Origin of the sequence: Lentihominibacter sp. (assembly GCF_046951855.1) — a bacterium.
Lineage (GTDB): Bacteria > Bacillota > Clostridia > Peptostreptococcales > Anaerovoracaceae > Lentihominibacter > Lentihominibacter hominis.
Window position 1 is genome coordinate 1 of record NZ_JBKTXS010000012.1, and the last position, 40,912, is coordinate 40,912.

The window sequence follows — 40,912 nt, forward strand, 5'->3', positions numbered from 1 at the left end:
GCTGTCATCAGCCGCAACTACCAGTACAGCGATATCTGTAGCATGTGCGCCTCTCGCTCTCATTGCCGTAAAAGCTTCGTGTCCCGGAGTATCCAAGAACACAATTTTCTGTCCGTTTATCTCAACTTCCGAAGCACCTATATGCTGAGTAATGCCACCTGATTCCTGTGCTGTTACATTTGTCTTTCTGATAGCGTCCAGAAGTGAGGTTTTACCATGATCTACATGACCCATTACGGTAATGATCGGAGCTCTTGGCTTCAGATCTTCTTCCTTATCTTCGAAGCTTTCTATCCCTTCTTCTTCTACTTCTTCTTTAACTTTTCCTATGGCCACCTGAATTCCCATTTCTTCAGCTAAAAGAACTACAGTATCTTCATCCAGATTCTGATTTATATTTGCCATCACTCCCATCTTCATAAGAGTCATTATTATCTGCGAAGCCGTGGTTTTAGTCTGTTCCGCAAATCCTGCAACCGTAATAGGAACATTTATCATTACTGTTCCCACAGGAAGTTCTACAACTTCCACCTCAGGTTCGGGAGCTGGTTTAGGTTTATTGTGTTTTTTGTTTCTCACCTGTTTTTCCAGAGATCGAGGCTGAGACTTCAGCGATTTTCTTACATTGCCGCCTCTCTCTAACTTAGAAAATTTATCATGCTCTTTATCTCTGTCTTTGTTCTTCTTTTTTGAACTGAGAGCGCCTGGTTTTGCTGCCAAAACTTCAACTCCATCATCTTTTTTCGATGCTCCTCTCTGCTGAGGAGCTCTGTCCTGACGGTCCGGTCTGTCGTTTCTTCTATCCTGAGGTTTACCGCCTTTTCTCTCAAACGTTTTCTTATCTCCAGGCTTTCTATCAGTACGTTTTCTTCTGTCCTCTGTTTTTTGAGCAGCCTTCTTCTCAGCTTCACGCTTCTTTGCTTCCTTTCGCTCTGCTTCACGTTTAGCTGCAGCCTCCGCTTCTTCTCTTCTGACATCCTCTGCTTTCTTAATCACCTTAAGTCTTGTCTGTCTTCTCGGAGGTTCAGATCTCTTTGTTTCTGCTTTCTTAATCTCAGGTTTCTTTGCTTCCTGTTTACTCACAGAGGCAGTTCCCGAAACCGGTTTCATCTTTGAAATCTCAGAATTTTTTTCTTCAAATACCTTTTTATCTTCTGATTTCTTTTCAGCAGCTTTATCTGCAATATTTCCTGAAGTTCTTTCTTCAAACGCATCCTTAGATACTACTGGTTTTCCTTCAGGCGGTTTCATTCTGCCTTCAACTTCTTTTGATACGATAGGTTTTCCCATCGGCGGTTTTGCTGCAGTTGTTTTATTGGAGGATTTTGCAGTTGTTTTTGCTGACTTCTTTACTTCCGGCAACTTGATTTTGGCAGCTTTCACAGTCACTTTAGGTTCACCGTCTTTTTTGTCATTTTCAGATTTTTTAGTTCTCACTCTCACTACTTTAGTCTCAGTATGAGCTCCACTTTTCGTGATAGTATTTCTAACTGCTGTAGTGTCTATTTCCGACATATCATCATTTACGTCTGACACTGCTATTCCCATAGATTTGGCCTTCTCAAGTACTTCCTTACCGGTCAGACTCAATTCAGATGCCAACTCCTTTATTTTCATACGCACTTCCTCCTTTATTCTGATTCCCTGTTTATCTCATCCAAAATAACTTTCATAAAATTATCATCACACACGGCGAATACGCTTCTTCCTGATGTTCCCACAGCATGAGAGAGGTCGTCGCCTCTTCCATACTTAACATATCTAACACCGTGTTTTCTTATTTCCTTCATTATCTTTTTTTCGCTGTTCTCCGAGATATCTTCTGCCAGTATCACAAGTTTTACCTTTCCTTTGGATATTCCGAAAATACAAGTATTTGTCCCTGACATCAGATTTCCTGATTTTTTAGCAAATCCCAGATAACTATTTATTTTACTTCGCATACTCCTCAAGCTCCTTGAATATATTCGCCATCTGTTCTTCAGATATATCCGTCTCAAAGCTTCGCTGAAGAGCACGTTTTCTTTTCGCTTTCTCCATACATTCTATATCCGGACACAAATACACACCTCTTCCCTTGGCTTTTCCCACAGGATCTATATTTATCTGTCCTTCATAAAAAGCTATCCTTACTAAGTCTTTTTTAGGCTTTGACTCCATGCATCCGACACATCTTCTCATAGGGGTCTTTTTATTTTTCAATTTCATCTCCCCTATCTTCATCGGCAGCATCTGTGTCCATCTCATTTTGATCGCTGTCGATATTTTTATCTTCTGCATATTCAACATCTTCTCCTACATACTCTATGCCGTCATCTTCATAATCTTCCTGAAAATCACCGGAGATTTCTTCTGACCCATCGCCAAAATACTGAGTATGGCTCTTTATATCTATCTTCCAACCGCAAAGTCTTGCTGCCAGACGTACGTTCTGTCCGGACTTTCCAATAGCCAATGAAAGCTGATAATCAGGAACTACGACAGTAGCCGATTTTTCATCTTCATCCACTAAAACTTCCTCTACTTTAGCAGGGCTGAGAACATTTTTTATCAATATTCTTGGATCATCATCCCATGTAGTTATATCTATCTTTTCTCCAAATAACTCATCTACAATATTTTTTACTCGGCAGCCTCCCGTTCCCACGCATGCTCCTACAGGATCAACATTTTCATCTTCTGTATATACTGCGATCTTTGTCCTTGAACCTGCCTCTCTGGCAATACTTTTTATTACTACAGTACCATCTTCTATCTCAGGCACTTCCAGTTCAAAAAGCTTTTCCACAAAACCAGGGTGAGTTCTGGAAAGGAATATCTGAGGACCCTTTGTACTCTTTCTCACATCCATAATATAGGCTTTTATTCTGTCATTGACTCTGTATCGTTCTCCTGTCGCTCTTTCGCCGGACACAAGTATACCTTCGGTATTGCCCATATTTACAAATATCGTATCATTACTTATTCTCTGAACTACTCCTGTTATTAGGTCCCCTTGCCTGCTGATATAATTATCAAATATCATACCTCTTTCAGCTTCTCTTATTCTCTGAACTACAACCTGTTTAGCCGTCTGAGCTGCTATTCTTCCAAAATCCTTAGGAGTTACCTGATATTCAACAACGTCTCCCACCTGATATCTCGGATCTATTTCAAGCGCCTCTTGCAGAGAAATTTCGGTAAACTCGTCCTCCACTTCTTCCACAACATCACGCCTCATGAGAACATCGACATCCCCCTCTTCTCTGTCGATATTCACTCTGACATTCTGAGATGTACCGTAATTCTTCTTATATGCTGAAACCAGAGCAGATTCTATAGCCTCGATAAGGACATCTTTTGAAATCCCTTTCTCTTTTACTAAATCATCTATAGCATTTATAAATTCTTTATTCATTTTCTCTCATATCCTCCTATATTAAAAAACAACAGCCAGATTTGCCTTGGCGATCTCAGATAGCCGGAGTTTGCACTCTTTTCCATCGTGATCTGTAACTGTTATCACATCACCGTCTATACCCCCGAGAACACCTTGTATGCTCTTTGTTCCATTCTTTCCTTTATAAAGCTTTATCTCTATCTCTTCTCCCACATACCTCTCATAGTGATCTGTTTTTATAAGCGGTCTATCCATACCGGGAGAAGATACTTCTAAATAATAATTCTGCTCTATCAGATCTCCTTCATCAAGTTTTTCGCTTAAAAACCTGCTGACTTTCTCGCAATCTTCAATACTAACATATCCATCCTTCAGAAATTTATCAATATAAACCCTGAGGAACCAATCTCTTCCTTCTTTTATGAATTCGCAATGATAAAGCTCATACCCTTCGTCAGATAAAAACCCGTCCAGCAGTTCTTCTACTGTATCGGTGATTTTTTTCTTTGCCATAAAACACTCTCTTTCGCTTTTGATAATATGACAGGCTGATTTCTGCCTGTTTACAAAAGTAAAGAGTGGGCGTTTCACCCACTCTTACTAAATCCATTAGTTATATCAATAATATATTATCATATAAACATTGAATTTTCAAGGACTATTTGATACATAATTCAAATATCAGCATTTTTGTGTTTTCCTGCTTTACAGTACGCTTTTTCTCTACTTAATAATACGACAAACATCTACCCACTTCTTGCTATTCGTTATTTTTTCAAGCTTATCTATTGTCAATCTTATGGCACTGTTGGAGCTTCCGCATGCAGGATAAACAGTCCCTATATCTTTAAGGGAAATGTCCAGATAAACGGCAACATCTTCATTTACTCCAAAAGGACAGACTCCTCCAACGGCATGGCCCGTCAGTTCTTCCACCATATCAAAGGGAATCATTTTCGCCTTTGCGGAAAACTCAGCCTTGAATTTCTTATTGTCTATTTTACGGTTACCGGCTGCAACTATCAGTATAGGCTTATCATTCACAATAAAGGAAAGTGACTTGGCGATTTCTTCTTCTTTACAGTCTATAGCCTCGGCAGCTTCCCGCACTGTTGCCGACGAGGCATCAAACTCCATAACTTCATTATCAAGTCCAAATCTTTTCAAATAAGCTTTTGCTCTTTCCAGTGACATTTTTATATTCTCCTTACTTTCTATTTATTAACGTCTGTTTCCATATTTATCAAAATTACGTTTCAAAGCTATTTCTGTAGGTATTATAGTACCTGCCAAAGCAGCTACCTGTACAGCCAAAGCAGCAATCCCTGTCTTATCAACAACGCTGTCTTCTTTTCCCCATATGATCAGAAAAACTATAACTGAAACAAACAGTAATATCCATCCGACAATCCACCATAATCTGCCGCAGTATTTATGCGCAAATTCCCATGTATCATCGTTTTTCATGGACATTGCTGTCCTATATCCGAACAAAGCATTAATTTTTTTCGGAGGCCTTTTCATGAAGTATCGTCCAAAACAAATCATTATCAATGGAATTAGCACAGCATTGCATAACATAAAAATCCATGATGCCATAGATATAACCCTCCTTATCAGCCGCCTTTCTTTCCTGATATTATCCATAACAGTATATCATAAAATTCCTGCCGGGCAAATTTTTCTAAAAAAGGACTGTGTCCGCATTTATCCAGAATATAAGATTCAAAACAAATCCCTGATTTCCTTAGAGGCTCTGCTACCCCCTTTTCGGGATGAGGGTCTTGCCGGCCATGTACTAGATATATATCACATTTTATCTTTCCAAAAGCCTTCAAAAACCCTCCGCGACTTCTGATACGACAGGCTTGCCTAAAAACAGCATTATACATTTTGCTGTCTGTTCTGTCACTTTTATAATAGCAGTCGTCCCGCAAGCAGTAATTATCAGTTTTTTTAAGTATATCCGAAATCAAACCCATTTCCTCTGAGGATATTTTACCTTCAAACAATTTTTCAAACAAATCCCTTTCACCATCAGACATTTTCTTGCATCTTCTCTTATTTATTTGGCTCACATATTCATCTTCGAGAGGAGGGCATCCTATAAGAATCAGTCTTTTTACAATCTCAGGATATTCCGACGCCAATAACGCAGACAGCCATGCACCCCATGAATGGCCGATTATGCAGACTTTCCCAGAGCAATTGTTTTTTATCTGCTGATACAGTTCTTCCACTAATTCATTTATTGAATATTTAGATTGTAAAGCCTCTAAAACACCTGAACCGGGCAATATCCCAGCCAAACAGTCAGCAACATTTTCAAGCGATCCTATATCTCCCGGACCGCCGTGAACTAAAACAGTCATATATGGCGGATTACCGTGAAGACGAACCATCTCCTTTCCTGTATAACGGTGCAGAGCCTCCTTAATCTCTCTGCCTTCTATACTTTCCTTTATGAATTCTCTGTTTGAAACAACTCCCTGTTTTTCCATTATATAATTTGTCAAAGCTGTTTTGCCGCGCTTTACTTCCTGCTTCTTTATGATTTTATATCCGCGCTTTTCAAAAAAAGGTCTTGACGTAACAGAGGCGTGTACCTCTATCCTACTATTTTGCACGGCCTGTTCCAACGCATCGCAAATGGCTGACGCCACGCCTTCTCTCTGATGATCCTTATGCACAAACAATCTGTTCAAGTACCCACCTTCATCAATATCTCCAAAACCTACTATAGCACCATCTTCAACAGCTACAAAACTGTAATTTTTCATCAGCGACTCATCCCACTCCTCTGGATTTTCCTTTCCTGTAGCCCATGCAAAAAGCTGTTTGCGGGTATAATCTCCGGAATTTACAGTATGTACAGTATCGTAAAACAGAGAAAGAATCTCTCTGCAGTCATTGCGTTCATATTTGCGAATATACATAATAACTCCTCTTATACAGTTAATAATTATTAGTTTATTATATCACACTAAAGCAGTAAATCGCAAAAAATACATGTCACAGTACCAATACTTGTACGAAAAACAGCAATTTCTTCAAAATATACTAAAATAATACATACTGCTGTACTATAATAAAGACATAAGTTCTGTCAAAATAAGGAGGTAAAAATGAACGAAATAATCAAATCAATAGAAACAAGACGAAGCATACGAAAATATAAGCCCGATATGATACCGCAGGAAACTGTTAAAAAAATCTGTGAGGCCGGAACTTACGCTGCCTCGGGAAAAGGAAGCCAGCCCTGCATAATTATAGCAGTTACAGATAAAACATTGAGAGACAGACTCTCAAAGATGAATGCGAAAATTATGGGGACAGATATAGACCCCTTTTACGGCGCTCCTGTAGTTTTAGTAGTTCTTGCTGATAAAACACGCAGCACATATATTTATGACGGGAGTTTAGTCATCGGTAACCTGATGTTAGCCGCCCACAGCGAAGGCATCGGAAGCTGCTGGATACACAGAGCAAAAGAAGAGTTCGAATCAGAAGAAGGAAAAAAAATCCTCAGAGAACTCGGCATTAAAGGTAATTATGAAGGTATAGGACACTGCGTACTGGGATATACAGATGGCTGTGAACCTACAGCCGCTCCGAGAAAAAAAGATTATATATACTATGTATAAATCATACTATATTTCTCCAGTAATTCACAGACAGCAGAATACCTAATACAATAAAATTAATCGCTGCTATTCTTTTCAGAAAACACAAGCCTGTCTATATCAGTAATTTCTTAACCGATACAGGCAGGCTTTTCACCACATCCTATCCAAACAGGCTTATCTGAGCAGTTTCCGGAAGTCCTTCCAAAACACCATGCTGACGAAGCTCGTCCAGCGCCGTCTTATTTATCTTTCCTCTGTCACTTACATCTTCTACAGTCTCGTAAGGTCTTTTCCTATATTCTTCCTCAAATATTACAGCCGCCCCTTCACCGACACCTGTTATAGCCACAAAAGGAAGAAGAACTTTTCCTTCATGAGAAAGAAAGCGAAGACTGTCAGAGATTCCTAATCTTGCCGGAGAAAACTCATATCCTCTCGAACACATCTCATACGCCACTTCCAGCACAGGAAGCTCGTCCTCTTCTTTTTTTGAAGCATCCTGTCCTTTTCTTATTATCTCCTCCATTCTGTTCTCAATAGAATCTATCCCCTTTAATATAACCTTTTCATCAAAATAGGCTACCTTTGTTGTGAAGTACACAGCATAAAATTCGACAGGATGATACACTTTATAATAAGCTATTCTGTTGGACATCATAACATATGCCACCGCATGGGCTCTCGGGAACATATACTGTATCTTTTTACAGGATTCTATATACCACTGAGGAACATCATTTTCTTTCATCAGTTCTTCCTGTTCCAAAGTCAGTCCTTTACCTTTACGTACCTTCTCCATGATGGTAAAAGCATCTTTATTGGGAACGCCTTTTAATCTGAGGTAGTTCATGATGTCATCCCTAGTTGAAATCGCATCCTTCATTGTAGCTGTACCGCTTGTTATAAGTTCCTGAGCGTTTCCGAGCCATACATCGGTACCATGGGAAAATCCTGATATACGGACAAGATCCGCAAAAGCATCTGGCTTGGTATCGTCCAGCATCTGTCTGACAAATTTAGTACCGAATTCAGGTATTCCGTAACTTCCATGAGTGAATTTATAGTCAGGATTCTTTATGTCCAGACCTTCTATTCCGTTGAATATAGTCATGACTTTATCATCTTTGATAGGTACCTTCAGAGGATCTACTCCTGTCATATCCTGAAGCTGCCTTATCATGGAAGGAGCATCGTGTCCCAGTATATCAAGTTTAAGAAGATTCTGATCTATGGAATGATAATCAAAATGAGTTGTAACTATATCCGATTTGACATCATTGGCAGGATGCTGCACGGGGCAGAATTCGTATATCTCATGCCCCTCCGGAACTATGATTATCCCCCCGGGATGCTGTCCTGAGGTCTTTCTAACTCCTTCGCAGCATGAAGTTAGTCTGTCCATCTCAAATTTATTCACATTTATATTTCGCTCATCAAAATATTTAGCAACATATCCATATGCAGTCTTATCCTTTATAGTACCGATAGTGCCTGCTTTGAACACATTTTTCTCACCAAATATCTCCTCTACGTATTTTTGCGCAGTTCCCTGATACTCTCCTGCGAAATTAAGGTCTATATCAGGCTCCTTATTTGCTTCAAATCCCAGAAAAGTCTCAAATGGTATGGTGAACCCTTCTTTACTGTAAGGTGCGCCGCATTCAGGGCATACTTTATCAGGCATATCTACACCGCAGTCGTATTTCTCATTATCTCCCCATTCTAAATTTTTACAGTTAGGACATAAATAATGAGGCGGCAAAGGATTTACCTCGGTTATTCCTGACATTGTAGCAGCAAACGAAGATCCTACAGAGCCTCTCGATCCTACAAGATAACCATCCTCCAGAGATTTTTTCACCAGCATTTCGGCAGATCTGTACATAACCGCATATCCATTATCTATGATGGAATTCAATTCTTTATCAAGACGCTCTCTGATTTCTTGAGGAAGAGGCGACCCATACATATCGGCAGCACGTTCCTCACATGCTCGTCTAAGATCTTCCTCAGCCCCTTTTATCTTAGGAGGAAACTTTCCTTCAGGCACAGGCATCATTGGTTCTATCATATCAGCAATCAGATTTGTATTCTTTATAACCACTTCATATGCAGTTTCCTCTCCCAGATACATGAATTCCTCCATCATTTCCTGAGTAGTCCTGAAATAAAGCCCTTTATCTCCTTCCACATCTTTGAAACCCTGTCCTGCCATAAGAATCCTTCTGTAAAGAGCTTCTTCTTCATCGAAATAATGAGTATCACAGGTTGCCACTACCGGTTTATTATATTGCTTTCCTAATGCTACAATCCTTTTATTATTTTCTCTGAGTTCTTCCTCACTTTTGACCATTCCATGCTCTATAAGAAACTTATTGTTTATAAGCGGCTGTATCTCCAAATAATCGTAAAAATCAACAAGCCTCTTGATTTCCTCATCACTTTCATTATTCAGAACAGCTCTGTAAAGTTCTCCCGCTTCACATGCAGAACCTACTATAAGACCTTCTCTGTACTTTTGAAGAATAGACTTAGGTATCCTAGGTTTCTTGTAAAAATATTCAAGATGAGACAGAGATACAAGCTTATACAGATTTTTAAGACCTTTTCTGTTTCTGGCAAAGATTATTACGTGATTAGTTCCCCTTCCTTTGTAGTTTATCACGCCGTTTTCATCTATAAGATCCCTGTCTTCAAGAAGATACCCTTCACATCCATATAATATCTTAATATCCTTGGCTGCATGAGACGCATCCGGAAATGCCTGCACTACTCCGTGGTCCGTTATCGCCACAGCTTTGTGCCCCCACTTTTCAGCAGTTTTTACCATACGTTTTATATCGTTAAGCCCATCCATAGCACTCATTTTAGTATGAGCATGAAGCTCGACTCTTTTTTCCGGATATGTATCTATACGCTCTTTCTTTTCTGCCTTCTCTATACTGTCAGCCATTATAGTCACACAGTTATCAAATCTGTCCCACTGAGCCATCCCCTGTATCTTTATTCCGTCTCCCTTACTTAGATGATTATCTATATCATCCCATTTCTCATTGAGAACAAAAGCTTTGACACAGATACTTGTAATCTTATCAGTCACGTAAAGACTTACCAGCTTACTGTCATTTTTCGTGGTACGACAGTCTTTCTTAAACATTTCCCCTTCAATCACAACTGTTCCGCTTTCGGAAGTAACATCTCTTATAGCCATAGCTTTCTCTGTTATAGCCGTTCCCATTATAAGATTTCCTTTGACAGGAGTATAAGCCTTTCTGCGTCTTCCCTTAAAGGGTTTGCTACCGCCTTGCCCTCCCGACGGAAATGGTATGACACTTCCGCTATCTGTTGATGAATCCGGGTTCTCTCGTCGCTGAGTCTGCACTTTTACAGCTCTTTGCCGATGTTCTTCATAAACAGATTTCTCTTTTTCTTCCATCTGTTTTCCTATGATTTTATACTTTTGGACGTGATTTTCAAATCTTACAGTGATATCTTCTTTAAGATCCCTTTTTATAAGCATACTAAACTTATCCGACACTTCTTTATTGAGAACATCCACAGACAACTGACCCAGTGCATATATTACCAACTTTCCGTCCTCAAACTGCCATTTGTCTGTATATATAGTCTTTGTAACATGAGCATATTTGCCATTGACAAGAGCGATCATATGACCTATGTAAAAACCCATGGCTTCCTCTATACTCTGAATAAGATTTTCATAAGCTATATTCAGATCTATTCCTTCAACATCAGGAAGCCGCCCCTGCAGCGACCTTTTGAACCTGTCTATAAATTCATAAGGCAACACAAAATTAAGCTCTGCATCAAGCGAAAGCCTTCCTGTTTCTCTTGATATCACAGCCTTTTTTATATCAAATGTAAGATCTTCTTTTCTGTAACTCCCAAGTTTAGAAAAATCAATAGAATTTTCCAGTATCTCTCTCATATGTATTCTTCCGCCATCTTGATTATCTCAACTACAATATCTTCTTCTTTTACAGTCTTTATGATCTTTCCCCCCGCAAAGAGAACACCCTTTCCCTTTCCGCAGGCCACGCCTATATCTGCACTTTTTGCTTCCCCGGGCCCATTGACAGCACATCCCATCACAGCAATTTTAAGATGTTTTGCACCTTTGTCCTGAAGAGTTTCAACTTTCTTCTCTATCTCATCTGCAATAGCCTGCAGATTCACTTCTGTCCTTCCGCAGGTGGGACAGGATATAATCTCTATTCTGTCCTTCCGCAGGCCTATAGCCGAAAGAAGCTCTTTGGCAAAAAACACTTCTTCCACAGGATCTGCAGTAAGAGAAATTCTCATTGTATCACCTATACCCTCAAGCAGCAAGGCACCTATCCCTGCCGCTGATTTTATACGTCCTCTGTTCAATGTCCCTGCTTCCGTCACTCCGATATGCAGCGGATATACTGAATGCCGGCTGACAATTTTATATGCATCGAAATTCATCTTCACATCAGAAGATTTCAGGGATATTACTATATCTTCAAAATCATATTTCTCAAGAACAGATACATTTCTCAGCGCACTTTCGGCTAATCCCTCTGCTGTCACGCTGCCATATTTTTTCAGAATATCTTTCTCCAGAGAACCTGAGTTCACTCCTACTCTGATAGGAATCCTCTTCTTCTTCGCCATTTCTACTATTTGCCTGATCCCATCCTCAGAACCGATATTTCCCGGGTTGATCCTTATTTTATCTGCTCCGTACTCCATAGCCTTAAGAGCAAGTTTGTAATCAAAATGTATATCTGCCACAAGAGGCACATTTGATCTGAGTTTTATTTTTCCGAAAGCCTCTGCCGCCGTTTCATCAGGAACGGCTAACCTTACTATCTGACATCCTGCAGACTCGAGATTTTTTATCTGGCAGACTGTAGACATTACATCGGATGTTCTGGTATTGGTCATTGACTGAATGGAAACAGGTTTGCCTGCTCCTATCTCTACGTTACCGCAAAAAACACTTTTTTTCATATCCGACCCGCCTTATGAAAACAGCGGAACGATAAACTTCACTATATCATTCCACGTGACGTATACCATCAGCACCATGAGAAGAACTATACCTATAAAATGTATTTTTCCTTCCATTTCGTCGGTAACACGTTTTCCGGTTATTTTCCTTATGAGCAGGAACAGCAGCCGTCCTCCGTCAAGAGCTGGAAACGGAAGCATATTCATGATAGCTAAATTCAGGCTCAAAAGAGCTGACAAATAAACCACATAGATAATTCCGGCCTTAGCTGTATCGTTTACAGCATATACTATACCGACAGGACCGCTCAGTTCCTTGGCAGAGACTCCTCCTGTAATAAGTTCTTTAATAATATCATACATCATCACCGTCATATTGCCTGTATTTTTTATACCAGTCCCTATGGATTCAATAATATTATGACGTACTACAGGCTTTATGCCTACCTTCGACCTACCGGCTTCTTCGTCGTACTCTATGGCCGATGTCACAGAAATATTTCTTCCGTTTCTCTCCACTGTTAACTCTACAGAGTCAGCCTTACTTCCTCCTATTGCAGCAAGAATATCATTCCAATCATTTATGCGGCTGTCATTTACAGCTACAATCTCATCGCCTGACTGAAGCCCTGCCTCATATGCCGGAGAATCATCGAGAACTTCATCTACAACTGTTGTTGCCTGACCTGACCAAAAGGCAATTATTATCATCAGGATTACTGCGGTAAGAAGATTCATAAAAGCTCCTGCCGCCAAAACCACAGCCCTCTGCCATGCGGGTTTTCTGTTGAAAGCCCTTTCATCATTGGAATCCTCATCTTCACCTTCCATGGCGCAGAATCCTCCTATTGGGAAAATTCTCAATGAATAAAGAGTCTCTCCCTTCTGTTTTTTAAAAAACGCAGGTCCCATACCTATGGAAAATTCATTTACTTTTACTCCACAGGCTTTTGCTGCGATAAAATGACCGAACTCATGGACAAATATGAGTACGCAAAATATTAAAATCGCATATATTATAGTCATAGATTTCCTCCTATTAAATCATATTCCTCATTTTCTCTCTAATCCTCATATCCTGCTCCAATATTCCCTCCATATCCAATCTATATTCAGGCTTATGCTCTTCCATCACTTTCATAAGAGTATTCTGGATATCTATAAACCTTATTCTTCCCGCTAAAAACATTTCTACAAGAACTTCGTTGGCTCCATTAAGCACTACGGGATAACTTCCTCCCAAGCGACAGGCTTCATATGCCAAATCTATGGTTCTGAATACGTCTCTGTCTGCAGGATAAAACGTCATTCCTTCTTTAAGACTGAAAAGATCAAGACTCTCCATAGATGATCCCATCTCCAGTCTTTCAGGATAAGAAAGAGCATAAGCTATAGGCACCCTCATATCCGGCACGCCCATCTGTCCGATTATGCTTCCGTCTCTGTATTCCACTGCAGAGTGAAGGATACTCTGAGGATGAACAACTATCTGTATTTTCTCTGCAGGAATATCAAACAGCCATCTGGCCTCTATTATCTCAAGTCCTTTATTCATCATAGTTGCAGAATCTATTGTTATCTTTTTTCCCATGGACCAGTTTGGATGAGCAAGTGCTTGATCTATCGTTACTTTCTCAAGCTGCTCTGCGCTGTATCCTCTGAAAGGTCCTCCCGATGCTGTCAGCAATATTCTTTTCACATTGCTGGCAGTGCTACCCTGAAGACACTGAAAAATTGCGCTATGCTCACTATCCACAGGAAGAAGTTTAATACCCTTTCGTTTTACGGCAGCCATCACCAACTCACCGCCCACCACAAGAGTCTCCTTATTGGCAAATGCGATATCCTTTCCGGCATCTACAGCCGCCATAGTAGGTTCAAGACCTCTCATGCCCATGAGAGAATTCAACACCATATCGCAGTCTTCCATAGAAGCAATCTCTTTAAGTCCTTTATCTCCGTAAAAAACTTCTGTATTTCTGTACTTTTCAGATATCAACAAAGCATCTTCTTCACGCTCTACACATACAGCCTGAGGTCTGAACTTCTCTATCTGACGGCAGAGAAGCGCAATATTCTTTGAGCAGGAAACAGCCGATACCGAAAATTCAGTGCTGTTTTCCTCTATCACATCTAATGCCTGAGTCCCTATAGATCCCGTACTCCCCAAAATCGAAATTCTTTTCATAAAACCCAGCCCTGTCACAAATACTGTTATAATAAATATTCCATAACCAACACTATATAATAATAAACCATCGGACCTGTAAAGAGTACACTGTCAAATCTGTCCAAAATACCTCCGTGGCCGGGAATAAGATTCCCGTAATCTTTTATTCCCATCTTCCTCTTGAAAATAGATGCAGTCAAATCACCAAACTGTGAAACAATTCCACCCAAGACGCCTATGATGATACAATGTATTATAACTTCAGGCATGAAAAAATATCCGAACAGACCGCTTAGGATAACACTTCCCAAAATGCCGCCTATAGAACCTTCAACAGTCTTCTTAGGACTTATTTTCGGACACAGCTTATGTCTGCCCAAAAGATATCCGCTGAAATAAGCCATTATATCGGTTCCAAAAGCTGTAATTACTATGAGCCACACCATAAGAGCATAATCTGTCTGATCCACTAAAGTCACATGAAAAGAAAAGAATACAACATAAAAAATGCCTGTTACAGTAGCCATAGCATCTTCCAGTTTTCTATGTTCTATATTGAACAGATACAGAAGACTTAAAAGCACAATACCGAAGAACCACAGCATATACCATTCCTTTTGGCCATCTGTGAAAAAATTTACTGCATAAAGCCCTACAGCTGAAATACAAGCTACAGCAAAATTAGGTTTGATATCTATAGCTTTAAAGCCGTTAAAAAACTCTTTTACACCCATTATACCTATAATCAGACAGGCACCGAACAAAACATAACCTCCCAGATATAATATAATCAGCAATGGCAGCATGATTAGCCCCGACAATACTCTTGTTTTCATACGTTATCTACCTCCAAATCTTCTCTCCCTGCTCTGATAATCAGCAATGGCCTTCTCGTATTCCTTCGGAGTAAAGTCGGGCCAAAGAACATCGGGAAAAACAAGCTCGCTATATGCACTCTGCCACAGCAGAAAATTAGAAAGTCTCAGTTCTCCGCTGGTTCTTATTATCAGCTCGGGATCCGGCACACCTGCATAAAAACTCCCGGTCCAAAGATATGAAGATATAATGTCATCAGTTATGTCATCAGGAGAAAGAAGGTCTTCACTGACTTTCTCGCTTATAGCTTTTACCGCATTTTTTATCTCATCTCTCCCTCCGTAATTAAGAGCGATATTAAACTGAAGACCTGTGTTATTTTCTGTTTCTTCCAAAGTGCGTTCCAAACTCTTTACCGCATCATTAGGCAAAGATGTATAATCTCCCAGCACTTTTACCTTTACATTATTTTTTACAAGCTCTCTCAGATCACTATCCACATATTTCACAAGCAATTTGAATATACCGGAAACCTCAGCAATAGAACGCTTCCAGTTTTCGGTAGAAAAAGCATATACGGTAAGATATTTTATCCCGAGTTTATCTGAATGATCCACAATTTTTTTCATAGCCTTCATACCGGCATTATGACCTGCCAAGCGCGGCAATCCTCTTTCTTTTGCCCATCTTCCGTTGCCATCCATTATAATGGCGACATGCCGGGGCATTCTTTCTTTATCAAGCATATTTAAAACCCTGTACTTCGTAAATAGATGTGACCTTCCGGTCACATCTATCGATTTCGTTATAAATTTATACTGTTTAAACTTCCATTATTTCATTTTCTTTATCTACTACGATTTTGTCAATAGCTTTAACTGCTTTGTCGATGGTTTTCTGAATATCATCGAGAGTACTCTTAGCATCATCTTCTGTAAACTCTCCGTCCTTTTCCATCTTCTTAACCTTATCATTGGCATCTCTTCTCAAGTTTCTTACTGCAATCTTGCTGTCTTCACCCAGCTTCTTAACAATTTTGGTAAGCTCTTTTCTTCTTTCCTCCGTTACCTGAGGAACCTGCAATCTGATAACTTTACCGTCATTAGCGGGATTAATGCCTACATTAGCGGCATTTATCGCCTTCTCAATCTCAGGAATGCTTTTTGGATCAAAAGGAGATATCATCAGTGTCCTTGGTTCAGGCACTGATATATTCGCCAAAGCCTTAAGCGGGGTCTGAGTTCCATAATACTCCACCACAACTTTATCCACCAGCGCAGCATTAGCGCGTCCTGCCCTTACCGTACCCATTTCTTCTTTAAGTACGTGTAAACTTTTCTCTATTTTATCATCTAATGTTTTTAAATCAAAATCACTCATTTTATTCCTCCAAATTTTAATTAACGAACGATGGTTCCGATCTTTTCTCCGCATACAGCCTTCATGACATTGCCCTCATCTGCCAGAGCAAAAACATGTATGGCTATGTTGTTGTCTCTGCAAAGAGATGCCGCTGTAGAATCCATTACCTTGAGATCCTTTTCGAGAACTTCTCTGTGAGTAAGGCTTTCATATCTTACTGCATCAGGATTTATCTCAGGATCATCTGAATATACCGCATCTACTTTTTTAGCCAGCAATATCACTTCAGCGTCAATTTCAGCCGCTCTTAAAGCAGCAGTTGTATCCGTAGAAAAAAACGGATTTCCTGTCCCGGCTCCAAATATCACTACTTTGCCATGATCAAGATGACTCATAGCCTTTCTTCTTACGTATGGCTCCGCCACCTCACGCATCTCTATGGCAGACTGAACTCTCGTAGGTATACCTTCGGCTTCAAAAGAATCCTGAAGTGCCATGGCATTCATAACCGTAGCCAGCATTCCCATATAATCAGCTGTTGCTCTGTCCATGCTTTTGCTGGTCCTGCCTCTCCAGAAGTTTCCTCCTCCCACTACTACAGCAACCTGTACGCCCATCTGCGTTACTTCTTTTACCTGAAGAGCGACTTTTTTTAGCATGTCTTCATTGATGCCAAAATGATCGTCACCGGCTAAGGCTTCTCCGCTGATCTTAAGCAGCACTCGTTTATATTTTGCCTCCATTGTTGACTCCTTAATATGGATTTTATAATTGGTGGGATTATTATACCATAAATTATATACCTATGCCACATTAATAGTATAAAAGTGATATAGGCAGCCATGACATATTATAACTTTATATCCTCTTAAAAAATCGGAGTATTCTAACACAATCTTCTTGTAAGCATACGGAAATATCAAAAGCCAATATCTCCCCATACGATAAAAAGGCCCTTAGGCCTTTTCTTGTCTACTTATCCTCTATCCATGATTTCAGCATATTCTCGAGACATTCCATCTTGAGAGGTTTCGTAAGATACCCATCCATTCCTACTTTCTTTGCTTTATCTCTGTCTTCCGAAAAAACATTGGCAGTCATGGCTATAATGGGAATGTCATTATCAGAACGGTTCAATCCCCGGATCATAAGCGTTGCCTGGTATCCGTTCATTATAGGCATATCTATATCCATGAGTATGGCCTTATAAAACCCCTCCTCAGATTCCATAAACAGATCTATCGCCATCTCTCCATCGTCAGCAGCTTCAACTTCATAATCCAGATCTTCAAGATATGTAACGAGCACTTCTCTGTTATCAATCTTATCCTCAGCAACCAGAATGATTTTCTTATTTCTGAGACGCTGCAGTTCCTGAAGTTTAAAAGATTCCAGATCTATCACTTCTTTTGTTCCCTCAACAGTTTTAAAATCAAGATCAACAGTTACTTTAGTCCCCATGCCTTCAGTGCTTTTAATAGTTATTCGTCCGTTCATAGCTTCCACTATCTTTTTAACTATAGCCATACCAAGACCCGATCCGCTTATATTATTAACACGCGTATCATCCCCACGGACAAAAGGTTCGAATATCCTCTCAAGAAATTCCTCAGACATACCCATTCCATTGTCCTGACATACAAAATTATATGTCACTGTATCAACGCTTTCATTTTTAAGCTCTGTTATTTTGATTTCAGCAAAACCTCCCTGAGGAGTATACTTTATCGCATTCGTACCCAGATTTATCATTATCTGCATTATATGACTGTAATCACCTATAATCTGTCTGTTGACAACTTCCTTATCGGATATGCGGAAAATTATATTCTTCTGAGCGGCCAGAGGTTCGAGCATATTTTTTATTTCTTTTGTAAGTTCCTCTATGTTAAATTCTTTTTCTTTTATGAGAGTTTTGCCCTGCTCTATTTTGGTGATGTCAAGTACTTTATTGACCAACTGAGTGATATGATCGCCCGCCTTACTTATCTTGTAAAGACATGATTCCACTTTCTCTTTGTCATCAATGTGATTTCTCGCTATATCGCACATACCCACTATGACATTCAGCGGAGTTCTGATTTCATGTGACATACTTGATAAAAATTCGGTTTTAGCTTTGTTTGCCTTTTCAGCTTCATTCTTCATATAGATCCCCCTGTGTCAGCTTTCTCTGTAAAAAGCCACAAATATTTACAACACATATTTTATCTGGTACGCCGAAATATCTACAGGGGATTTAATCGACATACTATACCATATTATCATATAATATTCTATATTTAGACATCTTTCGACAAATTATTTCATTCTTTCCTGCTTTATTTTGTGATCTATAACATGTCTTTTTGAAAGTTCAGACGTTATATCTTTCAATGTTATACCTTGTTCAACCATCATCACCATTAAATGATACGCCAAATCAGCCACCTCATATATAGTTTCTTCTTTATCGTTTTTAGCTCCGGCTATAATGACTTCTGTAGATTCCTCGCCTACTTTTTTTAAAATCTTATCCATTCCTTTGCTAAAAAGATATGTAGTATAGCTGCCTTCCTTGGGTTCGGTTTTTCTTCCGGCTATCATCTGATAGAGAGATTCATAAGAAAACGGTGTCTCATCTTTTCCTACATACTCTATATTGAAAAAACAGCTTTCAGCACCCGTATGACATGCCGGACCGCTTTTTATAACCTCTACCACAAGGGCGTCTCTGTCACAGTCCGATGTTATGGATACTACTTTCTGTCTGTTTCCGCTGGACTCTCCTTTTCTCCAAAGCTGCTGCCTGCTTCTGCTGAAAAAGCAGGTATAGCCTTCATCCATGGTTATCTCAAGGGAATCCCTGTTCATGTACGCCACAGTCAGCACCTGCTTAGTATAATAATCCTGTACTACAGCGGGAACCAACCCTTTTTCATCAAATTTAATTTTATCCATATCCATATTATAATCTGACCTCCACACCTTGACTTTTCAGATAACTTTTCAAATCTGATATTCTTATTTCTTTATAATGAAATATGCTGGCAGCAAGACCTGCATCCATTCCCTTATGTTTAAACAGATCAGAAAAATCTTCCATCTTTCCCGCGCCTCCTGAAGCTATTATGGGAACATTAACTCTTGCAGCTATCTCACTCTGCAATTCAAGATCGAATCCGCCCTTTACACCATCTGTATCTATACTGTTGACCACAAGCTCTCCGGCGCCTCGCTCCACACCGTCCTTTGCCCACTGCAAAGCGTCTACGCCTGTGTTTTCCCTGCCGCCTTTGGCAAACAGTTTAAAATCTCCGTCAACTCTCTTTATATCCATGCTGAGGACCACACACTGGTCTCCGTACTTTTTTGCCGCTCTTTCTATAATATCCGGATTCTTTATCGCTCCGCTGTTGACGCTGACTTTGTCAGCTCCGCATTTTAACACTCGGTCAAAATCCTCCAGCGTATTTATACCGCCTCCCACCGTCAAAGGGATGAAAATTTCAGAAGCAACCCTCTTCAGTATATCTGTAAACAGACCACGCTCTTCAACGCTGGCCGTTATATCATAAAATACCAGCTCGTCAGCTCCTTCTCTATTATAAAATCTGGCCATTTCCACAGGATCCGAAACGTCCTGTATACCTTCAAAATTCTTTCCTTTTACTACCCTGCCGTTTCTCACGTCCAGACACGGTATGATTCTCTTGGTAATCATAATCTCGCCTTTCTTTTTCCCATCTATATGGCAAGCTTCACTGCTCTTTCAAGGTCCAGCTTACCGCTGTAGATGGCCTTGCCAAGAATTGCCGCAGCCACCACATCCTTTAAAGCCTTTATCTCATCCTCAAAGCTTATTCCTCCCGAAGCCACGATTTCAAGCCCCTCTATGAGGCTCAGCCTCTCATATGCTTCAAAATTGGTACCCTTAAGACCTCCATCCCTTGATATATCCGTGTATATTACCGTTTTCACGCCGATGTCGCGAAGATATTCACAAAATTCAAAGCTCTTGGTATCGGTAATCTCTTTCCAGCCGTTTACTGCAACATATCCGTCAAGAGCATCCACTCCCACTGCGATTTTATCGCCGTACTTTTTTACCATTGCCTTTAAGAATTCTGGCTCTTTAACTGCGACTGTGCCTAATATTACTCTGCCCACTCCCAAGTCGAGATACTGTGCTATACGCTCCTCGTCTCTTATTCCTCCGCCGACCTCCACAAACATATCCACCTTCTCGGTAATGGCCTTTATAGTGTCAAAGTTAACCAGCTTCCCGTCCTTTGCGCCGTCAAGGTCCACAAGATGAAGGCAGTCCGCTCCCTTCTTCTTAAAGTCCTCGGCCACCTTTACCGGGTCGTCGCTGTAAACCGTCATCTGATCGTAATCGCCCTGAAACAGTCTTACAGCCATACCGTCTCTCAAATCTATTGCCGGAAAAATCTTCATTATTAACTATACCTCCATAAATGCTTTCAAGATGTTAAGCCCCACTTCTCCGCTCTTTTCCGGGTGAAACTGAGTTCCGTAAACCTTACCGTTTCTCACAGCTCCCGTTATCCTTATACCGTACATGGACGAGGCTATTATGCTTTCTTCACAGTCCTTTCCGTAAAAGCTGTGAACGTAGTAAACACAGTCGCCCTGCTTGATATATTTAAACAGCGGCTCATCTGACTCAAAGCTGAGAGCGTTCCAGCCTATATGAGGTACCTTAAGCCCTTCTATTCCCTCAGCTTTCAGGTCTTCATCTATTGGCGCTATGACTCCCTTTATGAGTCCGAGGCCTTCATGTACTCCATATTCACGGCTCTCCTGAAAAAGCAGCTGCATTCCTAAGCATATTCCAAGAAGGGGCTTTCCCTTTGCCGTCTCATTAACGATGGTTTCCACCAGACCTGTATCACGAAGCTTTGCGATGGCATCCTCAAAAGCTCCCACTCCCGGCAGTATTATCCTGTCAGCCGCTTCAATATCTTCTTTTTTACCGGTAACTACAGCCTCAGCTCCCAGATACCTGAGCGAAGCCGTCAGAGAAAACAGATTCCCTACACCGTAATCTATTATAGCTATCATTACAAAACTCCTTTTGTGGACGGTATCTCATCGGCATATTCATCTTCTATGGCGCAGGCTGCCCTAAGAGCCCTGCCCATTCCTTTAAACACCGCCTCTATTATGTGATGGGTATTTTCCCCTGCCAGCATTTTAACGTGTATTGTCAGTCCCATTTCCCGTGCAAAGGCCTCTATAAACTCCTTTACAAGCTCCGTATCAAAATCGCCTACCTTCTGTGCAGGAATCTGCACATCAAAATTGACGCAGCTTCTGCCGCTTATATCTACAGCGCAGAGTATCAGAGCCTCGTCCATAGGCAGCAACATACTGCCGTATCTGTATATGCCTCTCTTATCTCCCAGAGACTCTTTAAAAGCGCTTCCCATAGCTATGCCTATGTCTTCCACCGTATGATGATAGTCCACCTCCGTATCGCCGTTGCAGTCCACCGCTATATCGAATCTCCCGTGCCTTGTGAATAGCTCCAGCATATGATTGAGAAAGCCGCAGCCCGTATTTATCTCATATGCTCCTGTTCCGTCTATTTCCAGAGCCAAGACAATCTTTGTCTCTTTTGTATCTCTGACGATTTTCTTTCTTCTCACTTTCCTATCTCCTTCTGCGCAGCATGTGCCCGGTCAGCCCAGTATCTTTCTTGTGGCCTGAACTAAAACATTCATCTCCTCAGGCGTTCCTATAGTTATTCTAACATAATTACAAATCTTTTTATCCTTAAAATGTCTAACTATTATATTATATTTTCGCAGTCTGTCAAAGTACTCTTCTCCTGATATTGCGTGACTGGATGCAAATACAAAGTTTGCCTTGGATGGGAGAATGCGAAATCCCAAACTTTCCATGTCTTTAACGAATTCCTCCCTGGTGTCCATTATTTTTCTTCTCGTCTCCTCAAAGTACCTTCTGTCTTTCATGGCTTCTGCTCCTGCCAAAATAGAAAGGCGATTCAAATTATAAGGATTAAAACTGAATTTTATCCTGTTCATATCAGCAATTAATTTTTCGTTTCCCATGGCGATTCCCACTCTGGCTCCGGCCAGACTCCTTGACTTGGAAAGAGTCTGAACAACCATCAGGTTATCGTATCTTTCTATGAAGGATACGACGCTTTCTGCTCCGAAGTCAACATATGCTTCATCTATTACCACCAGATTTTCTCTGTTATGTATCAGTATTTCCTCTATCTGCGCGGAAGACAGCGCCATACCCGTAGGAGCATTGGGATTGGTTATTACTATAGTACCGTCAGCTCCAAAGTAATCCTGCGGTCTTACAGAAAAGTCATCTGCCAGAGGCACCTCTACACCTTCTGCCTTAAATATATCACAGTATACGGGATAAAAGCTGTAGCTGATCTGGGGATAATATATTTTCCCTGACCTTCCCTGAAATGCCATAAATATAAATGCGAGAATCTCATCGGAACCGTTGCCTGCCATTACCTGCTCCCGTCTTATGCCATAATAATCAGCTACCGCTGCCGTCAGGATCGATGCGTCCGGATCGGAATAAAGCTTCAGATCATTTATTTCATGGCTGTTTATGAGCTTTGACACGGCTGGCGCAGGCCCGTAAGGGTTCTCATTGGTATTGAGCTTTATCAGTCTGCCTGTAGCCTTTGGCTGCTCGCCCGGTGTATATGGTTTAAGTGTTTCAAATTTGCGGCTTAAAAATCTGCTCATTTTACCTGTTCTCCCAATTTACTAAGCATATTGCTTATAATCTCATTCTCGAATTTAAAGCTTGTTTCATTGGCGATAAATCTGGCGCTGATATCCTTAAATTCTTCCAGCACACTTAAGTGATTTTCTCTTAAGGTATTACCTGTCTCCACTATATCCACAATAACATCTGAAAGACCTAATATAGGTGCCAGCTCTATACTTCCGTTAAGCTTTATTATCTCTATATCTCTGTTTCTGCCGCTGTAAAAATCCTTGGCTATATTGACGTACTTTGTAGCCACTCTAAGAGTTCTGTCAGGATCCTCAACGTATCCGTCGGGGGCAGCCACCGCCATTCTGCACTTTCCTATTTTAAGGTCCAGCAATTCGTATACGTTTGACTGATTTTCAAGGAGTATATCTTTGCCCACTATTCCTATATCAGCTGCTCTGTGCTCCACATAAATAGCCACATCGCTGGGCTTTACGAGAAGATATCTTACGTTCTTCTCAGGACTTTCAAACACCAGCTTTCTGTTCTGTTCATAATATCCCGGGCAGTCATATCCTATGGAAGCCAGCATATCGTACACCTTGTCTCCTAGTCTACCTTTGGGCAGCGCAATATTCAACATATGTATATCTCCTTTCATCGAGTCTGCATTTCCGCAGCATCCACAAATTTTCCTTCTTTAAGCTCATACCTATATCTATATCTCAAGCACGGCGGCTCTGCAGTTTCAGCTCTCACTGAGAAGCCTTCCTTCTGCAGGTTTCTTACAGACTTTATAACATTTGTCAGTTCTTCATCTTCATGGTAAATAAGCAGCACATCCACATCGTATTGCGAAGCCGGAATCTTTCCTTTAGTTAATTCATCCAAATATATTGCAAAACCTACGGCTCCGGCATCCTTTCCGAAAATAGCCATAGCCTTGTCATACTGACCGCCTGCCAGCACGCATCCCGGAAGATCTCTGATATACCCTCTGAACACTATACCATTGTAATAATCTATATCATTTACCATGGAAAGATCTATCTGTATATTCTTAGCATACCCCAGACTCTTGAGGACACTGCAGTACTCCTGAAGCTCATCAAGGTCATTGAGCATACTGTCATTTAAAGCCATAGCCTTCGCCCTTTTTATGGTCTTTCCCATTTCACCGTAAAGGAACGGAATCTTCCTCAATACATCCGAATGCCTTTCATCCAGTCCGGCCTTTAAAATCACCTGCTCTATACCTGTTACGTTTTTCTGTCTTATACTGTTGAGCAGTCCCATATACATTCCCTCATCAAGCTTCAGCTCTTTGAGAAAATCTATAGTGTAGTGCATATGTGAGATTTCAAGAAGGTAATCAGAATCTATGGTCTTAAGAGATTTTGCCGCAAGAGTTATTACTTCCAGCACGCTGTACTTATCTATCTTGCCCATATATTCAAGACCCATCTGATTTATCTCTTTAAAACAGTGGTTTTCCCTGTTTTCCCTGTATACGTTCTCTATGTAGTAAAGTTTTTCGCTCTTTTCTCTTGTGGCTCTTGTGTTGTTGATTACGCTCAGCGTAACGTCGGGCTTCATGGCAAGAAGTCTGCCGTCCAAATCCGTAAACGTAAGCACCTTGTCTCCGATAAGAAAATCCCTGTTGGTAGCATAGAGAGAATATTCTTCGAATTTACTTATCTTATATTTCTTATATCCATATTTTTCATAGAGACCCCGAAGCTCCAGTGTTGCCCTTTCGTCAGGTTTCAAATTGTATTTCATGTCCGTTCCTCCCAAGATCCATAGCTATTTTACAAGCTTTGCTTTATCAAATTAAAGTTTTATATCGTTATCACTTTATAAGTATATATCAAAATTATAAAAAAGTCCAGTATAATTGTAAAAAAAAGGCTGTCTCACTAAAGACAGAAACCTTCTAAAAATCATTTGTTTTTATTATATAAATAAATTTATCTTTTTCTGTTTATCACAGATGCAAGATATGCAGCACCAAATCCATTATCTATATTAACAACTCCTACACCATTGGCACAGCTGTTGAGCATTGACAGAAGCGCCGCCAAACCTCCCAGATTTGATCCATATCCTATACTGGTAGGCACAGCAATAACCGGAGCATCGACAAGGCCGCCGACAACACTGGCAAGAGCCCCCTCCATCCCGGCCACAACTATTACAACATCTGCTTTTTTTATGATATCCAGTTTGGCAAAAAGTCTGTGTATACCTGCTACTCCCACATCATATATTCTATCAACGCGATTTCCCAGTATCTCCGCTGTAACAGCTGCTTCTTCGGCGACAGGAATATCAGCAGTTCCCGCTGTAACTACAGAAACGGTTTTAAAGCTGTCTAATTCACTATCTCTGCCATCCTCATCCATCACGGCTATTATACGAGCAGTTTCAAAATACCGAGCCTTAGGAATAATTTTGATTACTTCATCAAAATCTTCTCTATCTGCTCTTGTACCCATAATATTGCCTCCGTTTTTAACAAGCTCAGACATTATACAGCCTATTTGTCCAGGAGTTTTTCCCTGACAGAAAACTACCTCCGGAAATCCCGTACGCAATGCCCTGTGATTGTCTATACTTGCAAAGCCCATATCCTTAAAGGGCATTTCCTTTAGCTGTTCATATGCATCATCTACACTGACATTTCCGTTTTTCACCTGTTTTAACAATTTTCTTATATATATATCATTCATCGCTTTATCCTAACCTTTTACACTATTACTCTGTCCTGACTTACAATAATATCAGGTTTTACATCATGAGCTTCTGCCGGAAGTTCATTTACAATCTGAAAATCATAACATACAGCCAAAGTTTTGCACCCGGGATGCCTTTCCAGAAAAATATCGTAGTATCCACCTCCGTACCCAATGCGGTCCCGCGCCTTTGAAAATACTGCTCCCGGCATAATTATAAGCGCGCTCTCGACATGATTCAGCTTTTCTTCCGAAATGGGCTCAAGGATGCCGAAGGATCCTTTTTTTAAGCTATCACCCACATTATACCGGTAAAAATCCATACTTCCTTCATCTACCCTTGGAAGCCATAAACGCTTCCCTTCGCCTGTGGCTTCATTCACAAGATAGGTAACATCCACTTCACTTCTTATAGGCATATAGAGACATATATCCTCAGCGCTTTTATAGACCTGCGAATTCACCACTGTTCGGCAAACGATCTGAGAATACTGTTTCACCTTGTTCTGGCTCATTGATTTTCTTATTTTCAGTATATCTTTTCTTATCTCATCTTTGCTTTTCATAATCATATCTTATCAAACTTTCATACGCTTTACAATCCATACGAAATATGATATCATGACTGATAGTAATAAAACAACTATTAACAGAAAGGTGGAACCACAAGTGAAGAGAATAAAAACATTAGTATCACGTGATCTTGAAAAATCTGCTAAAACAGGCGGCTGTGGCGAATGCCAGACTTCATGTCAGTCAGCAAGCAAGACTTCCTGCAGTGTTGCTAATCAGCAGTGCGAAAAGCATAAGAACTAACATAGATACTGTAACACACTGATATTAACCGCTGCATCTTTAAGTAGATGCAGCTATTTTCTTGTTGCTGCCAAAACACCTTCTGCACATATACGAAAGGAATACACATGGTTCATCAATATAAATTAAATGGATATAATATAGTTCTCGATTCAGAGAGCGGCTCCATACATACGGTAGATGATGTCGCCTATGACGTCATAGAGCTGTATCAGAATACTCCCAAGGATGACATAGCAGCTGTTATAGCCAAGCGCCACGGAATATCCGCTGAGGAAGTGGAAGAGATAATACAAGACATAGAGGAATTAAAAAAAGACCGCAAACTCTTTACAAAAGATATTTTCTCAGGACAAGCCGATCTTTTTAAAGAAAGACAGTCTGTAGTAAAAGCCATCTGCCTTCACGTGGCTCACGGCTGCAATATGACCTGCGGATACTGCTTTGCCGGCGACGGCGAATACCATGGACCTCAGGCATTGATGAGCTATGAAGTGGGAAAACGCGCCCTTGACTGGCTCATAGAAAATTCCGGTACACGACGCAATCTGGAAGTCGACTTTTTCGGAGGAGAACCTCTCCTGAATTTTGATGTTGTAAAAAAATTAGTCGCATACGGGAGACAGCAGGAAAAAGAACACAACAAGAATTTTCGTTTTACACTTACAACAAACGGAGTTCTGCTTGATGACGAGGTCATTGACTTTGCCAACAAGGAAATGAGCAACGTGGTCATCAGTCTCGACGGAAGAAAAGATATCAACGATAATATGAGAAAAACCCGTGGGGGAAAAGGCACTTACGACATGATTCTCCCTGCCTTTAAAAAGCTTGCCGAGTCCAGAAACCAGCAGGACTACTATATGCGCGGCACATATACTCACTATAACACGGACTTTACAAACGACATTCTCCATATGGCAGACCTGGGTTTCAAGGAGCTTTCCATTGAGCCGGTTGTTGCCCCGGACGACGCTCCCTATGCACTGAAGGAATCCGATATGCCCAAGCTTCTTTCGGAATACGAGCGTCTGGCATGCGAAATACTTGACCGCAAAAGAGAGGGCAAGGGACGTAACTTTAATTTCTACCATTATATGATAGACCTTACAGGAGGACCTTGTATCGTAAAACGTATATCCGGATGCGGCGTGGGCACAGAATACGTGGCCGTTACTCCTTCGGGAGACCTGTATCCCTGCCACCAGTTTGTGGGAGACGAAAAGTTTCTCTTAGGCAATATATATGACGGCATAACCAACGACTCTGTATGTCACCAGTTTAAAAGCTGCAACATATATTCCCACGAGGAATGCGCAGACTGCTTCGCCAAGCTTTACTGCAGCGGAGGCTGCGCCGCCAACGCCTATCACACCACAGGCTCCATAACCGGAGTATATGATATGGGATGCCGGCTTCATAAAAAGAGAATAGAGTGCGCCATCATGCTGAAGGTTGCGGAAATGTCAGAGAATCTGTAAATAATAAAAAGAGCGGAAATTAGATTGATATTTTCTGCTCTTTTTACTATCCAATAAAATCTTACAGCGTTTTTCGTATACATATTTATCGCTTATCATAACCTCTCAAACTCAACTTTATATGCTCCCAATATCTTCCGGCATGGTATTTTCATTTCTTCCATAAATGGATCTGTCCACTGAAACTCACAATCACAATATTCCTTAAAGCCATCTATGACTTCTGACGCTGCGAAAATATATTTTTTACTATCTTCTTCCCAGAAAAAACATCCATCATTGTCATCTTCAGCAGGACAGCCGCCAACTATACCTACTCCTGTATATTCTATAGCAAGAAAAGGTGCAGTAAACTTTATAGTATCTTTCTTTTCAACCGTATCATTGCCGTCATTTTTTTCTCTTTTGTATCTGTCAACATTTTGATAGGAAATAGACATCCCAGTACTGTCCCAAGTTCTCAGATTAAGCCAGCCTCTTTTTCCCCTCGCTACTACAGGCGTATTGAACTCTATACGAACCATCTCATCTTCAGCTTCTGAACCAAGATTTTCTTTTCTTATCTCTATATTAATTCTCAATACAGGCCTCAGAGATTCAAATTCATCATAAAGAAGTTTTTTTATCTTATCATGTTCAACCTCATAAGCCATAACAAACTGCTTCACTCTCATACTTTTACCCCTTTCCTAAACGCTTCAATCATCGCCGCTGTTATACTTATATCCGAATCTTGAGGAGGAATCTCATCTCTTGACAGCCACACAGCCTCTGACAATTCGTTTTCATCAAGATAAATATTATCTTTTCCATCCAGTTTAACGAAAAATCCTGAAATAACAGAATCCGAAAACCCCCATGGCTGGCTTCCAAAGTAAGAGATATCTTTTACTCTAAGTCCCACTTCTTCCATAACCTCTCGCTCCAAGGCACCCTCTAAGGATTCGCCAATCTCCACAAATCCGGCAATCAGCGCCAAGCCTTTATATTCCCGGCCGGCATATCTTGTTACAAGCAGCCTGTCACCGTCTGTAACTGCAGCCATGATAACAGGAGAAATGCGAGGATATTGAACATTTCCGCACTGAGGGCATACCGTAGCTCTTTCAGTGTCCGATAATTCAAGTCTGCTCCCACAGCTTCCGCAAAAGCGATGCTCTCCATACCAGTGATTAAGGTGGCTTGCGGTAACAGCTGCAAATGCAAGCCAATCCTCCTTAGCATCATTTAACTTCCTCAGCTCTATGTATTCCATTCCTGCAGGAAGCTCCTTGTCTGCATTGCCATCTTGAAGCATGAGAAATATAGGTTTATCGTCGACGGAAAAGGCATACACAGCGTACTTTTGCACCTGCTCAAACAAAGAGGCTATGCTGCTCATATCAGGCAGCTCCATACCTTCTTCATCGATAGATGCGAGAACCTTTCCTTCGCAGAAAACAAAGACTTTGTCTGTAGGACGCGGTTCTGCATTTCTAAAAGCATTATCCAGCTTATGAGGGGTTATATCCTGTATCATACACTGTCCTCCTCAAAGCTATCCTTTATATGTTCTTCAACTATAGACAGAATTTCTTTCATTCCCTCTGTACATTCCCAATCATCGAGTATATAATGCTTGACAACATCATATATCCACTCTTTGTAGTATGATATAGCTGCCGCCTTATCCATGCCCTTTTCCTTAAGTTCACGTATATCCGCCACCGAATATTCCACCTGTATTTTACAGCGTCTCTTTTCTTTCCCTTCAGTAACATCGTACACATTGACACTACACCTATTGTAAAAAGGCTCTTCCGGGATCAATTTTATCTTATGCACATTCTCACCTCATATATTAAGGCCACTCACAAAAAGAGGCTGTGCCCGATGATTGATTTCATCTGGACACATCCTCTTAGATTCAACTTATATATTTTGATTAAATATCAAATTAGTTGTTTTCAGCCTTGTACTTGTCAAGAGCTTCTACCAGCTTAGGTATGATAACCTTAACATCGCCAACGATTCCTAAGTCAGATACTTCAAAGATAGCTGCAGTATCGTTCTTATTGATAGCGATTACGCATTCTGAGTTTTCCATACCTGCAATATGCTGGATAGCACCTGAAATACCACAAGCCATGTAAAGCTCAGGTCTAACTGTCTTACCAGTCTGACCAACCTGTCTGTCTCTTTCAATCCAGCCGGCGTCAACGTTTGCTCTTGATGATGAAATTTCTCCACCCAGTAAGTCAGCAACCTTCTTAAGTTCCTGATAGAATTCAGGAGAACCGATACCTCTTCCGCCTGATACCAGAACTTTAGCTTCTGTAATATCAACAGCCTTCTTAGTATCTTTAACAACTTCCTTAATGTCTACGTTCATATCAGCAGCAGTAAATTCAACTTTGAATTCTTCAACAGTCCCCTGCTTTCCAGCCTGTGGAGCGATCTTCTTCATTACTCCAGGTCTTACTGTAGCCATCTGAGGTCTGTAGTCAGCACATCTGATAGTCGCCATTACGTTACCACCGAATGCAGGTCTTGTCATCTTCAATGTCTTGTCGTCCATTCCCAGTCTCTTTTCGATTGAAGCTGTATCTGCAGTTGAAGTAGCATGTAAGAAATCAAAATACTTATTCATATCTATATCCAAGTGAGTACAGTCAGCTGTCAGACCAGTATGTACTCTTGCAGCTACTCTTGGAGCAAGGTCTCTACCAATTGAAGTTGCACCGAACAGTACGATGTTAGGATCATAGTTCTTTATTACAGCAGTTAATGCCTTGGCATATGGCTCTGTAACATATTCAGCAAGCATAGGATCTTCTACAACGATTACTCCGTCTGCACCTGCTTCGATCAGTTCCTGTGACTTATCTTTAATTTTGTCACCCATAAGAACCGCGTATACTTTTTCATTAAGGTCAGCAGCTAATACTGTTGCTTCGCCAAGTAACTCAAAAGTAACTTTAGCGATTTCACCGTCTCTCTGCTCCGCTATTACATATAAATCTTTGCTCATTTTCAAGAAACCTCCCCACTAAATAATGTGTCTTTCTTCCATCTTAGCTATGATTGCAGCTACCGCTTCGTCAGGGCTTACGTCTAACTTAGTTCCTGCACCCTTAGCCATCTTACCGAATGAAGTTACTACTTTTGTAGGTGAACCGTTCAGTCCGATGTGATCCGGGTTCAGACCATCTTTAAGATCGTCAAATCCCCATACAGTGATATCTTTGTCATAAGCGTCGATGATTCCGCCTGCATGCATGTATCTTGGCTCAGCCAATTCCTGCAGTGCTGTAAGCAGGCAAGGAGTCTTAATATCGATCATATGATGTCTGTCTTCATACTGTCTTCTTACAGTTAATACGTCTCCGTTTGGTTCGATTTCTTCAGCATATGAAATCTGAGGAATTCCAAGGTTTTCAGCAATCTGAGGTCCTACCTGAGCAGTATCACCGTCGATTGCCTGTCTTCCTGTGATTACAAGATCATAACCGATCTTCTTAAGAGCAGTTGAGATGATGATTGCTGTTGCACAAGTATCTGATCCACCGAATTCTCTTGCTGAAAGCAGATAAGCGTCATCGCATCCCATTGCCAGTGCTTCTCTAAGTGCTACATCAGCCTGAGGAGGTCCCATGCAAACTACTGTTACAGTTCCGCCTACTTTTTCTCTAAGCTGAAGAGCTGCTTCTATACCTGATTTATCATCGTGATTGATGATGCTTGGAACACCATCTCTGATAAGTCTGTTAGTCTTAGGATCCAGTTTTACTTCGTTTGTGTCCGGAACCTGCTTTATGCATACTACTATTTTCATCGTTATTCTTCTCCCTTCACACTACTACTTTAATTTCATTGATCCTGAAATTACCATCTTCATAACTTCTGATGTTCCTTCGTATATCTCTGTGATCTTAGCATCTCTCAATGCTCTTTCTACAGGATATTCTCTGCAGTATCCGTAACCGCCCATGAGCTGTACAGCTTCTCTGCACACCTGGTTAGCAACGTCTGAAGCGAATAACTTAGCCATAGCTGCCGCAGGACCATAGTTTTCACCGGCATCTTTAATGCATGCAGCTCTCCAAGTAAGGAGTCTTGCAGCATCGATCTTAGTCTGCATATCAGCTAATTTGAACTGAGTTGTCTGGAATGCAGCGATAGGTCTTCCGAACTGCTTTCTTTCCTTTACATACTCAACAGCTTCGTTGAGAGCACCCTGAGCAAGACCTACAGACTGTGCAGCAATACCGATTCTTCCGCCATCGAGAGCCTTCATTGCAATCTTGAAGCCCTGGCCTTCTTTACCGAGTCTGTTAGCAGCTGGTACTCTTACGTTTTCATATGAAACTTCGCAGTTTGATGCTGCTCTGATACCCATTCTCTTGATATTGTCACTTACTGTTACTCCAGGTGTTCTGTTGCCGTCATCATCCTTAAGAGGTACAACAAATGCTGAAATTCCTCTTGTTCCTGCTGTCTTATCAGTCAGAGCAAATACTACGCAAGTATCGGCAAATCCTGAGTTAGTTGTAAATATCTTACCACCGTTAATGATATATTCGTCTGTAGCTTCGTCATATACAGCCTGTGTCTGCTGTCCTGCTGCATCAGATCCTGCGTTAGGCTCTGTAAGTCCGTAGCATCCTGTCTTTGAACCGTCGATCAAAGGTCTTAAGAACTTCTGCTTCTGTTCTTCAGTACCGAATGAGTCGATACATGAGCAGCAAAGTGATGTATGTACTGAAATAGTGATTCCTGTACTTCCGTCCATCTTTGATACTTCTTCCATGCAAAGAGCATAGCTGAGGTAATCTCCGCCTACTCCACCGTATTCCTTTGAGTAAGGAATACCCATAAGTCCGTATTTGTGCATCTTTGCAAGCAGTTCCATGCTGTAAACTTCTGTTTCATCCATTTCTTCTGCCAATGGTTTAACTTCATTTTCTGCAAATCTGCGATACATTTCCTGCTGAAGCAAATGTGTCTTTGATAATTTAAAGTCCATTGTTTATCCTCCTAAACTCTCCATTTAAATTTTGCTTACAATCACTTACTTATTTTATGTCAAATCACAACTTGTGTCAAGTCGCATTCAATAGGTATTATATTATGTTTTTTGATTTATGTCCATATTTATTTTAAAGATTTTTCTTACTCATTGACAAACGGATATTTGGGCACTAATATGAATATAAATTATCATTAATGCAGATATATATAGTGTAAGAAAGGATGGAAAATTATGTTTGAAACTCTGAGGTATGAAGTAAAAAATAGTATCGCTTATGTCACTGTTGACAGACCGGAGGCATTGAATGCCATTTCTACGAAAGTCCTTACGGAACTTCAATCTGCATTTGAACAGATAACTGATGACAGCCAGGTAAAGGCCGTTATTCTGACAGGTGCCGGTAAAGCGTTCGTAGCCGGAGCCGATATAGAACAGATGTCAAAGCTTACAGGCGTCGAAGGTCACGAAATGATAAGATACGGATCAAAAGTTATGAATTATATAGAATCCGTAGACAAACCTGTGATCGCGGCAGTCAATGGATTCGCGCTGGGAGGCGGCTGTGAACTTGCCATGGCATGTGATATACGTATTGCTTCTGAAAAAGCTCAATTCGGACAGCCGGAAGTTAATCTGGGTATTATACCGGGCTTTGGAGGTACGCAGAGACTGCCGAGGCTTGTGGGCAAAGGCATGGCAAAATATATGATACTGACCGGAGAATATATCAAAGCAGACGAAGCTTTAAGATTAGGTCTTGTAGAAAAAGTGGTTCCCCATGATGAACTTATCCCCACATGCGAAAAACTGGCAGAAACAATCATGAGCAAAGCTCCTATCGCCACTGCAACGGCAAAACATGTTATAAACAGCGGCATTATGCTTGATGTACCTACAGGAGTCGCACTGGAAAGTGAAGCTTTCACTGTACCGTTCTGCTCAGAAGACAGAGTTGAAGGCATGAAAGCATTCCTGGAAAAAAGAAAAGCTGAATTTAAAAACAAATAAGCATACGTTCTTTAATATACAGCAAACTACGGAGGAATTATGACTACAGAAGACATCAAATTAGTAGCAATTGATATGGACGGCACATTGCTTGACAGTCAGAAAAAAATGCCGGAAGATTTCATTCCATGGGTACAGAGCCATCCGGAAATCAAAACAGTTATTGCCAGCGGTCGGCAATACTACACTCTGGAACACGATATGTTCCCCATAAAGGATTCCCTGATATTTATCGCAGAAAACGGCGGACTGGTCTTCGAAAAAGGCAAAACAATATATCGAAACGTAATGAGGAAAAAAGATATATCCGACTGTCTCAGCCTCATATCACAAGTCCCCGGTGCTACACCCATATTATGCGGAACAAACTCAGCTTACCTGAAAGAACCTGATGAACAAGTAAAAAAAGGAGCTCTCATATACTATTTCAGACATAATTTTGTAAAAGATATGCTGCATATCATATCTGAAGATCAAATAGTAAAAATAGCGGTTTATTTCAAAGATAAATCAGCAGAAGCATCCATAAAATATTTCAGCAATGTGAATGCGTCTTTGGATGTGGTTATATCGGGTGACAGTTGGATAGATATATCTAACTCCTCGGTAAACAAAGGAAATGCTATTAAAGCCATACAGGATAAATATGGGATCACACCCGATCAGTCTATGGCCTTCGGAGATTATTTCAACGATATGGAAATGCTGCAAAATTGTACGGAAAGTTACTGTATGGAAAACGGTCATCCTACTATAAAGGCCACAGCAAAACACATAGCCCAATCCAACGATGACAATGGCGTTATGAAAGTACTGAATACTCTTTAATATAAAAAATGTATACAGCAGACAACTTAAAAACAAGTTAAATCTTACATAAATAATAACTCCGCAGATATTAAATTCCACGGAGTTATTATTTCATTTTATCTGCAATATTGATCTTCCACCAAAATATCCGTATCTACATCATACTTTTCTTTTATGGCAGAAAGCTCAAGATAGTGAGGCTGACTGAGATGAACCTTCTGCGCTTCCCTGCTGCTCCATTGCTCCCATAAAAACATCATATCGTCTGAATCGGCATGATAAAAAAATTCATACCTGATACATCCTTCTTCCCGTCTCGTTTTTTCTGCCGCAAGACATGCTTTCACTTCTTTATAAAATTCATCCCTTGCTTTTTTCCCTGTGAATTTGTATGTAACATAAAAATTGGTCATTTTGTTTCCTCCGGATTTCCTATGTTATTTGGTTCTTGCTATGCGCATGATATCACTTTAGGAAAGATTTGGCAACTAAATAATCATAAAAACGAAACTTCTTTTATCTCTTGTTTCCTACCTTCGAAAAATATCATTTCCGGACTGACTGTTTTAATCTCAAAAGGATCAGTATCAAATATATCTTTGTTCAAAACTATAAGATTAGCAAGTTTGCCTTCCTCTATAGTACCGATCTTATCTGACAATCTCATTCTTAATGCATTATTATATGTATATCCTTTCAAAAGCTGGTTTAACGTAAGCCTTGCTTCAAGAGGTGGTCTCACACTTCCCGGATACTTTTTTTCATCCAGCGGAAGCTCTATATCAACCCTTGTCATAGACGTCTGCATTCCAAAATACGGATCTCCTCTCTCTGCTTCTCCATAACTAAACAGGTCGCTCGAAAAGCCTACTGTACCTCCTTCACGAATTATCTCCGTGAAATCATACATAGTTTCCCATCTTCGGCGCCCTAAATATTCTATGGCGTTTTCTCCGAAATAGCCTCCTGACCAGTGAGCAGTCCAATCTATGAATATACCCAGCTCTGCCACACGTTTCATATCATCGGGATGTATCAGCTCACAGTGAGCCAGTGTAACATATATACCCCATTTTTCACCGCAGATTTTCTTGGCGTTTTCCACCGCATTGCAGCATGTTCTGAAAGCCCTGTCACAAACTACATGAATATGAATATCTATTCCTTCATCATTGAGCTTCAAAAGAACACTTGTCAGCTCTTCCTCGGATGCAGTCATGCTGCCGTAGTTTTCTCCTGAACCATCATTTTCAAAAGGTTCAAGGCTGGCGCTGTCACCCATCTCATTAGTCCCATCCATAAAAAACTTTACGGTATTTATGTGAATATGCTCTGTAGTATATTTATCACTCCATTCACGTACCGTAGATATGGCCTCCTCTGCCTGTTCACAGTCTTCCATAAGAACCGTCGCTTCATAAAACATATTCAATCTGCCCTCTTTATCCATATCGTAAAAGGTGCGAATAGCTTCTTCTCCTTCGGTAAATCCATCCATGATACACATAATACCTTTGCTCTTAAGAAAATCAAGAAACGGAGATACGGCATCCTCTTCTGTACCTGTAGGAGGATGCCAATTTATTGCTTCATAGATACCTGTATCGCCGTCGGGACTGCCCTCCAGCACCCAGCCGGTAGGCTCGCCGTTCTTATCTTTGACTACCTCTGCCTCCCCGGCAGGACTTGCTATATGTATTCCCCCATCTTCATCTTTTAACATATCTATAGCTACGGAATTATACCAACATGCATGATCCGTAAAATCCTGTATCCTCGCAGGTCTGTCAGGAAAAATCTTATCAAGATCTTCCTTCCGCGGGCCATCATTTCCGAAGGTCTCAGCATAATACCCTTCTCCGAAAAAATAAGGCACTTTCTCTTTTGGATTTTTTTCTGCATATTCTTTTATGGTTTCCATGAGCCTCTCTTTTTCCAAATAAAGGGGCATTCTGATATGCCATATGGTCTTAGCCACAGTTGTCGGATGTGTATGACCATCTATGAGGCCCGGGATTACTGTTTTCTGGTCAAGGTCTATAATCTGTGTTCCGGGCCCTGCCAATTCATCGCATGCTCCTAAGCCTCCGACACATACTATTTTCTTTCCGCTCACAGCGACTTCAGATGCCCAAAGAGCTTTTTCATTTTGTGTAAATATTCTTCCGTTTTTTAATATCATATCTGCTTTCATATTATCTCTCCTTATCTCGCAGGATCTTTTTTAATCCCTATAAGCAAAAGTAATGCTCCGGCTGCAGTTCCGACTGCTCCGCCGACTCTTGCCACATTTATCATCGCAGCAAAATCACTTATAAGCCCGCTTTCGTACATCTCAAGATAATATTCAGGTCCCCATGAGCCTTCATACCACTGGAGAAAAAAGCTACCTGCCAGAGCATATACGCCAAAAGACAGAATAAATACCCCAAATCTTGTAATATCTCCCTTGGCAAATTTCGTTTTGGGATTTATAGGATATTTTTGTGAATCTATCTTGTAAAGACCTCCGTAAATAAGCTTAAATACGATGTACGCTGCGAGCCCCGACCCTATAGATACAAAACCGAGAAGAAAATATTCCGTTCCGTTTACAAGGAGGGCTATCACTGCAATAATCATAGGTACAAAGGCATACAGCTTGACTTTAATATTCCCTCCTCTGATATACCAGCAGTCCCTGCTGTCAACCGGATATTTCTTTCTTATGATGAGCAGCGCTATTCCAAGCACCACATATATCATAAGAGCCAGAGGTCCTACGATTACAAGCAATGTAGAAAAGTCAAAATTCATCATTACGGCAGTAAACACTCCCAGAAGAAGTATGGAAAGAACAGGTACTCCCCTCTTTTTGCTTACCTTTACAAGAAACTTAGGACACAGCCTGTCATCAGCCATTACAAAAAATCCTCTTGAGCCGGCAGCTATGTAAGAATTAAAAATTGCTGCCTGAGAAAGTATTGCTATTACAAGAAATGCTACTCCCCATCCGTATCCCAAGAATTCTGTAAGAACATCTCCGTATCCTATGCCATCAGTTCCCCATTCATCCCATCGTCCCAATGATACTAATCCCGCAATAGTAGGAAGTATATAGCTTGCTGCTATCATAGGCATCGCTATTCTGAATCCTTTAGGAATAACCTCCGGATTCTCTATTTCTCCTGCCATATTGGATACACATTCATATCCGCAATACATCCAAACCACAATGCAAATGCTGCCGCCCAAAGAATCAATTACTGACTGCCCCTCGGGAGTTACCGGAAGTATCGGATTATACTGCCAGTTAGCAAAGCCCACTACAGTAACTGCTGCAAATCCGATAAGAATACACACAGATAATATGGTGCTTATAGCGCCCACCTCTTTAAGTCCCATGAGATTTATTACGACAAAGAATACTACAATAGCAAGCTTTACTGTAAAAGATACAAAAGGGTCATTTAACGCCGGTATAAACTTTGAGCTGTAGTTTACTATCAGGACTACGTAAGTAGCTGATGAAAGGTATATGGAAACAGTTCCCCACCAACCCATACAAAATCCCCAGAATTCGCCAAGGGCCTCTTTTACCCATACGTATATGCCTCCCTCTGACGGCATCAGGGCAGAAAGCTCTGACACAATCTGGCTTATGGGATGCGCCCATACTACTGCGAACACCATAAGCATTATAACAGTCAGCCCCGGTCCGCTACCGGGAAGCATATCCTCTATTCCGAATGCCCCTGCGGCCACAAGGCAAAATAGAAGGAACGCTATCTGTATAGACTTCATCTTGTGCTTTTTCAGACCTGCTACACCGTCCGGTCTCGACACCCTTTTAATATCATCCATAATCAATCACCTCCATAATTAATAATTTTTTGAAAATTCCGCTTATAAATCCATTATGTTTCAAAATAACAATTTGCTCTATAGTCGTTTTTTATAAAAAAATTATAATAATAACTAAAATTCGACTGTTGGAAAGCCTCAAATTTGACCCTGTCATCAGATTGATATAATATAGATACGAGGTGAATAATCATGAAGATAAGACAAAAGATTATAACATATAAAGATAAGCTTCCTTACAGCATCCAGCTATGCAATATAGCACATGCGGAACCACATTATCACGAACACGAACTGGAACTCATCTACTGCCTTAAAGGTCATGTAGATCTGGTTGCGGGACATCAAAATGTAAGAATAAATAAGGGAGAGATTTTCTCTGTAGACTGTGGCGATATTCATTATATATATTCCGATGAAGATAATCTCACTATTTTGTTTCACCTCGATCTTACCGGTCTTGATATTTCCTGGGAAAAACTCTGTTATATATATTTTGCATGTGAAAGCTGTCATTGCTATCCTTATCAGAAAAAAGCCATGACTTATATAAAAGATATCATTCTGACACTTTCCTATTTTCAGTACAATCACTGCGAAGGTTCCAAAGACCTTGCAAACTCACTAATAAATATTCTTCTTAAGTATTTCAACTGGTTCAATTACGAAAACCAAACCGAACAGATCAACATGGAACTTCACGACAGGTTCTACCGCATACTGGAATACTGTACTAAAAATTACAATAAAAAAATAACAATTTCAAAACTTGCAGAAATGGAGCATATAAATAAAAATTATTTTTCTCAATTCCTCAGCAATACCGTTTTCATGACATTCAGAGATATGATCCAGTACAGTCGCTGTTATAAAGCCGAGCAGCTCTTGCTGCTGACGGATTTACCTGTATCGGAGATATCGTATTCCTGCGGATTCTCCGACAGTAAATATTTCTATTCATCATTTAAAAAATGGTGGAAAAGCACTCCTTCACAGCACAGAGCCAGATACGCCGAATATATGAATACGTCTGAGGAAATATCTTTTGTCTGCGATACGTCTGCCTGTGAACTTCTTCAATGGCACATAACCCAATGGCATACAGAAAAAACTTTATTCTCTCATCATACGGTTTGAATTTTAAAATTTTTGTTAACATCTTGACATATTTCCCTCAACAAATTAAAATAAACTTATGAGTACATAAAAAACTCGTCGGTATCGTATTTATATACGTATCATATGACGAGTTTTTATTACGTAAATATAAATCCGCCGGACGTTCTGTCCGAAGAAATGAGGCAATATCCTGAATGGATCAGAAAAAAGAACATATCATAGAAATCGGAAAAGAATTATTTATTGAAAAAGGTTACCGCAACACGTCTATGCAAGATATCGCAGAAGCCTGCAATATATCAAAAGCTACATTATATAAAATATTTCAGTCTAAAGAAGATTTCAGTCTCATGGTAATATGTTACATGGTGGAACAAATGCTCTGTAATGTTGAGCGATTAATGGAAAGCAGTACAAATTCACAGATACAAATGCTTAAAAACTGTATTTCCGAACGTATGGATCAATTCTCAAAGCGTATGCGGTTTATGGATGAATTCATATTTGCCCAATCTTCTGACCAGCGTGAAAAATACCTGATATATATAAACAAAATAAATCTCGATATATTTGCACTGTTTCAGCAAATAATAATCCGCGCCTTCGATCTTAAAGATGAAATTCTGGCAAGTGAGCTCACTCTGACCTTAAACGGGCTTCTTAAAGAAATCTCCTATATCACATGGAGCGGGCAGCTTCATCTTGACCAAAATGCAGCAGTCGACTATATCACCGACAGTCTGCAGGCAACTATGGAAAAAAGAAAAGGCAAACACGCCTTTTTAACACAGGAAGTAATTCAGAAAGCAAAAGATGCCTACAAAGGAGATCTTGAAGCACTGAAACCTATATTTATAAAAAAAATGCTTATGCATGGTCTCAAAGAAACATTGACAAATTACGAAAAAACAGGTGACGAAAATAAACTTCTGGAGGCAGAACACCTCCTTGAGAAGTTAAAAAACATAAATAAACAATTTAAGGAGATATTATGAATTCAGACAAAAAATCAAAACAC

43 protein-coding genes are annotated in these 40,912 nt (G+C 40.4%); 7 read left to right on the forward strand and 36 right to left on the reverse strand.

Annotated elements, in window-relative coordinates; translation table 11 throughout:
• The 8 genes from ACLR96_RS04785 to ACLR96_RS04820 form a co-directional block, all read right to left on the reverse strand.
• Positions 1-1,617, reverse strand: a 1,617-nt coding sequence (locus ACLR96_RS04785; RefSeq protein WP_412265326.1) for a translation initiation factor IF-2 N-terminal domain-containing protein, incomplete at its 3' end; no start/stop codon positions are given.
• Between the two features lie 14 nt (positions 1,618-1,631).
• Positions 1,632-1,943 carry a ribosomal L7Ae/L30e/S12e/Gadd45 family protein gene (locus tag ACLR96_RS04790; RefSeq protein WP_177270581.1) on the reverse strand — a complete coding sequence of 104 codons (312 nt, stop codon included), beginning with the start codon at positions 1,941-1,943 and terminating at the stop codon, positions 1,632-1,634.
• The gene (gene rnpM / locus ACLR96_RS04795; protein ID WP_207722924.1) at positions 1,933-2,208 is read right to left on the reverse strand and encodes an RNase P modulator RnpM; all 276 of its coding nucleotides are present in this window, start codon (positions 2,206-2,208) and stop codon (positions 1,933-1,935) included. The genes ACLR96_RS04790 and rnpM overlap by 11 nt, the downstream gene beginning before the upstream one ends.
• Positions 2,192-3,397, reverse strand: a complete 1,206-nt coding sequence (nusA, locus tag ACLR96_RS04800; RefSeq protein WP_177270585.1) for a transcription termination factor NusA — start codon at positions 3,395-3,397, stop codon at positions 2,192-2,194. Before nusA ends, rnpM begins: the two co-directional genes overlap by 17 nt.
• A gap of 21 nt (positions 3,398-3,418) precedes the next feature.
• The gene (locus tag ACLR96_RS04805; protein WP_177270587.1) at positions 3,419-3,892 is read right to left on the reverse strand and encodes a ribosome maturation factor RimP; all 474 of its coding nucleotides are present in this window, start codon (positions 3,890-3,892) and stop codon (positions 3,419-3,421) included.
• A gap of 210 nt (positions 3,893-4,102) precedes the next feature.
• The gene (locus ACLR96_RS04810) at positions 4,103-4,573 is read right to left on the reverse strand and encodes a YbaK/EbsC family protein (protein WP_177270589.1); all 471 of its coding nucleotides are present in this window, start codon (positions 4,571-4,573) and stop codon (positions 4,103-4,105) included.
• Between the two features lie 27 nt (positions 4,574-4,600).
• Positions 4,601-4,978 carry an SdpI family protein gene (locus ACLR96_RS04815; RefSeq protein WP_177270591.1) on the reverse strand — a complete coding sequence of 126 codons (378 nt, stop codon included), beginning with the start codon at positions 4,976-4,978 and terminating at the stop codon, positions 4,601-4,603.
• A 17-nt stretch (positions 4,979-4,995) separates the two neighbouring features.
• Positions 4,996-6,315, reverse strand: coding sequence for a GNAT family N-acetyltransferase (locus ACLR96_RS04820; RefSeq protein WP_177270593.1), 1,320 nt, complete (start codon positions 6,313-6,315; stop codon positions 4,996-4,998).
• 189 nt (positions 6,316-6,504) lie between these two features.
• On the opposite strand from ACLR96_RS04820, the gene ACLR96_RS04825 reads away from it, so the two are divergent.
• Positions 6,505-7,023: a nitroreductase gene (locus ACLR96_RS04825; protein WP_177270595.1), complete on the forward strand. Its 519-nt coding sequence runs from the start codon at positions 6,505-6,507 to the stop codon at positions 7,021-7,023.
• A 142-nt stretch (positions 7,024-7,165) separates the two neighbouring features.
• On the opposite strand, the gene ACLR96_RS04830 is transcribed toward ACLR96_RS04825, so the two are convergent.
• The 19 genes from ACLR96_RS04830 to ACLR96_RS04920 form a co-directional block, all read right to left on the reverse strand.
• Positions 7,166-10,954: a PolC-type DNA polymerase III gene (locus ACLR96_RS04830; RefSeq protein WP_177270597.1), complete on the reverse strand. Its 3,789-nt coding sequence runs from the start codon at positions 10,952-10,954 to the stop codon at positions 7,166-7,168.
• Positions 10,951-12,003 (reverse strand): flavodoxin-dependent (E)-4-hydroxy-3-methylbut-2-enyl-diphosphate synthase, encoded by a 1,053-nt coding sequence (ispG, locus tag ACLR96_RS04835; RefSeq protein WP_177270599.1) that lies wholly within the window; start codon positions 12,001-12,003, stop codon positions 10,951-10,953. The genes ACLR96_RS04830 and ispG overlap by 4 nt, the downstream gene beginning before the upstream one ends.
• A 12-nt stretch (positions 12,004-12,015) precedes the next feature.
• Positions 12,016-13,029, reverse strand: coding sequence for an RIP metalloprotease RseP (gene rseP, locus ACLR96_RS04840; RefSeq protein ID WP_177270601.1), 1,014 nt, complete (start codon positions 13,027-13,029; stop codon positions 12,016-12,018).
• A 13-nt stretch (positions 13,030-13,042) separates the two neighbouring features.
• A complete protein-coding gene (gene dxr, locus ACLR96_RS04845) occupies positions 13,043-14,191 on the reverse strand; it encodes a 1-deoxy-D-xylulose-5-phosphate reductoisomerase (RefSeq protein WP_177270603.1) in 1,149 nt (382 codons plus the stop codon).
• 26 nt (positions 14,192-14,217) lie between these two features.
• A complete protein-coding gene (locus ACLR96_RS04850; protein ID WP_177270605.1) occupies positions 14,218-15,009 on the reverse strand; it encodes a phosphatidate cytidylyltransferase in 792 nt (263 codons plus the stop codon).
• A gap of 3 nt (positions 15,010-15,012) precedes the next feature.
• Positions 15,013-15,735 carry an isoprenyl transferase gene (locus tag ACLR96_RS04855; protein WP_177270607.1) on the reverse strand — a complete coding sequence of 241 codons (723 nt, stop codon included), beginning with the start codon at positions 15,733-15,735 and terminating at the stop codon, positions 15,013-15,015.
• Between the two features lie 76 nt (positions 15,736-15,811).
• On the reverse strand, positions 15,812-16,369 hold the full coding sequence (gene frr / locus ACLR96_RS04860; RefSeq protein ID WP_177270609.1) for a ribosome recycling factor: 558 nt from the start codon (positions 16,367-16,369) through the stop codon (positions 15,812-15,814).
• 20 nt (positions 16,370-16,389) lie between these two features.
• A complete protein-coding gene (pyrH, locus tag ACLR96_RS04865) occupies positions 16,390-17,094 on the reverse strand; it encodes a UMP kinase (RefSeq protein WP_177270611.1) in 705 nt (234 codons plus the stop codon).
• A gap of 229 nt (positions 17,095-17,323) precedes the next feature.
• The gene (locus tag ACLR96_RS04870; protein WP_187524715.1) at positions 17,324-18,499 is read right to left on the reverse strand and encodes a hybrid sensor histidine kinase/response regulator; all 1,176 of its coding nucleotides are present in this window, start codon (positions 18,497-18,499) and stop codon (positions 17,324-17,326) included.
• Positions 18,500-18,652: 153 nt separating this feature from the next.
• A complete protein-coding gene (gene hisIE / locus ACLR96_RS04875) occupies positions 18,653-19,297 on the reverse strand; it encodes a bifunctional phosphoribosyl-AMP cyclohydrolase/phosphoribosyl-ATP diphosphatase HisIE (RefSeq protein ID WP_177270615.1) in 645 nt (214 codons plus the stop codon).
• A gap of 1 nt (position 19,298) precedes the next feature.
• Positions 19,299-20,054: an imidazole glycerol phosphate synthase subunit HisF gene (hisF, locus tag ACLR96_RS04880; protein WP_177270617.1), complete on the reverse strand. Its 756-nt coding sequence runs from the start codon at positions 20,052-20,054 to the stop codon at positions 19,299-19,301.
• Between the two features lie 23 nt (positions 20,055-20,077).
• The gene (hisA, locus tag ACLR96_RS04885) at positions 20,078-20,788 is read right to left on the reverse strand and encodes a 1-(5-phosphoribosyl)-5-[(5-phosphoribosylamino)methylideneamino]imidazole-4-carboxamide isomerase (protein ID WP_177270619.1); all 711 of its coding nucleotides are present in this window, start codon (positions 20,786-20,788) and stop codon (positions 20,078-20,080) included.
• Positions 20,789-20,794: 6 nt separating this feature from the next.
• Positions 20,795-21,415 (reverse strand): imidazole glycerol phosphate synthase subunit HisH, encoded by a 621-nt coding sequence (gene hisH, locus ACLR96_RS04890; RefSeq protein ID WP_177270621.1) that lies wholly within the window; start codon positions 21,413-21,415, stop codon positions 20,795-20,797.
• Positions 21,415-22,002, reverse strand: coding sequence for an imidazoleglycerol-phosphate dehydratase HisB (gene hisB, locus ACLR96_RS04895; RefSeq protein ID WP_177270622.1), 588 nt, complete (start codon positions 22,000-22,002; stop codon positions 21,415-21,417). Before hisB ends, hisH begins: the two co-directional genes overlap by 1 nt.
• Positions 22,003-22,035: 33 nt before the next feature.
• Positions 22,036-23,097 (reverse strand): histidinol-phosphate transaminase, encoded by a 1,062-nt coding sequence (gene hisC, locus ACLR96_RS04900; protein ID WP_177270624.1) that lies wholly within the window; start codon positions 23,095-23,097, stop codon positions 22,036-22,038.
• A complete protein-coding gene (gene hisG / locus ACLR96_RS04905) occupies positions 23,094-23,714 on the reverse strand; it encodes an ATP phosphoribosyltransferase (RefSeq protein ID WP_177270626.1) in 621 nt (206 codons plus the stop codon). Before hisG ends, hisC begins: the two co-directional genes overlap by 4 nt.
• Positions 23,715-23,728: 14 nt before the next feature.
• The gene (locus tag ACLR96_RS04910) at positions 23,729-24,853 is read right to left on the reverse strand and encodes an ATP phosphoribosyltransferase regulatory subunit (RefSeq protein ID WP_177270628.1); all 1,125 of its coding nucleotides are present in this window, start codon (positions 24,851-24,853) and stop codon (positions 23,729-23,731) included.
• Positions 24,854-25,041: 188 nt separating this feature from the next.
• The gene (gene larB / locus ACLR96_RS04915) at positions 25,042-25,803 is read right to left on the reverse strand and encodes a nickel pincer cofactor biosynthesis protein LarB (RefSeq protein WP_177270637.1); all 762 of its coding nucleotides are present in this window, start codon (positions 25,801-25,803) and stop codon (positions 25,042-25,044) included.
• 17 nt (positions 25,804-25,820) lie between these two features.
• Positions 25,821-26,372: a 5-formyltetrahydrofolate cyclo-ligase gene (locus tag ACLR96_RS04920; RefSeq protein ID WP_177270639.1), complete on the reverse strand. Its 552-nt coding sequence runs from the start codon at positions 26,370-26,372 to the stop codon at positions 25,821-25,823.
• 103 nt (positions 26,373-26,475) lie between these two features.
• Here ACLR96_RS04920 and scfA point away from each other — a divergent pair, with 103 nt between their 5' ends.
• Positions 26,476-26,622: a six-cysteine ranthipeptide SCIFF gene (scfA, locus tag ACLR96_RS04925; RefSeq protein ID WP_177270641.1), complete on the forward strand. Its 147-nt coding sequence runs from the start codon at positions 26,476-26,478 to the stop codon at positions 26,620-26,622.
• Positions 26,623-26,729: 107 nt separating this feature from the next.
• On the forward strand, positions 26,730-28,103 hold the full coding sequence (gene scfB, locus ACLR96_RS04930; protein WP_177270643.1) for a thioether cross-link-forming SCIFF peptide maturase: 1,374 nt from the start codon (positions 26,730-26,732) through the stop codon (positions 28,101-28,103).
• Positions 28,104-28,198: 95 nt separating this feature from the next.
• Here the strand turns inward: scfB and ACLR96_RS04935 are convergent, their stop codons facing one another.
• From ACLR96_RS04935 to ACLR96_RS04960, 6 genes are all read right to left on the reverse strand, one after another.
• Positions 28,199-28,777 (reverse strand): hypothetical protein, encoded by a 579-nt coding sequence (locus tag ACLR96_RS04935; RefSeq protein WP_177270645.1) that lies wholly within the window; start codon positions 28,775-28,777, stop codon positions 28,199-28,201.
• Positions 28,774-29,622 (reverse strand): NAD(+) diphosphatase, encoded by an 849-nt coding sequence (gene nudC / locus ACLR96_RS04940; RefSeq protein ID WP_177270647.1) that lies wholly within the window; start codon positions 29,620-29,622, stop codon positions 28,774-28,776. Before nudC ends, ACLR96_RS04935 begins: the two co-directional genes overlap by 4 nt.
• Positions 29,619-29,927: a hypothetical protein gene (locus ACLR96_RS04945; RefSeq protein WP_177270649.1), complete on the reverse strand. Its 309-nt coding sequence runs from the start codon at positions 29,925-29,927 to the stop codon at positions 29,619-29,621. The genes nudC and ACLR96_RS04945 overlap by 4 nt, the downstream gene beginning before the upstream one ends.
• A gap of 112 nt (positions 29,928-30,039) precedes the next feature.
• On the reverse strand, positions 30,040-31,113 hold the full coding sequence (locus tag ACLR96_RS04950) for an electron transfer flavoprotein subunit alpha/FixB family protein (RefSeq protein WP_177270651.1): 1,074 nt from the start codon (positions 31,111-31,113) through the stop codon (positions 30,040-30,042).
• An 18-nt stretch (positions 31,114-31,131) separates the two neighbouring features.
• Complete coding sequence (locus tag ACLR96_RS04955; RefSeq protein ID WP_177270653.1) at positions 31,132-31,917, reverse strand: electron transfer flavoprotein subunit beta/FixA family protein; 786 nt, start codon at positions 31,915-31,917, stop codon at positions 31,132-31,134.
• A 24-nt stretch (positions 31,918-31,941) separates the two neighbouring features.
• Positions 31,942-33,108: an acyl-CoA dehydrogenase family protein gene (locus ACLR96_RS04960; RefSeq protein ID WP_177270655.1), complete on the reverse strand. Its 1,167-nt coding sequence runs from the start codon at positions 33,106-33,108 to the stop codon at positions 31,942-31,944.
• 237 nt (positions 33,109-33,345) lie between these two features.
• On the opposite strand from ACLR96_RS04960, the gene ACLR96_RS04965 reads away from it, so the two are divergent.
• On the forward strand, positions 33,346-34,122 hold the full coding sequence (locus ACLR96_RS04965; RefSeq protein WP_177270657.1) for an enoyl-CoA hydratase-related protein: 777 nt from the start codon (positions 33,346-33,348) through the stop codon (positions 34,120-34,122).
• A 39-nt stretch (positions 34,123-34,161) separates the two neighbouring features.
• Positions 34,162-34,950, forward strand: a complete 789-nt coding sequence (locus tag ACLR96_RS04970) for a Cof-type HAD-IIB family hydrolase (RefSeq protein ID WP_177270659.1) — start codon at positions 34,162-34,164, stop codon at positions 34,948-34,950.
• Between the two features lie 98 nt (positions 34,951-35,048).
• Here ACLR96_RS04970 and ACLR96_RS04975 read toward each other — a convergent pair whose 3' ends face one another.
• The 3 genes from ACLR96_RS04975 to ACLR96_RS04985 all read right to left on the reverse strand — a co-directional run bounded on the left by ACLR96_RS04975 (position 35,049) and on the right by ACLR96_RS04985 (position 38,775).
• Complete coding sequence (locus tag ACLR96_RS04975) at positions 35,049-35,345, reverse strand: putative quinol monooxygenase (RefSeq protein WP_177270661.1); 297 nt, start codon at positions 35,343-35,345, stop codon at positions 35,049-35,051.
• Positions 35,346-35,428: 83 nt separating this feature from the next.
• The gene (locus ACLR96_RS04980) at positions 35,429-37,126 is read right to left on the reverse strand and encodes an amidohydrolase (protein WP_177270663.1); all 1,698 of its coding nucleotides are present in this window, start codon (positions 37,124-37,126) and stop codon (positions 35,429-35,431) included.
• Between the two features lie 11 nt (positions 37,127-37,137).
• Complete coding sequence (locus ACLR96_RS04985) at positions 37,138-38,775, reverse strand: APC family permease (protein ID WP_412265343.1); 1,638 nt, start codon at positions 38,773-38,775, stop codon at positions 37,138-37,140.
• A gap of 192 nt (positions 38,776-38,967) precedes the next feature.
• On the opposite strand from ACLR96_RS04985, the gene ACLR96_RS04990 reads away from it, so the two are divergent.
• Positions 38,968-39,912, forward strand: a complete 945-nt coding sequence (locus ACLR96_RS04990; RefSeq protein ID WP_177270669.1) for an AraC family transcriptional regulator — start codon at positions 38,968-38,970, stop codon at positions 39,910-39,912.
• Positions 39,913-40,088: 176 nt separating this feature from the next.
• Positions 40,089-40,889 (forward strand): TetR/AcrR family transcriptional regulator, encoded by an 801-nt coding sequence (locus tag ACLR96_RS04995; RefSeq protein WP_177270671.1) that lies wholly within the window; start codon positions 40,089-40,091, stop codon positions 40,887-40,889.
• Positions 40,890-40,912: the final 23 nt, after the last annotated feature.

What these genes read in the sequence shown, in the direction of transcription:
- nudC (WP_177270647.1), bottom strand. Translation starts at nt 29,622, where the DNA reads ATGATACAGGATATAACCCCTCATAAGCTGGATAATGCTTTTAGAAAT.
- hisF (WP_177270617.1), bottom strand. Translation starts at nt 20,054, where the DNA reads ATGATTACCAAGAGAATCATACCGTGTCTGGACGTGAGAAACGGCAGG.
- hisG (WP_177270626.1), bottom strand. Translation starts at nt 23,714, where the DNA reads ATGTTGAATATTGCGCTGCCCAAAGGTAGACTAGGAGACAAGGTGTAC.
- hisH (WP_177270621.1), bottom strand. Translation starts at nt 21,415, where the DNA reads ATGATAGCTATAATAGATTACGGTGTAGGGAATCTGTTTTCTCTGACG.
- ACLR96_RS04995 (WP_177270671.1), top strand. Translation starts at nt 40,089, where the DNA reads ATGGATCAGAAAAAAGAACATATCATAGAAATCGGAAAAGAATTATTT.
- hisC (WP_177270624.1), bottom strand. Translation starts at nt 23,097, where the DNA reads ATGAGCAGATTTTTAAGCCGCAAATTTGAAACACTTAAACCATATACA.
- scfB (WP_177270643.1), top strand. Translation starts at nt 26,730, where the DNA reads ATGGTTCATCAATATAAATTAAATGGATATAATATAGTTCTCGATTCA.
- ACLR96_RS04970 (WP_177270659.1), top strand. Translation starts at nt 34,162, where the DNA reads ATGACTACAGAAGACATCAAATTAGTAGCAATTGATATGGACGGCACA.
- ACLR96_RS04790 (WP_177270581.1), bottom strand. Translation starts at nt 1,943, where the DNA reads ATGCGAAGTAAAATAAATAGTTATCTGGGATTTGCTAAAAAATCAGGA.
- ACLR96_RS04950 (WP_177270651.1), bottom strand. Translation starts at nt 31,113, where the DNA reads ATGAGCAAAGATTTATATGTAATAGCGGAGCAGAGAGACGGTGAAATC.
- ACLR96_RS04830 (WP_177270597.1), bottom strand. Translation starts at nt 10,954, where the DNA reads ATGAGAGAGATACTGGAAAATTCTATTGATTTTTCTAAACTTGGGAGT.
- ACLR96_RS04990 (WP_177270669.1), top strand. Translation starts at nt 38,968, where the DNA reads ATGAAGATAAGACAAAAGATTATAACATATAAAGATAAGCTTCCTTAC.
- frr (WP_177270609.1), bottom strand. Translation starts at nt 16,369, where the DNA reads ATGAGTGATTTTGATTTAAAAACATTAGATGATAAAATAGAGAAAAGT.
- nusA (WP_177270585.1), bottom strand. Translation starts at nt 3,397, where the DNA reads ATGAATAAAGAATTTATAAATGCTATAGATGATTTAGTAAAAGAGAAA.
- ACLR96_RS04850 (WP_177270605.1), bottom strand. Translation starts at nt 15,009, where the DNA reads ATGAAAACAAGAGTATTGTCGGGGCTAATCATGCTGCCATTGCTGATT.
- ispG (WP_177270599.1), bottom strand. Translation starts at nt 12,003, where the DNA reads ATGAAAAAAAGTGTTTTTTGCGGTAACGTAGAGATAGGAGCAGGCAAA.
- ACLR96_RS04855 (WP_177270607.1), bottom strand. Translation starts at nt 15,735, where the DNA reads ATGCTTGATAAAGAAAGAATGCCCCGGCATGTCGCCATTATAATGGAT.
- ACLR96_RS04935 (WP_177270645.1), bottom strand. Translation starts at nt 28,777, where the DNA reads ATGAGAGTGAAGCAGTTTGTTATGGCTTATGAGGTTGAACATGATAAG.
- ACLR96_RS04820 (WP_177270593.1), bottom strand. Translation starts at nt 6,315, where the DNA reads ATGTATATTCGCAAATATGAACGCAATGACTGCAGAGAGATTCTTTCT.
- hisA (WP_177270619.1), bottom strand. Translation starts at nt 20,788, where the DNA reads ATGAAGATTTTTCCGGCAATAGATTTGAGAGACGGTATGGCTGTAAGA.
- ACLR96_RS04870 (WP_187524715.1), bottom strand. Translation starts at nt 18,499, where the DNA reads ATGAAGAATGAAGCTGAAAAGGCAAACAAAGCTAAAACCGAATTTTTA.
- ACLR96_RS04985 (WP_412265343.1), bottom strand. Translation starts at nt 38,775, where the DNA reads ATGGATGATATTAAAAGGGTGTCGAGACCGGACGGTGTAGCAGGTCTG.
- ACLR96_RS04965 (WP_177270657.1), top strand. Translation starts at nt 33,346, where the DNA reads ATGTTTGAAACTCTGAGGTATGAAGTAAAAAATAGTATCGCTTATGTC.
- rseP (WP_177270601.1), bottom strand. Translation starts at nt 13,029, where the DNA reads ATGACTATAATATATGCGATTTTAATATTTTGCGTACTCATATTTGTC.
- ACLR96_RS04960 (WP_177270655.1), bottom strand. Translation starts at nt 33,108, where the DNA reads ATGGACTTTAAATTATCAAAGACACATTTGCTTCAGCAGGAAATGTAT.
- dxr (WP_177270603.1), bottom strand. Translation starts at nt 14,191, where the DNA reads ATGAAAAGAATTTCGATTTTGGGGAGTACGGGATCTATAGGGACTCAG.
- ACLR96_RS04980 (WP_177270663.1), bottom strand. Translation starts at nt 37,126, where the DNA reads ATGAAAGCAGATATGATATTAAAAAACGGAAGAATATTTACACAAAAT.
- pyrH (WP_177270611.1), bottom strand. Translation starts at nt 17,094, where the DNA reads ATGGAGGCAAAATATAAACGAGTGCTGCTTAAGATCAGCGGAGAAGCC.
- ACLR96_RS04975 (WP_177270661.1), bottom strand. Translation starts at nt 35,345, where the DNA reads ATGACCAATTTTTATGTTACATACAAATTCACAGGGAAAAAAGCAAGG.
- rnpM (WP_207722924.1), bottom strand. Translation starts at nt 2,208, where the DNA reads ATGAAATTGAAAAATAAAAAGACCCCTATGAGAAGATGTGTCGGATGC.
- ACLR96_RS04810 (WP_177270589.1), bottom strand. Translation starts at nt 4,573, where the DNA reads ATGTCACTGGAAAGAGCAAAAGCTTATTTGAAAAGATTTGGACTTGAT.
- ACLR96_RS04920 (WP_177270639.1), bottom strand. Translation starts at nt 26,372, where the DNA reads ATGAAAAGCAAAGATGAGATAAGAAAAGATATACTGAAAATAAGAAAA.
- larB (WP_177270637.1), bottom strand. Translation starts at nt 25,803, where the DNA reads ATGAATGATATATATATAAGAAAATTGTTAAAACAGGTGAAAAACGGA.
- ACLR96_RS04815 (WP_177270591.1), bottom strand. Translation starts at nt 4,978, where the DNA reads ATGGCATCATGGATTTTTATGTTATGCAATGCTGTGCTAATTCCATTG.
- ACLR96_RS04805 (WP_177270587.1), bottom strand. Translation starts at nt 3,892, where the DNA reads ATGGCAAAGAAAAAAATCACCGATACAGTAGAAGAACTGCTGGACGGG.
- hisIE (WP_177270615.1), bottom strand. Translation starts at nt 19,297, where the DNA reads ATGGATATGGATAAAATTAAATTTGATGAAAAAGGGTTGGTTCCCGCT.
- ACLR96_RS04910 (WP_177270628.1), bottom strand. Translation starts at nt 24,853, where the DNA reads ATGAAATACAATTTGAAACCTGACGAAAGGGCAACACTGGAGCTTCGG.
- ACLR96_RS04955 (WP_177270653.1), bottom strand. Translation starts at nt 31,917, where the DNA reads ATGAAAATAGTAGTATGCATAAAGCAGGTTCCGGACACAAACGAAGTA.
- ACLR96_RS04825 (WP_177270595.1), top strand. Translation starts at nt 6,505, where the DNA reads ATGAACGAAATAATCAAATCAATAGAAACAAGACGAAGCATACGAAAA.